The 55478-nt window shown below is 63.6% G+C and carries 58 protein-coding genes (1 of these 58 running past the window's edge); 38 read left to right on the forward strand and 20 right to left on the reverse strand.

The genetic code is table 11. From position 1 onward, the window contains the following. Nucleotides 1–19 precede the first annotated feature (19 nt). Nucleotides 20–526, reverse strand: coding sequence for a universal stress protein (locus IEY62_RS14025; protein WP_189018838.1), 507 nt, complete (start codon nt 524–526; stop codon nt 20–22). 106 nt (nt 527–632) lie between these two features. Between IEY62_RS14025 and IEY62_RS14030 the strand changes: the two genes are divergently transcribed. Beyond that, nucleotides 633–833, forward strand: a complete 201-nt coding sequence (locus IEY62_RS14030; protein WP_018779368.1) for a hypothetical protein — start codon at nt 633–635, stop codon at nt 831–833. A 2-nt stretch (nt 834–835) separates the two neighbouring features. On the opposite strand, the gene IEY62_RS14035 is transcribed toward IEY62_RS14030, so the two are convergent. Continuing rightward, the gene (locus IEY62_RS14035; protein ID WP_189018840.1) at nt 836–1870 is read right to left on the reverse strand and encodes an LLM class flavin-dependent oxidoreductase; all 1035 of its coding nucleotides are present in this window, start codon (nt 1868–1870) and stop codon (nt 836–838) included. A 132-nt stretch (nt 1871–2002) separates the two neighbouring features. Then, nucleotides 2003–2440 (reverse strand): CBU_0592 family membrane protein, encoded by a 438-nt coding sequence (locus IEY62_RS21725; protein ID WP_229785322.1) that lies wholly within the window; start codon nt 2438–2440, stop codon nt 2003–2005. A 182-nt stretch (nt 2441–2622) separates the two neighbouring features. Between IEY62_RS21725 and IEY62_RS14045 the strand changes: the two genes are divergently transcribed. After that, nucleotides 2623–3546, forward strand: coding sequence for a LysR family transcriptional regulator (locus IEY62_RS14045; protein ID WP_189018842.1), 924 nt, complete (start codon nt 2623–2625; stop codon nt 3544–3546). 43 nt (nt 3547–3589) lie between these two features. Here IEY62_RS14045 and IEY62_RS14050 read toward each other — a convergent pair whose 3' ends face one another. The 3 genes from IEY62_RS14050 to IEY62_RS14060 all read right to left on the reverse strand — a co-directional run bounded on the left by IEY62_RS14050 (nt 3590) and on the right by IEY62_RS14060 (nt 8313). After that, complete coding sequence (locus tag IEY62_RS14050; RefSeq protein WP_189018843.1) at nt 3590–4369, reverse strand: isocitrate lyase/PEP mutase family protein; 780 nt, start codon at nt 4367–4369, stop codon at nt 3590–3592. Between the two features lie 40 nt (nt 4370–4409). After that, nucleotides 4410–6911 (reverse strand): glycoside hydrolase family 3 C-terminal domain-containing protein, encoded by a 2502-nt coding sequence (locus IEY62_RS14055; RefSeq protein ID WP_189018845.1) that lies wholly within the window; start codon nt 6909–6911, stop codon nt 4410–4412. A gap of 184 nt (nt 6912–7095) precedes the next feature. Beyond that, nucleotides 7096–8313 carry an MFS transporter gene (locus IEY62_RS14060; RefSeq protein WP_189018846.1) on the reverse strand — a complete coding sequence of 406 codons (1218 nt, stop codon included), beginning with the start codon at nt 8311–8313 and terminating at the stop codon, nt 7096–7098. 128 nt (nt 8314–8441) lie between these two features. Between IEY62_RS14060 and IEY62_RS14065 the strand changes: the two genes are divergently transcribed. The 3 genes from IEY62_RS14065 to IEY62_RS14075 all read left to right on the forward strand — a co-directional run bounded on the left by IEY62_RS14065 (nt 8442) and on the right by IEY62_RS14075 (nt 10978). Beyond that, nucleotides 8442–9320 (forward strand): helix-turn-helix transcriptional regulator, encoded by an 879-nt coding sequence (locus IEY62_RS14065; RefSeq protein WP_189018847.1) that lies wholly within the window; start codon nt 8442–8444, stop codon nt 9318–9320. A gap of 18 nt (nt 9321–9338) precedes the next feature. Further along, the gene (locus tag IEY62_RS14070) at nt 9339–9734 is read left to right on the forward strand and encodes a (R)-mandelonitrile lyase (RefSeq protein ID WP_189018848.1); all 396 of its coding nucleotides are present in this window, start codon (nt 9339–9341) and stop codon (nt 9732–9734) included. A 125-nt stretch (nt 9735–9859) separates the two neighbouring features. Next, a complete protein-coding gene (locus tag IEY62_RS14075) occupies nt 9860–10978 on the forward strand; it encodes a GGDEF domain-containing protein (RefSeq protein ID WP_229785304.1) in 1119 nt (372 codons plus the stop codon). A 52-nt stretch (nt 10979–11030) separates the two neighbouring features. On the opposite strand, the gene IEY62_RS14080 is transcribed toward IEY62_RS14075, so the two are convergent. Beyond that, nucleotides 11031–12029 carry an Lrp/AsnC family transcriptional regulator gene (locus IEY62_RS14080; RefSeq protein ID WP_229785306.1) on the reverse strand — a complete coding sequence of 333 codons (999 nt, stop codon included), beginning with the start codon at nt 12027–12029 and terminating at the stop codon, nt 11031–11033. A 102-nt stretch (nt 12030–12131) separates the two neighbouring features. Between IEY62_RS14080 and IEY62_RS14085 the strand changes: the two genes are divergently transcribed. From IEY62_RS14085 to IEY62_RS14100, 4 genes are all read left to right on the forward strand, one after another. Further along, nucleotides 12132–13589: an MFS transporter gene (locus tag IEY62_RS14085; RefSeq protein ID WP_189018851.1), complete on the forward strand. Its 1458-nt coding sequence runs from the start codon at nt 12132–12134 to the stop codon at nt 13587–13589. A gap of 48 nt (nt 13590–13637) precedes the next feature. Further along, a complete protein-coding gene (locus tag IEY62_RS14090; RefSeq protein ID WP_189018852.1) occupies nt 13638–14867 on the forward strand; it encodes an amidohydrolase in 1230 nt (409 codons plus the stop codon). A 153-nt stretch (nt 14868–15020) separates the two neighbouring features. Continuing rightward, complete coding sequence (locus IEY62_RS14095; RefSeq protein WP_189018853.1) at nt 15021–16184, forward strand: WD40/YVTN/BNR-like repeat-containing protein; 1164 nt, start codon at nt 15021–15023, stop codon at nt 16182–16184. Nucleotides 16185–16191: 7 nt separating this feature from the next. Next, nucleotides 16192–16479, forward strand: a complete 288-nt coding sequence (locus IEY62_RS14100) for a MoaD/ThiS family protein (protein ID WP_189018854.1) — start codon at nt 16192–16194, stop codon at nt 16477–16479. Between the two features lie 40 nt (nt 16480–16519). On the opposite strand, the gene IEY62_RS14105 is transcribed toward IEY62_RS14100, so the two are convergent. Then, nucleotides 16520–16756, reverse strand: coding sequence for a hypothetical protein (locus tag IEY62_RS14105; RefSeq protein WP_024818712.1), 237 nt, complete (start codon nt 16754–16756; stop codon nt 16520–16522). Between the two features lie 274 nt (nt 16757–17030). On the opposite strand from IEY62_RS14105, the gene IEY62_RS14110 reads away from it, so the two are divergent. After that, a complete protein-coding gene (locus IEY62_RS14110) occupies nt 17031–19769 on the forward strand; it encodes an FG-GAP-like repeat-containing protein (RefSeq protein ID WP_189018855.1) in 2739 nt (912 codons plus the stop codon). A gap of 52 nt (nt 19770–19821) precedes the next feature. Here the strand turns inward: IEY62_RS14110 and IEY62_RS14115 are convergent, their stop codons facing one another. After that, nucleotides 19822–21141 carry an MFS transporter gene (locus tag IEY62_RS14115; RefSeq protein WP_189018856.1) on the reverse strand — a complete coding sequence of 440 codons (1320 nt, stop codon included), beginning with the start codon at nt 21139–21141 and terminating at the stop codon, nt 19822–19824. A 204-nt stretch (nt 21142–21345) separates the two neighbouring features. Between IEY62_RS14115 and IEY62_RS14120 the strand changes: the two genes are divergently transcribed. From IEY62_RS14120 to IEY62_RS14175, 12 genes are all read left to right on the forward strand, one after another. Next, nucleotides 21346–22116 (forward strand): IclR family transcriptional regulator, encoded by a 771-nt coding sequence (locus IEY62_RS14120; protein ID WP_189018857.1) that lies wholly within the window; start codon nt 21346–21348, stop codon nt 22114–22116. 289 nt (nt 22117–22405) lie between these two features. Continuing rightward, complete coding sequence (locus IEY62_RS14125) at nt 22406–23323, forward strand: shikimate dehydrogenase (RefSeq protein ID WP_189018858.1); 918 nt, start codon at nt 22406–22408, stop codon at nt 23321–23323. After that, the gene (locus IEY62_RS14130; RefSeq protein WP_189018859.1) at nt 23323–25197 is read left to right on the forward strand and encodes a bifunctional sugar phosphate isomerase/epimerase/4-hydroxyphenylpyruvate dioxygenase family protein; all 1875 of its coding nucleotides are present in this window, start codon (nt 23323–23325) and stop codon (nt 25195–25197) included. The genes IEY62_RS14125 and IEY62_RS14130 overlap by 1 nt, the downstream gene beginning before the upstream one ends. 41 nt (nt 25198–25238) lie before the next feature. Continuing rightward, nucleotides 25239–26108: a protocatechuate 3,4-dioxygenase subunit beta gene (pcaH, locus tag IEY62_RS14135; protein ID WP_189018860.1), complete on the forward strand. Its 870-nt coding sequence runs from the start codon at nt 25239–25241 to the stop codon at nt 26106–26108. A gap of 4 nt (nt 26109–26112) precedes the next feature. Then, entirely contained in the window at nt 26113–26706 is a 594-nt protein-coding gene (gene pcaG, locus IEY62_RS14140) for a protocatechuate 3,4-dioxygenase subunit alpha (RefSeq protein ID WP_189018862.1), read from the forward strand. Then, complete coding sequence (locus IEY62_RS14145) at nt 26703–28124, forward strand: class-II fumarase/aspartase family protein (protein WP_189018865.1); 1422 nt, start codon at nt 26703–26705, stop codon at nt 28122–28124. The genes pcaG and IEY62_RS14145 overlap by 4 nt, the downstream gene beginning before the upstream one ends. Then, on the forward strand, nt 28117–28920 hold the full coding sequence (locus tag IEY62_RS14150) for an alpha/beta fold hydrolase (protein ID WP_189018867.1): 804 nt from the start codon (nt 28117–28119) through the stop codon (nt 28918–28920). The genes IEY62_RS14145 and IEY62_RS14150 overlap by 8 nt, the downstream gene beginning before the upstream one ends. Then, entirely contained in the window at nt 28917–29363 is a 447-nt protein-coding gene (gene pcaC, locus IEY62_RS14155; RefSeq protein WP_189018869.1) for a 4-carboxymuconolactone decarboxylase, read from the forward strand. Before IEY62_RS14150 ends, pcaC begins: the two co-directional genes overlap by 4 nt. Before the next feature lie 75 nt (nt 29364–29438). After that, nucleotides 29439–30659 (forward strand): thiolase family protein, encoded by a 1221-nt coding sequence (locus IEY62_RS14160; protein ID WP_189018871.1) that lies wholly within the window; start codon nt 29439–29441, stop codon nt 30657–30659. Between the two features lie 5 nt (nt 30660–30664). Further along, nucleotides 30665–31351: a 3-oxoacid CoA-transferase subunit A gene (locus IEY62_RS14165; protein WP_189018873.1), complete on the forward strand. Its 687-nt coding sequence runs from the start codon at nt 30665–30667 to the stop codon at nt 31349–31351. A 2-nt stretch (nt 31352–31353) separates the two neighbouring features. Then, nucleotides 31354–32022, forward strand: a complete 669-nt coding sequence (locus IEY62_RS14170; RefSeq protein ID WP_189018875.1) for a 3-oxoacid CoA-transferase subunit B — start codon at nt 31354–31356, stop codon at nt 32020–32022. A gap of 178 nt (nt 32023–32200) precedes the next feature. After that, nucleotides 32201–33004 carry an IclR family transcriptional regulator domain-containing protein gene (locus IEY62_RS14175; RefSeq protein WP_189018877.1) on the forward strand — a complete coding sequence of 268 codons (804 nt, stop codon included), beginning with the start codon at nt 32201–32203 and terminating at the stop codon, nt 33002–33004. A gap of 75 nt (nt 33005–33079) precedes the next feature. On the opposite strand, the gene IEY62_RS14180 is transcribed toward IEY62_RS14175, so the two are convergent. Then, on the reverse strand, nt 33080–33424 hold the full coding sequence (locus IEY62_RS14180) for an iron chaperone (protein ID WP_189018879.1): 345 nt from the start codon (nt 33422–33424) through the stop codon (nt 33080–33082). A gap of 41 nt (nt 33425–33465) precedes the next feature. Continuing rightward, the gene (locus IEY62_RS14185; RefSeq protein ID WP_189018882.1) at nt 33466–33864 is read right to left on the reverse strand and encodes a RidA family protein; all 399 of its coding nucleotides are present in this window, start codon (nt 33862–33864) and stop codon (nt 33466–33468) included. 135 nt (nt 33865–33999) lie between these two features. On the opposite strand from IEY62_RS14185, the gene IEY62_RS14190 reads away from it, so the two are divergent. From IEY62_RS14190 to IEY62_RS14220, 7 genes are all read left to right on the forward strand, one after another. Further along, on the forward strand, nt 34000–34839 hold the full coding sequence (locus tag IEY62_RS14190) for a fumarylacetoacetate hydrolase family protein (RefSeq protein WP_189018884.1): 840 nt from the start codon (nt 34000–34002) through the stop codon (nt 34837–34839). 35 nt (nt 34840–34874) lie between these two features. Continuing rightward, nucleotides 34875–35357, forward strand: coding sequence for a cupin domain-containing protein (locus IEY62_RS14195; protein ID WP_189018886.1), 483 nt, complete (start codon nt 34875–34877; stop codon nt 35355–35357). Between the two features lie 3 nt (nt 35358–35360). Beyond that, nucleotides 35361–36233 carry an acyl-CoA thioesterase gene (locus IEY62_RS14200; protein WP_189018889.1) on the forward strand — a complete coding sequence of 291 codons (873 nt, stop codon included), beginning with the start codon at nt 35361–35363 and terminating at the stop codon, nt 36231–36233. Between the two features lie 72 nt (nt 36234–36305). Beyond that, nucleotides 36306–38003, forward strand: a complete 1698-nt coding sequence (locus tag IEY62_RS14205) for an AMP-binding protein (protein ID WP_189018891.1) — start codon at nt 36306–36308, stop codon at nt 38001–38003. Between the two features lie 14 nt (nt 38004–38017). Beyond that, nucleotides 38018–40408 (forward strand): bifunctional salicylyl-CoA 5-hydroxylase/oxidoreductase, encoded by a 2391-nt coding sequence (locus IEY62_RS14210; protein WP_189018893.1) that lies wholly within the window; start codon nt 38018–38020, stop codon nt 40406–40408. Nucleotides 40409–40410: 2 nt separating this feature from the next. Next, a complete protein-coding gene (locus IEY62_RS14215) occupies nt 40411–41772 on the forward strand; it encodes an MFS transporter (protein ID WP_189018895.1) in 1362 nt (453 codons plus the stop codon). A gap of 7 nt (nt 41773–41779) precedes the next feature. Beyond that, on the forward strand, nt 41780–42181 hold the full coding sequence (locus tag IEY62_RS14220; RefSeq protein WP_189018897.1) for an acyl-CoA thioesterase: 402 nt from the start codon (nt 41780–41782) through the stop codon (nt 42179–42181). Nucleotides 42182–42262: 81 nt separating this feature from the next. Here the strand turns inward: IEY62_RS14220 and IEY62_RS14225 are convergent, their stop codons facing one another. Then, on the reverse strand, nt 42263–42796 hold the full coding sequence (locus IEY62_RS14225; protein WP_189018899.1) for an ABC transporter permease family protein: 534 nt from the start codon (nt 42794–42796) through the stop codon (nt 42263–42265). 95 nt (nt 42797–42891) lie between these two features. Here IEY62_RS14225 and IEY62_RS14230 point away from each other — a divergent pair, with 95 nt between their 5' ends. After that, on the forward strand, nt 42892–43884 hold the full coding sequence (locus IEY62_RS14230; protein WP_229785308.1) for a PaaX family transcriptional regulator: 993 nt from the start codon (nt 42892–42894) through the stop codon (nt 43882–43884). A gap of 63 nt (nt 43885–43947) precedes the next feature. Here IEY62_RS14230 and IEY62_RS14235 read toward each other — a convergent pair whose 3' ends face one another. From IEY62_RS14235 to IEY62_RS14245, 3 genes are all read right to left on the reverse strand, one after another. Further along, nucleotides 43948–44724: a VOC family protein gene (locus tag IEY62_RS14235; RefSeq protein WP_189018901.1), complete on the reverse strand. Its 777-nt coding sequence runs from the start codon at nt 44722–44724 to the stop codon at nt 43948–43950. A 118-nt stretch (nt 44725–44842) separates the two neighbouring features. Continuing rightward, nucleotides 44843–46417, reverse strand: a complete 1575-nt coding sequence (locus tag IEY62_RS14240; protein WP_189018903.1) for a phytoene desaturase family protein — start codon at nt 46415–46417, stop codon at nt 44843–44845. Nucleotides 46418–46594: 177 nt separating this feature from the next. Continuing rightward, a complete protein-coding gene (locus IEY62_RS14245) occupies nt 46595–47236 on the reverse strand; it encodes an NADPH-dependent F420 reductase (protein WP_189018905.1) in 642 nt (213 codons plus the stop codon). Nucleotides 47237–47350: 114 nt separating this feature from the next. On the opposite strand from IEY62_RS14245, the gene IEY62_RS14250 reads away from it, so the two are divergent. Continuing rightward, nucleotides 47351–47632 (forward strand): hypothetical protein, encoded by a 282-nt coding sequence (locus IEY62_RS14250; protein WP_229785310.1) that lies wholly within the window; start codon nt 47351–47353, stop codon nt 47630–47632. After that, nucleotides 47622–48305 carry an HAD family hydrolase gene (locus IEY62_RS14255; protein ID WP_189018907.1) on the forward strand — a complete coding sequence of 228 codons (684 nt, stop codon included), beginning with the start codon at nt 47622–47624 and terminating at the stop codon, nt 48303–48305. The genes IEY62_RS14250 and IEY62_RS14255 overlap by 11 nt, the downstream gene beginning before the upstream one ends. On the opposite strand, the gene IEY62_RS14260 is transcribed toward IEY62_RS14255, so the two are convergent. Beyond that, a complete protein-coding gene (locus tag IEY62_RS14260) occupies nt 48302–48721 on the reverse strand; it encodes a hypothetical protein (protein WP_189018909.1) in 420 nt (139 codons plus the stop codon). The two genes, IEY62_RS14255 and IEY62_RS14260, sit on opposite strands and share 4 nt — an antisense overlap. A 329-nt stretch (nt 48722–49050) precedes the next feature. Beyond that, nucleotides 49051–49626: a recombinase family protein gene (locus IEY62_RS14265; RefSeq protein ID WP_229785312.1), complete on the reverse strand. Its 576-nt coding sequence runs from the start codon at nt 49624–49626 to the stop codon at nt 49051–49053. Between the two features lie 242 nt (nt 49627–49868). Here IEY62_RS14265 and IEY62_RS14270 point away from each other — a divergent pair, with 242 nt between their 5' ends. Then, the gene (locus tag IEY62_RS14270) at nt 49869–50723 is read left to right on the forward strand and encodes a hypothetical protein (protein WP_189018911.1); all 855 of its coding nucleotides are present in this window, start codon (nt 49869–49871) and stop codon (nt 50721–50723) included. A gap of 77 nt (nt 50724–50800) precedes the next feature. Next, nucleotides 50801–51316 (forward strand): DUF4265 domain-containing protein, encoded by a 516-nt coding sequence (locus tag IEY62_RS14275; protein WP_189018913.1) that lies wholly within the window; start codon nt 50801–50803, stop codon nt 51314–51316. A 594-nt stretch (nt 51317–51910) separates the two neighbouring features. Here IEY62_RS14275 and IEY62_RS14280 read toward each other — a convergent pair. After that, on the reverse strand, nt 51911–52354 hold the full coding sequence (locus IEY62_RS14280) for a hypothetical protein (protein WP_189018915.1): 444 nt from the start codon (nt 52352–52354) through the stop codon (nt 51911–51913). 98 nt (nt 52355–52452) lie between these two features. Continuing rightward, on the reverse strand, nt 52453–52731 hold the full coding sequence (locus IEY62_RS14285; RefSeq protein ID WP_189018916.1) for a hypothetical protein: 279 nt from the start codon (nt 52729–52731) through the stop codon (nt 52453–52455). Between the two features lie 79 nt (nt 52732–52810). Between IEY62_RS14285 and IEY62_RS21815 the strand changes: the two genes are divergently transcribed. Continuing rightward, nucleotides 52811–52945, forward strand: coding sequence for a hypothetical protein (locus IEY62_RS21815; RefSeq protein WP_268241120.1), 135 nt, complete (start codon nt 52811–52813; stop codon nt 52943–52945). A gap of 191 nt (nt 52946–53136) precedes the next feature. Here the strand turns inward: IEY62_RS21815 and IEY62_RS14290 are convergent, their stop codons facing one another. Then, nucleotides 53137–53748, reverse strand: a complete 612-nt coding sequence (locus tag IEY62_RS14290; protein ID WP_018780342.1) for an NADPH-dependent FMN reductase — start codon at nt 53746–53748, stop codon at nt 53137–53139. A 187-nt stretch (nt 53749–53935) separates the two neighbouring features. On the opposite strand from IEY62_RS14290, the gene IEY62_RS14295 reads away from it, so the two are divergent. The 3 genes in view from IEY62_RS14295 to IEY62_RS14305 are tightly spaced (each overlapping or abutting the next) and all read left to right on the forward strand, a layout consistent with a single transcriptional unit that may run on beyond the window. Continuing rightward, the gene (locus IEY62_RS14295) at nt 53936–55132 is read left to right on the forward strand and encodes a Re/Si-specific NAD(P)(+) transhydrogenase subunit alpha (RefSeq protein ID WP_189018918.1); all 1197 of its coding nucleotides are present in this window, start codon (nt 53936–53938) and stop codon (nt 55130–55132) included. Then, entirely contained in the window at nt 55132–55464 is a 333-nt protein-coding gene (locus tag IEY62_RS14300) for an NAD(P) transhydrogenase subunit alpha (RefSeq protein ID WP_189018920.1), read from the forward strand. Before IEY62_RS14295 ends, IEY62_RS14300 begins: the two co-directional genes overlap by 1 nt. Then, nucleotides 55461–55478, forward strand: partial view of an NAD(P)(+) transhydrogenase (Re/Si-specific) subunit beta gene (locus tag IEY62_RS14305; RefSeq protein WP_189018923.1) — the 5' end (the start) only. It continues 1356 nt past the right edge of the window; 18 of the gene's 1374 nt are visible here — the first part of the coding sequence; it begins with the start codon at nt 55461–55463; its stop codon lies off the right edge, out of view. The genes IEY62_RS14300 and IEY62_RS14305 overlap by 4 nt, the downstream gene beginning before the upstream one ends.

Genomic DNA, 55478 nt, shown 5'->3' on the forward strand with positions numbered 1-55478 from the left:
TCGAATAAGTACTTTCGCTTTAGTTTCTCTCAGCCCCGTCGTGACGCTTTCTCTGCGGCACAATCAGCACCGGTCGGCGCTGATGATGGCTGAGCCACGCAGCCACGGAGCCGTTGAGGGCCTCGGAAATGCGGTGCCCCAAACCTGGTTCCGGCGAGCCCACAATAATCATGGAAGCGTTGATATCCGCGGCCAACCTCCCCAGCGCCCGGGCCGGATCACCGGCCAGCAACCGCAAGGTCCAGTCCGCGGAGCCGCCGTCCATGGCCTCGGCTATGACCTTCCCAAGATCTCCCCTGACAGCCTCCACCTCCGCGTCGTCCTTTTCAGGGTGCAACGACATTCTGTGGGCTTCACGGGAAGGGTCCCACTCCACCAGATAGCTGGCCTCGTCGACGTAGGCGCACACCAGCGGCACGCCCAGCTGCTCGGCCAGGCTCCGGGCAGTCTGCAGCACTTCCACGTGCTGGTCGGGAAGGACGCCCACCACAAGGGGGATGGGCCCGCTGAAATTCTCCTCAGCCATACCTTTATTGTTGCGCCGCGCGGTGCCGTTGAACAGGCTGTTTGGGGGACCCTTGAAGACGTCCCCGCCCGGGCCTACGGTTAATCCGACGGAAGGTGGTCCCGCAGTGGAAATTTATATGTGGTGGCTTGATCTGCACATGGACAGCAAGGAATGGCTGCGCGAAAACCTGCGCGTGGAGGAACTCCCCCTGCAGGTCCTGCAACATATCGCCGAGGCGGGCGGTCCCCATCCGGACAAGGTCAGCGGTGTGCTGACCACAGCCGACTGGGACTTCATCGAGACACAGTCCGAGTTCGTGGACTGAACCTATTCCGCGCGCGCCCACCCCAGCGCGGGTCCCAGCGTGCCCGCGATGTCGGTGAGTATCTGCACGTAGTCCTCGTGCTCGAAGCTGAACGGCAACGCGAACGCCACCTCATCCACTTCCTGGAACCCCTGGTGCGCATACAGTTGCTCGGCGATCTCATCGCTGCTGCCGATGAGGTCCCGCGCGAACATCATGCGCTGCGGGCCTTGGGGCGCACTGGTGCGTGGAGTTCGCTCATCGACGTAGCGCTGGTACTTCTCCCGCTGGGCGCTGGAAGCGGAATCAGTAGGGATCACCACCAATCCTTGCGATACGCGGGCAGAGTTGCTGCCACTGGCCGAGGAGGCGTCACGGAACGCCCGGATCTGTCGCTGCTGCACTGCAGCGAAGTCGGGTTCCTCATCCGGGCCGGGGAACACCACGCTGCTGGTGAGCAGCTTGAAGCCGTTCCCGCCGGCCCACGTGGCCGACTTCAGACTCGCTGCTCCATACCAAATCCGTTCCCGCAGTCCTGCGGAGTGCGGTTCCACACGGTTTGAAAACTCTTCCACCACGCCCTGCTTGCCGGAGAACTCCCGCACCTTTTCGCCCGCCACCAGCCGGGCGAACCGATCCACGCGTGCGTAGCTGAAATCTTCGGTGTCTGCGGAATCCGGGTAGAGCTGGTCCTTCACGGTGTCGTAGTGCATCGGTACGCCGACGCTGACTCCGGGATTGATGCGGCCGCCGCTGAGCAGGTCCACTGTGGCCAGGTCCTCAGCCAGACGCAGGGGATTCTCCCAACCCAGCGGGGTCACCGCGGTGCCCAGTTCGATCCTGGAGGTCCGTTGGCTGGCCGCTGCCATCACCGCAACAGGCGACGAAATTCCGTACTGCAGGTGCCGGTGGCGCAACCAGGCACTATCGAAGCCCAGGCGCTCGCCGAGTTCGATGATCTCCAAGGTTGAACGGTGCCCTGCGGCGGGGTCTGCCGGATCAAACAGGCCGATGGTCAGGAATCCAAGCTTGCGCAGCGGGCGGTCTGGGGTGGGCATGGCTTCCTTCTCTGTCGGTGGTCGCTTAGTGCCCACCCTAAGCGCTGCGACTTACGACGACGACGGGAGGTTACCTTGTGTGAGGCGCCGCCTTAAGATGCCGTCCTGTGGCGCAGCCTTGAGATGCTCCGGCTACGCGCAGTTGACGGCCGGGCTGGGCCGCGGGACCACCCTGTGGGTGCCGGTGTCTGTCATGCATGTTTCCCTCACGGCTGTTTCCCTCACGACTGCATCCCTTGCGAATGTGTCGCTGGTGCCGGGGTCGCTGGAGCCGGGGTCCATGGTGACGAGGGCAGGGGCGATGATCGGCTCGGTTTCGACAACCGCTGCCTCCGTCCGGGAGCGCATCCGCAGCAAGGCCACCGCTGAGATGAGGAACCACGCCACGTTGGTTACCACCGAAGGCCAAGCTCCATGGAGAGTGCCGTTGATGATGAAGGCGCAAGAGCCAAACAGGTTCACGGCCTGGAAGGTGCTGCCCGGCTTGATCCACCCCATGGACACCGTCATGTAGGCGCAGAGCATCGCCGCCGCACCGGCCCAACCGGTAATTTCCCACAGCAGTTCCATCGGAGGTCCTCTCATGTCCGGGCAGCCTGAAGTGGCCGGGTGATGAATGATTCAAGGGGTGTTTCTGCCGAATGCAGAGACCGCGCCTTCAGAGCGAAGTGCGGCTATGCACTAAATTCTGGACGATAGGAACCTTTAGTTCAATTGCATTATTCTGAAGCCCGTATTTAGAATCTCTGAACATGGAAATGGACCCTCGCCGCCTGCTCGTGCTCCTCGCCGTCGCCCGTACGGGAGGGGTCCTCGCTGCTGCCGACGAACTGCGGATCACGCCGTCCGCGGTGTCGCAGCAGCTGACGAAATTGGAAAACGAGGCAGGCCAGGCGTTGCTCCTGAGAACCCCCAAGGGTTCGGTGCTGACACCCGCCGGATTGGCCATGGCGGAGGCGGGGGAGGAAATAGAACGTGCGCTGAACGTAGCGCGATCCCGGATGCAGGGACAGGCCGAAGTAGCCGGCGTTGTCCGGGTAGGCGGATTCACCAGCTTCATGCGCACGGTGGTGATCCCGCGTCTTCCGGAATGGCGTGCCCAGTACCCCCAGCTGCAGATCCAGCTGGTTGAGGATGGCTTCCCGGCGCTTATGCGGCTTTTCCGCCAGCGCCAACTGGACGCGGTGGTGGTTGAGCAGGATTCCACCACCTCGGACCAGCGTCCCCTGGCCGCCGGGATGGTGGAAGAACCACTGCTGGATGAGCCGTGGAAGTTGGTAGTGCCGGCGGGGTCCCTGCTCAGCACGGACAACCTCGACCTGAGCCGCCTGCCCCTTCCTTGGCTGGGTGTTGAGCCGTCCGCAGCCAACATCGCCGTGCTCGGTCGCCTGCGCCATTCCACAGGTGCCCACATCGAGACGATTCACCAGTACCAGGACACACTGACTGCCTTGGCGCTGGTTGCTGCCGGGGAAGGTGTTGCGATTGTGCCCACTTTGGCGCTGACGGGCGTGGTCCAGGACCAGGTGGACATCCTGGACGTTCCCGGATTGGGTACACGCCACATTGCTCTGCGGCGCTTTGACCGGCGGAGACCGACCAGCCTTCCTGTTGATACGGTGGCCCGGCTCCTGCGTGAATCGGCGGCAGCGTTCGATACCCGCTCCGGATCCTGACCGGTCCCGCCGCTTCAAGCGGGCGGGACCAGTCAGCTTTCGGCTAGTTCAGGGCGGGGGTATCCGTGGGAATGACGCCGGAGCCGTATAGGTCCGAGGCCAGATCCTGAAGGGCCCGGAGGGCAACCCGCTGGGTGAACGGGCCGTAGGACACCCGGGCTACGCCGAGTTCCTGGAGCTCGGCCGCCGGCAACGCTCCAGGTGCACCGATCACGGAGAGCTTCCCGTGGCCGAGGCCCTCAACGAGTGGCTCGATGACCTCACGATTCAGTGCGCCGGGAACGAAAACCAGCGCAGCGCCGGCGTCGAGGAAGGCGCGGCCCCTGGCGATCGCGTCCTCGATGCTGTCCTTGATGGGACGGTCACCTCCACGGACGATCGCGTCTGTGCGTGCGTTCAGCTGGAACGGAATACCCTCGGCGTTGGCGGCGTCAATGATCGCCTTGACGCGGGCAACCGCTTCGTCGAACGGCCGCAGGCGGTCCTCAACGTTGGCGCCCACCACTCCGATGCCAATCGCCCTCCGGATGGTCTCGGCAGGGTCCTCATATCCGTCGTCGAGGTCTGCAGTGACGGGGACGTCCACAGCCTTGACGATCCTCTCCACACCGCTGAGCGCCACATCCAAAGGCATGGTTCCATCCGCGTATCCAAAAGCCGCGGCGATGGAGTGGCCTGCGGTGGCGATGGCTTTCGTCTGCGGCAGGGCGGCCACCGTAGTGGCACTGACCGCATCCCAAACATTGACGACACTCAGGATTTCCGGCGCTTCATGCAGGGCCTTCAGTTGTTCTGCGCGTGCAGTCGTGGTTGCTTCAGTCATGGTTTTCTCCGTCATCCTCGGTAGGGAGTTGGTGCCAGGTTCAGCCTAAACGCAACGCATCCGCTCCCGGCAAGTCCAGCCGGATGTCCGTCATCAAAGGTAAGTCCGCACTGGACGTCCCCGCATGGACGTGAAAAACCCCGGGCTCAAGGGACCAGGCGCCGGCGGCGGTATCCCAGTGCTCGAACAGACGACGCGGAACCGTCATGGAGACCGTCGTTTCCGCGCCCGCCGGCAGCTCGGACACGGCCGCTCCCGCGAACCACAGGGCCGCCCTTTCCACCTGGCTCTGCCTCCGGGATAGGTAAAGCTGCACCACTTCGCGGGACGCCCGCCCAGAGTGGTTCCTGAGCTGGACGGTCACAGCCACGCCTTCTTCCTGCTCGCGGGCTTCCAGTTCCGACAAGCTCCAGCTTCCGTAGCCCAGGCCGTGCCCGAACGCGTAGGCAGGTGCGGTTTCCGCTGCTGCGCGGTAGCCGATGGCGAGCCCTTCGCGATAAACCACATCGCCATCCTGCGGCTGCGGCGACGGCAGTCCCTCTTCGCTGGACGGGAAGGTGACCGGCAACCTGCCACCGGGCTCCGCGGCACCGGTCAGGACGTCAGCCACAGCCCAGCCCATTTCCTGGCCGCCGAACCAGGTGAGGAGGATGGCATCCACCTGGTCACGCCACGGCAGGAGCACAGGCGCCCCGGAATTGACCACCACGATGGTCCGTGCGTTCACAGCAGCCACCGCTGACACCAGTTCGTCCTGCCGGCCCGGCAAGGAGAGGGTGGTCCGGTCAAAGCCCTCGGCCTCGTCTTCGGAGCCCGTCCCAACAAAGACCACGGCGTAATCCGCGTCCCGGGCAGAGTCCACGGCCTCTGCGATGAGACGGTCGGCGTCGGGTGCTGCTGAATCAAAGCCCAAACGGAGCGAGGCCACAGTCCGCTGCGCGGGCGTGTAGGTGAAGATCACGTCCACCGCCTGGCCCGGTGCCATGGCGAGGTCAATCAGTGCTTGCGGCGGCAGGGACATGCCCACCACGGCATCGGCATTAATAGGGATGAGCTCGCCATCGAACCGGGTCTCCCCATCAACGGTCACGTGCGCGTGGCCCACGCCCGCTGCAGCGAACACGTAATCGCCCGGGGTGCCGGCGGTGAGGCGTGTGGTGGCCCGAATGGCTTTGACTTCGTCCTCCGGAACGCCGTCGGGGTAGCCCATACCGTAGGTAAGAGTGTCGCAGCGGTCGCGTGTTTCGCTGCCCAGCGTGCGGCCTTCCTGGTCCAGGAATTCAATGAGGGCCACGCCGTGGCCTCCCGGCGCGGAGCCGTTCGCAGCGGAAAGGGTCTTCACCAACGTGGTGGGGCGGACGCCTTCGCTGTAATGGAACAGGGTGTCCGGCATGGCCACGCGCAGCGCTTCCAGCGGCGGCACGGTGCGGGGGGCGATGACCGCAGCGCTGCCGCCACCGTTGGTTCTGGGCACCACAGCGGCAGGACCGACGACGGCGATCTTCCGTGCCGTCGTCGTCAACGGTAACGCCTGGTGCTCGTTACGCAGCAACACCATGCCCTTGGCTCCGGTGTCACGCAGCAGACGGCGTATCCCGGGTGATTCCGCCGACGGCGGCGTGGGGAGGGCTTCAAGGTCAACGAGTGGCTCGATGCCATCGAGGGCTCCGAGGCGGGCGGCCAGCCGCAGCAGCCGGAGCACCTTGTTGTCGATGGCCGCCTCCGGGACCCGGCCCTGGCGCACGGCGTCCACGAGGCCTGCGGCCCACACGGTCTTGGGGCCGGGCATCGCAAGGTCGGTACCACCCAGCGCCGTCGACTCCACGGTCCGGATGGCTCCCCAGTCGGAAACCACCAAACCGTCGAATCCCCACTCACGCTCCAAAACCTCCGTCACGAGGTCCGACTCAACGGCCGGTGTGCCGTTCACCCGGTTGTAGGAGGACATGATGCCGAGGCCGCCGGCGTTGACGATCGCTTCGAACGGGGCCAGATATGCCTCCCGCAGTACATGCTCCGGGACCACCGAGTTCGAATTCAGCCTGTCCGTTTCGGCCTCGTTCGCAATGAAATGTTTGGCTGTGGTGGCTGGGCCTTCGGCCTGGATTCCCCGGACCATGGCCGCGCCCATGATGGCCGTGAGGTGCGGGTCCTCGCTGAACGCTTCGAAGTGTCTTCCGCCGTAGGGGGTTCGCTGAAGATTGACCACCGGCCCCAGGACCACGTCCACACCCTTGCGCCGGGCTTCCGCGCCGATCACGCTACCCATGGACAACGCCACGCTGGGGTCGAACGTCGCTGCTATGGCCGTCGCCGAGGGGATGTTGATGGACGTGTCCGTTTCGGTCCACCGCACGCCGCGGATTCCCACGGTTCCGTCGGAGAGAATCAAGGATCGTAGCCCGATCGATTCGTCGGCGTAGGTGCTCCAGTGGTCCTTGCCGGACAAGAGACGCACTTTGGCTTCCAGGTCCAGGCGGGCGAGCCGGGAGGTGAGCTCCTGCTCGAGCAGCTCGGAAGGGGGAACAGGATTTGCACGCATGGACGGCACCTTTCGCAATATGCTGTCGGCCGCTGCACGAGGTTAAACCGGGGTGCGTGGCGGCATCAGGCCCGGTGGGGTTCGCGATGTTTTGACCGCTGCGAGCAGGCCCACCGGATGGATTGCGTCTGCCTACGTTCGCCACAAATTTACAGCATCTGCGGTCCGGGGCGCCAGATCCTGGCTACCCCCTGTGTGACGCCCGCTTCGTTGCCAATGCCAGGAACGCCGCCATCAGGAGGATCGCGGCACTGGCCAGGAAAGTGCTTTCAAAACCAAGCGAATCGAACAGGACCCCGCCAACCGTGGAGCCCAGGGCGATGCAGGTCTGGACGACTGCCACCATGAGCCCACCGCCTTGTTCGGCGTTGTGTGGCATCGCCTGCGCCACCCAGCTCCACCAGCCCACCGGAGCAGACGTTCCCAACAGCCCCCAGAAACCCAACAGGACAACGACGACAGCGAACACGCCACCGAACGGAATCAATGCCACCGCCACCAGGGCCATGATGACGGGGATAACCACGAGTGTCCGGTACAGGCCGGATCCCAGGAACCGGCCGATGAGCATGGTTCCGGCGAACCCGGACACGCCCATCACCAGCAACACCAGGGACACCACCGGACCGTCAATGTGGGTCACAGTTTCCAGGAAAGGCCGTACGTAGGTGAAGAGGATGAACTGGCCCATGAAGAAGCTCCCGCAGGCGGCCATGCCCCATGCGACAGTCCGGTCCTTGAAAGCGGTGAAGATTCGGAGGATGTCACGGGCCTTTGTCCTGCTGACCGGCGCTGCGAGGGACGGCAAGGAAATCCACAGCCACACCACACAAACCGCAGAGACCGGCACCAGGCAAAGAAACGCTCCCCGCCAGCCGATGAACGAGCCCAGATAACTGCCAAGCGGCGCCGCCAGGACGGTGGCCAGTGCGTTGCCGCCGTTGACGATCGCCAGCGCGCGGGGGACCTGCGGCGGGGCGACCAGCCGTATGGCGGTGGCAGCGGACATGGACCAGAAACCGCCGATCACAACACCAATGGATGCCCGGCCCAGCATGAATGGCAGGTACCCCGGGGCCAAGGCGATCAGGGCCCCGGAGGCCCCCATCAGCACGGTCAGCCCGATCAACAGCGTGCGCCGGTCCAGGCGGCCCGCCAGCGTGGAAACCGAAAGGCTGGTGAGGACGGCAAACAATCCGGAGATAGCGATTCCCTGGCCAACCAGTCCCTCGGAAACCTGCAGGTCCGCGGCCATCGGAGTGAGCAGGCTGACAGGCATGAATTCGGATGCCACCACGGCAAACGCTCCAAATGACATGGCGAAGACACCACCCCATCGGCTCACGGGCTGTGGGGTGTCCTTGGGTGCGCCGGGCGCGGCGGTACGCGTATCTGCTGACATGGTTTGGCCTCTCAGATGAACAACTGGATCCATCGGACCATGGTTCGGCGGACAGGTGGGAGGGCCCGTTTATACGGGTTCCAACAGAACCTCTCACCACAAGCAATGGGCGTCGTAACGTGGAGGGCATGGACAATCGGTCGGAGGTGCGGGAGTTCCTGATGTCCCGCCGCGCACGCATTACCCCGGAGCAGGCAGGCATCGAAGCTTTCGGCATCCGACGCCGGGTGACCGGCCTGCGGCGCGATGAAGTAGCGCGGCTTGCGGGCGTCAGTATCGACTACTACATCCGGTTGGAGCGGGGAAACCTCTCCGGCGTATCGGACAGTGTCCTGGACGCTATCGGTGGGGCACTGCAGCTCGACCGAGCGGAGCTCGACCACCTCTACGACCTCGCACGGACAGCCAACCGGGGTGGGCGGACGACCGTGAAGAAGGCAGCCCGCACGATCGATCCCGCCCTGCAGTATTTTCTGGACTCCATCACGGGCGCACCGGCCCTGATCTCCAACAACCGCATGGATGTGGTTGCGGCGAATGCGCTGGGTTACGCCATGTACTTCGACCTCTTCCGGAGCACGGCGGGGCCCGCAAACCATTCCCGGTTCATCTTCCTGGATCCCCGGGGACGGGAGTTCTACCCTGACTGGAACCGTGCCGCGAACACCAACGTGGAAATCCTGCGCCGCCACGCCGGCCGCTTCCCCCATGACAAGGCAATCGCCGAACTCGTGGGTGAGCTCTCCATGCGGAGCGAGGAGTTCCGGACCCTGTGGGCTGCCCATAACGTCCGGCGGCACCGCTCGGGAATGAAAACCTTCCAGCACCCGGTGGTTGGATCGCTCGAACTGACCTACCAGCAGCTCGAACTCGACGAGGATACGGGCCTTCACGTCACCGTCTACCCGGCCGTCCCGGGGAGTGCCAGCGAGGAAGGCTTGAAACTCCTGGCGTCCTGGGCGGCTACCGAAAACGTCGTCGAGAAAGCCACCTCAAACACGCCCTGAGTCACAAAGGAGCAAGACATGAAATATACGAAAAGCGGGAACCAGACAGCAGCCGGTCCCAAGGAATGGTTCACCGGAACTGTCCAGATCGACGGCATCAGGAACCCGGATGAGCAATCAGCCATCGGCTGCGCCCACGTCCGTTTCGCGCCCGGTGCACGGACTGCCTGGCACCACCACCCCAAGGGACAAACCCTGTATGTCACCGACGGAATAGGGCTGGTTGCACGCAGGGGCGGGCACATCCAGGAGATCCGTCCGGGTGACGTCGTTTACATCGAGCCCGGCGAAGAACACTGGCATGGCGCCACTTCGGACCGCTTCATGGCACACATTGCCATGCAGGAAGCGGACCAGGACGGCCAGGTCGTGACCTGGCTGGAACACGTCACGGACCAGGACTACGGCGCCTGACGAGTTCTTTCCTGGCATAACCGCCGCTGCGGCTGCGGTCCTTCGCCGCGTCGTGTCCCGCCGATTCTCCTGCTGGCCCTTAGGCTGGCCGGTGAATGGGGGATTCGATGTTGGATTTGTTGAGCATGAAACTTGCTCTTGCTGTTGTGACGTTGACGCTGTGGGTGCTTTTCCTGGGCTCTTACCGGAGGACCCGCTCGCTCTACAGCGCGTACTGGTGCGCTGCACTGGGCTGCTGGTTGGCGGGGAACGTGGCGTACTGGTTGAAGGAAACCGACTGGGGATGGGCATCCAGCCCCCTGGGCAATGCGCTTTCTGTCGCGGGTGCTTTCGGTGTCTGGGCGGGGTTCCGCTCCTTGCGGAACCTGGGGACGCCGTTGTGGCTGTTGTTTGCCGCTCCGGCGGTTACGGCCTCGGCGACCGTTATTGAAACCGATCCCGACGGCGCGTGGCAGGGCGGGTTGGTGTATTTCGCTTTGATGGCCACCGGAATGGCGCTCGCCGCCCGGGAACTGGCCTTGCTGAAGTCGCGGGCCTCGCAAGCACACAGGCCGCTGCTGGTTGTCGCTGCTGTCCTGGTGGCCTATTTCGGTTGTCGCATTGTGGTCTATGCCGTAGCCGGGCCGGACAGTGGGGTGCTGCATTCCTACTTCAGCCCGGCCGTGACGTGTTTGCTGCTGATCATGTTGCTGGTCCTGGTTTCATTCAGCATGACCGCGCTCAACAACCACCAGCTCATCACGAGGCTCAATGAACGCGCTACGCGTGACGGCTTAACCGGCTTGCTGAATCGCGAGGCATTCATGGAATTGGCTGGGCAGGAGCTCGCTGCCCTGCAAACGGCAGGAAGGTCGGCGGCCGTTGTCCTGGCCGACCTTGATCACTTCAAGTCCGTGAACGATACCCACGGGCACGCTGCGGGGGACGCTGCCATCCGGGCGTTTGCCATCGCCTGCAAGGGATCCTTGCGCCGGACCGACCTGGTGGGCCGATACGGAGGGGAGGAGTTTGTCATCTTCCTCCCGGGCGCCGACGAGGTCGCGGCGGAGGCCATCACTACCGAGATCAGCCGGCGCCTGGCAGCTGCACCGGCACCTGATGGGCTGGAATTTCCCACTGTCAGCTACGGGATTTCTTCTACTCCCATTGCCGGGTCAACGCTGGCGCAATTGATCCACACAGCCGACGGGGCCCTTTACCAAGCCAAAGCAGCCGGAAGGAACCGGGCTTTCACGGCACAATGACGTTGCCCGCCCGGCCACTCCCTCGGCCCGGCTCTGCTGACCGCACAGCCCGCTAAGGGGAGAAGGGGTGTACGAATCCCAAGGTTGCCCGTCCTTCCTCGTCAATGGGGTGGCCCAAGTGCTTGCTCATTCGAAACACGACGCTCCTGTCCACAATCCTGGCGCTCGGAACGGCAGCTTCAAGCGCGGCCTCAAAGCGCATGACGTCGGTCATCTCCCGCAGCCACACGGCAACGACGAGGTTGTATTGACTTGCTACGGCGAGAGCTGTCCGAGCTTCGGGAATCTGGGCCATCAGGCCACGCATTTGCTGAATGTGCTTGGCGGCGGTGCGCACAAAGTACCAGGCGTAGACGGGCCAGCCCGTAACGGTGCGGGCCACGTCCGTTCGTATCCGAAGGCGGCCATCCGACCTCAGCCGGGCCAGTCCGTCAGAAACGCGTTGTTCGCTGAGTCCGTGTTCGGCTGCGATACGGCTTACCGGACGACGCCCATCCTCCATCAGGCAGTGCCGGAGCGCTGCCTCGACGTCGGGGTGCACGGTCCGTGGGGCGCGGGCCCTTGGCGGTTTCGGCTTCCCGACTCTGCTGGCTTCGCCGGGAGTGAGCGCCCGCAACCTCCAATCGGAGGCTTCCATGATCAGTTCGGTCACCAGGTGGGTCTGTGTGTTCCGGACTCCGTCGAGTGCACCGATTTGATTGGTCACCACGTCCCAAATGGCCAGCGGGTTGTCTCCGAGCACTGTGGCCAGCAAGTCCCGGCCACCTGAGGTGTGGTCGAGCGTCATGATGGCCGGAATCCTGGTCAGCTCCCGGGCCACCTGGCCTGTGTGTTGCGGCATGCAGGTGATATCCACCAGGGCAGTGGCACCGCCGGGAAAGATTCCGGTGACCCAGGCGAGTCCCCGTTCACGAAGCTGCTCCCAGCGCCGGGCAAGCGTCACGGCGTCCACGCCAATCACCGGAGCCAGCTCACTCCACGGAGCCCTGCCCTCGATCTGCAAAGCATGGATGATGCGCTCATCAAGAGGGTCCAGCATGTATTCCTGCATGAAGAAAACGATATACAGGGAAAGCTTCAATTTCATCCAATGGAAACACGGCACTTCCATCATGGTGTGATCCCGTTCACTTCTCATCACATCGGAGCGCACATGCGTACAACTGTGCAGAAATCCACAGCTGCCGGAGCCGTTGGCTTCCTGGTTGTCATGGAGCTTGGCAGCGGCATCCTGCAAGGCTGGTTGAGTCCCTTGTTTTCCTCGATTGGCGAACACCACGGCGTCTCGGCAGCCTCGCTCAACTGGATCAGTGCCGCCTACCTGCTGGCGACGGTCCTGGTTGTCCCCCTCCTTTCCAAGCTCGGTGACATCCACGGCCATAAACGCATCCTCATGATCGCCACCGCAATCGTTGCGGCGGCGTCGGTCCTGGTTGCCTTCGCGCCGAACTTCGAACTGTTCCTGCTGGGCCGGGCCATCCAGGCTCCGCTTGCCGTGTTCCTGCCGCTTGAATTCGCCATCGTCCACCAACGCGACTCCGAGCGCTCAGGCCGGAGCATCGGCAGACTCGTCGCGGCGCTTACCCTCGGCGCCACGATCGGCGGTCTCCTGTCCGGTATTGTCCTGGACACCGTTGGCAGCCTCCCCCTGACCTTATTGCTCCCTGCAATCTTCATGGCCTTGTGCATCCCGGGCATCGCCGTCTTCGTCAAGGAATCTCCCATCCGCAGCAAGGGCAAGGTGGACTACCTCGGCGCTGTACTTCTGGGCGGTGGCTTAGTAGCGGTTCTTGGCGGCGCGTCAAACCTCGCCACCTGGCCTCCGCTGGCGGTTGGTGCATCAATGCTGGTGGGCGGTGTCCTGCTTGTGGCTTGGGTAATTTCCGCTCGCCGAGTGGAGCACCCACTGGTGGACCTCAACATGCTGCTTCGAGGAGGCATCGGCCTGCCCATCCTGGTTGCTTTCCTGTTCGGTGCGCAGCTGTTTGGAGCCCAGGCACCCATTTCTGTCTATCTCCGTTCGGATCCTGCGACCCTGGGATTCGGCTTCGGTGCCGCTGCGTCCGCTGCGGGGATCCTGCTTAGCATCATGGCGTTGTCGGCCTTCCTTGGAGCAACCTTCGCGGACCGGGTATCCCGCAGTCTGGGCGGCCCCCGAACGGTCGCCTTCGGCGGCTTCCTGGGAGCCGTGGCCTACGTGCTCATGATCCTGGCGCCCGGCACCTTGGTCACTTTCACGGTGTGGTTGGTAGTGGCCGGCCTTGGCACAGGCGTGGTCAGCGGGACCCTCCCCACGCTGGTGGTGCAGCGTGCGGCTTCCGATTCCGTGGGCATCGCTTCCGGTTTGTACAACACGGCCCGCACCGCGGCAGGTGGAGTGGCCGGTGCACTTTTTGCCCTGTTGATGTCAGCCCTTGCCACCCCTGCAGCATCAGGCACCCGCGTCTCCACGCAAGTGTCCTTCCACGCCGTTTGGTGGATTTGCGCCGGGCTAAGCGTCCTCTTCGCAGTGGCGGTGCTTTTCATCCGGCAGGCAAAAGCGGTGCCCGAAACGCCCACCCAGGACCGCGGGGATCCCGTGGCCACCGCCGAACTCGAACCAGCCCAGTGAGCTCCAGCAGCCGCTGAACCCCACTGACAACCAGAGAAGGAAAAGACCATGACCATATCCATCGACATCACGTCCAAGGAAACCCTGCGTGACGCCGTACGCGAGGCTGCGTCCGCCGTCGTACCTACCGTCCTGGAACTCAGCCACAAAGTGCACGCGCTGGCAGAGATTTCCTGGGAGGAACACGAGTCTGCGGCGGCCGTGGCCGCTGTCCTGCGCGACGGCGGCTTCGATGTCACCGAACGCGCTTACGGAATTCCGACGGCGGTCGAGGCAACGTACGGTGCCGGCGAACTGACTGTGGTGATCTGCGCCGAATACGACGCCCTGCCTGAAGTAGGGCACGCCTGCGGGCACAACATCATCGCGGCGGCCGGCGTCGGTGCGGCCTTGGCGCTCAAGCCCGTGGCCGATGCTGCGGGGTTGCGCATCAAAGTCCTCGGAACTCCCGCCGAAGAGCACGGCGGCGGCAAGGTCTCCCTCCTGCAGGCCGGTGCGTGGGAGGACGCCGCCTTTTCGCTGATGGTGCATGGCATGACCGGGACGGAACGCAGCGCCAAGGCATTCAGCATGGCCGCTGTGGAACGGTTCGAAGTGAACTACAAAGGCAGCGAGGCCCACGCTGCTGGAGCCCCGGACAAAGCCATCAACGCCGGTGCCGCTGCAAGCCTGGCGTTGATGAACCTGGCCGTCCTGCGTCAGCACCTTCCCGAAAATGCGAACACAAACGCCTTCATATCCCACGGAGGCGGGGCTACCAACGTCATTGCCGGAGACTCAACGGTCCAGGTGGAAGTGCGCGCAGGGGATGTTGACGTGTGGCGGGATCTCAAACGCCGGGTCCTTGCTTGCTTTGAAGGCGCGGCGATCGCCACGGGATGCACCTGGACCCACCGGCAGACCGAGCATCCCTACGCCCCGATCGACACGCACGGCGGACTGGGTGATCTGTGGGACGCCAACATGGAAGGCATTGGACGACCGGTGGACCACACTCCGGTCTTCGGCGGCGGTTCCTCGGACATGGGCAACGTGTCGCAGGTGCTTCCTTCCGTTCACGGCATGGTGGTGGTCCGCAACAGCACCGCCGTCCCGCACCACCCGGATTTCACAGCCGATGCCATCACCCCTGAAGCCGACGACGCCGTGGTGGATGGCGCCATGGTTATTGCCTTGACGGTGTTGGACGCCGCATTGGATCCGCAGCTCCGCGCTGAATTGCTGGAACTGCAGGCCGCACGCGAGCCGGGGGCCACGACCGTAACTTTGCAGGCATAAGAGTCTGTAGCGCCCGCGGCACCGTACGGCGGTGCCGCGGGCGCGCTTCTCAGCAGTTCTGAGCGCCCTTCAGCGCAGATAACCAATACTGTGCCCCGCGATTGTCCACATAGCTCCAAAAAGCCATTGCCCTGCCCACCCCGCGATGGTTCGATGGGACTCATGGCTACCGCAGAAAGTTATGTCCTGGCGATCGGGACCAAGAAAGGCCTGTGGCTGGCGACCAGCCCGGACCGAAAAGAATGGTCCCTCTCCGGTCCGCACTTCCTGATGAGCGAGATACCCAGCATCGGGATAGACACGCGGGACGGCAAAACACGGATCATGGTGGGTGTCCGGTCAGAGCACTGGGGTCCCACCGTGGCACATTCAGACGACCTCGGCGCCACCTGGACCGAGCCCGAGCAAGGCGCCATCAAATTCCCGGACGGCACTGACGCCGCTTTGGAACGGGTCTGGCAGATCTACCCCGACGCCGACTCCCGACCGGGCGTGGTGTGGGCCGGTTGCGAGCCAATTTCCGTGTGGAAATCCACCGACGGCGGCGAGCACTTCGAGCTGAACCGCGGACTATGGGACCACCCCCACCGCAGCGAATGGGGTGCGGGCTACGGCGGCGCGGCGGCACACTCGATCGTGGTGGATCCATCCGGCGAGAAGGTCCACATCGCCATGAGTACGGGCGGCGTCTACAGGTCCCTCGACGGCGGAGCCTCCTGGGAGCCCCGGAACAAGGGCATTTCGGCGTACTTCATGCCCGACCCCAATCCCGAGTTCGGCCAGTGCGTCCACAAGATCGCGGCCGATGCTGCCGTCGAAGGCCGGCTGTACGCGCAGAATCATCACGGCGTGTACCGGACGGACGACAACGGCGAGAACTGGGACTCCATCGCAGAAGGGCTGCCCGCCGACTTCGGCTTTGTCATGCTCACACATCCGCGCCGGGAAGGCACGGCCTGGGTCATTCCGTTGAAGGCAGACGGCGAACGTATTCCACCAGGCAGCAAACTCAGCGTCCACCGCACAAGTGACGCGGGCAAAACGTGGAAAGAACTCCACACAGGCCTGCCGGATCACGAATACAACGCGGTGCTCCGCGATGCGGCCTCCGTCGATACCGCCGAGCCCGTTGGCGTGTACTTCGGAACCCGCGGTGGTTCCGTCTATGCCAGCGCCGACGAGGGCGAGACCTTCAACGAAGTGGTCTCGCACCTGCCGGACGTGCTCTGCGTTCGTGCGGCGGTCGTTGTTGGAAGCGACGCCGGAGCAGCGGCCGCCGTCGAACAATCGGCAGTCAGCGCTCCGGTACCTGGTTAGGTCCGTTGTGGCTGACTTTACGGTCCTGTTGCCTGGTGTCCTGCAGCCGCTCGTCGGCGGACAGTCCTATCTGACTGCGTCCGCCGACGGTGCTGTGACCGTTAGACAGTTGTTGGACTCGGTGACCGGAGATTATCCGGTCCTGGCCAGGCGTTTGCGTGATGAAACCGGGGCGCTGCGCCGTTTCGTGAATATTTACGTTAACGGTGACGAGGTCCGGCGTTTGAATGGTCTTGATACGGAAGTTGCGGCGGGCCAGGAGGTCTTGATTGTCCAGTCCGTGGCCGGCGGTTGAGGGGCGATGGGAGTCCAGCCTGGTCTCCAGGAGAGACGGTTCAGGCGACGCGCCAAACACTGCATTCGTCGGTATTGATGGCTTTCCTCATCCCGGAGGCGTGATCCATGATCCAGACGACGCCGATTCCCGGGGCCGTTTCCTGGACGCGTCCACGACGTATGACCACGTCGTCGTAAGCGGGCCCAACCGACAGGCGGGCCTCGATCTCGTCTCCGCGGTGGAGCTGGCTGATCGCGCGTATACGTGTTGTGTGAGTGGTTACTTCCTTCAGCATGGTGTCCTCCTGGCTGGAGCTGGTGCCTGCACTTGCCGGCTATTCCAGTGTGGCGGGGCAATGTTGCCACGGTATTTCGGCGTGGTTAGGGCCCGGTAAGCATTCCGGGATGGTTGCGTTTCCGTGGATGGGCGCGGGCCGCCGCGACGGGTGGCGACAAGACGCGCCCGCCTGAAGTCCGGCGCCTCCGCTGGCCAGTGCCGACGCGGTTGTAGCCTGATCTCGGTTACTGAGATGTACAGCGACCACAGGCTCCGTCCTCCCGGGAGAACCAATGGGTGTTTTACGGCGATCGCTCGCGCTGTCCACAGGCTTGGTGGTATTTACCGCCGGCCTGTTTTTTGTCCAGGCCCCTGCCACGGCAGTACCTCTTCCCGGGCCTGATAATCCGAACGTCCAATTCGTTGAGGGCACGCCGCACTCGGAGCATGTTTTCGAGGCGCCGCTCCCGGAAACCACCCAACCCACCAAGGGCAAGGCCGACGTCGAGTCCCTGCTCCGTGACGGGGCTGCCGCAGCCGGCCCGGGCGGCACCATCAACGTCCGGCTGGTCACTGCGAAACTGGCGGACAACACCAACCCGGTTTCCATGACGGACGCTGAAAAAGCGGTGGTGTCCACCAGCAACTACTGGAAAGCCATGACGGCCGACAAGCTGTCCATGACGGTGGCCAGCAAAGTTGCCGGGCATCAGTCCAAAGCCCGTTCCACGGACAGTTACAGCACCATCATCTCCACCATCACCGGCGAGCTGAACTGGACAGCGAGCCCGTACACGGCATTGGTCATCTTCATTCCCACGTCCACGTTGTCCGGCAACGCCCTGGGCGCCGGGTACAGCAGCGGCAGCTACAGCGGTCGCGTGCTCCTGCCGCAGATCAGCAGCTTCACCAACAACGTGATGAGCCACGAGTTCGGGCACGTCATTGGCCTGATGCACGCAGACGCGCTGCAGTGCGGCAGCGGAGTGTCCGACGTTGGGGTCAACAGCAACGGCCAGTTCACCGATCCGTCCTGCTACATCCGCGAGTACGGCGACACCACCGACATCATGGGTGCTGCCCAGTACGCATTGCCGGTTGTCAGTTCCACGTTCTGGGACTACGCGGGTCTTGGCCGCGGGGATGAGATCCGGGACGTGGGCATCGCAACGGGTTCCAAGAGCTACACACTCAAGCCGTGGGGCGGCACCGAAGCCCAGCGTGCCATCAAATTTACCGATCCCGTCAGCAAAGAGGTCTATTACGTGGAGCTGCGGGAACCTGCCGGCTATGACAATTACCTGGGAACAGCCGGTAAACCCGGAAACATGGGCGTAAAGGTCGTCCAGCGCGGTGGGGCCACCATCGCTTCTTCGCTGATCCTGATGCCCTCCACCAAGCCCTTCTCCGACCCTTGGTACGCCAGCAACCACGCCTGGCAGGCCGGCAGCACGTTCACCACGTACACCGGTACGCAGGTGACCATGAATTCGGTATCTTCGACGTCGGCCACCATCACCATCACGGCTGACCCGCGGCTCACCGCCAAGATCCGCTTCTCGACGGGCGATTTCGACGGCGACGGTCTGGCCGATGTCTTCTCCCGCGAGCCCGACGGCTCCTTGATGCTGTACTCCGGGTTGCCGGGCAACAGGCTCGACAATCCGCGCCAGGTGGGCTCCGGATGGAACATTTTCGATGCCATGACCGGCCTGGCGGATTTCGACGGAGACGGTCGAAGTGACATCCTGACCCGCACCAGCGACGGTGTCCTCTGGCTGTACCCGGGCGACGGAAACGGCGGTTTCCTCGCCAAACGGCAGATCGGTTCCGGTTGGCAGGGCTTCACGAACCTCATTGGTGTGGGCGATTTCGACGGCGACGCCCGCCTCGACGTCATGGCGACCAAGCCGGACGGCAGCCTGTGGCTTTACCCAAGCGATGGCCAGGGTGGTTTCCGTACGTGGTCGCAGATTGGCTCGGGCTGGAACGGTTTCACCAGCATCACATCTGATGGCTCCTTTGGTGGCGCCGGGGCCGGGCTGCTGGCGCGGACAAGCGACGGCACCCTCTATCTTTATCCCGGCAACGGCTGGGGTGGCTTCGTGCCGCGCGTTGCTATCGGCAGCGGTTGGAACGCCCTGGGCGACATCGTGAGCGGTCAGGACTTCACGGGTGACAAGAAATCGGACGTCCTGACGGTGACGTCCGCGGGATCCATGCGCCTCTACCCGGGCAGCGGCTCCGGTTTTGCCGAACGCTTGGTCATTGGCGCCGGTTGGAACCAGTTCAGCCAGGTCTGGGAGGCAGGAGATTTCGACGGCGATGCTGTCGCGGACATCCTGGCGCGCGGTACTGACGGCGCGTTGTGGCTTTATCCGGGGAACGGTTCGGGCGGCTTCCTGCCCCGCGTTCAGGTGGGGTCGGGGTGGAATGCCTTCAACACTGTTGTGAGCGCCGGAGATTTCGACGGCGATGGCCACCCGGACTTGGTGGCACGGACAGCTGACGGCGTGCTCTGGTTGTATCCAACAGATGGCCGGGGCCAGTTCCTGCCCCGCAAGCAGATCGGCGTGGGCTGGCAGGGTTTCACTGAGCTGCTGGCTCCAGGCGATTTTTCGGGTGACGGCAAAGCGGATCTTGTGGCACGGGCCGCCAACGGCAGTTTGTGGCTCTACCCAGGCAATGGCGTGGGCGGTTTTCTTCCGTGGAAGCAGATCGGCACGGGGTGGGACATTTTTGATTCAGTAGTGCAGGGCGGGGACTTCAATGGCGATGGCCGGGAGGACATCATGGCCCGGGGAACTGACGGGGCCCTCTGGCTTTACCCCGGCAATGGCAGTGGCGGATTCCTGGCGCGGGTCGCCCTGGGCGCCGGCTGGAACACCTTCAGCTCGTTCGCTGCGCTCGGGACGGGATTCACTGGAACGGGCAACCCGTCCGTGGTGGGGGTTGCCGGAAACGGCGCGCTCTTCCTGTACACCGGAACCGGTCAGGGGAGTTTCCAGTCTGTGGTGCTGGATCCCCGGTAGGTTAAAAAGTGACGCTCCAGCCCTCAGGCTGGAGCGTCACGAAGGCGACGTGCTAGCGCAGGCCGAGTTCCGCCGTCGGGACCTTTGCTGATTCACGGGCCGTGGAGGCCGAGATGATGGCGATGAGGCAGACGATGGCCGTGAAGATGGACACCGGGACCCATCCACCGGGCTTGGTTCCGCCGATTGCGGTCACGATGGTCGGGGCGAAACCTGCTGCGAGGAAGCCGAGCTGAGTACCGATGGCCAGGCCCGAGAAGCGGACCTTGGTGCTGAACATTTCACCGTAGAACGACGGCCAGACGGCGTTTGCGGCGGCGTAACCGAGGGAGAAGTACACGACGGCGGCGAGGAACATCAGCGGGGTGGAGCCGGATTCGAAGCTCAGGAAGAAGAACGGTGTCATGATGGCGCTGGCCACGGCTCCGTAGATGAAGACGGGCTTCCGGCCGATCTTGTCGGCCAGTGTGCCGAAGAGCGGCTGGGTTCCCAAAGCCACAAGGTTTGCCACAACCACCAACCACAGCGTGATGGTGCTGTTCACGTGGGCAACGTCCTGGGCGTACTTGATGGCCAAGGTGCCGAAAACGGTGCTGACTGCGGCGATGAACGCGCAGCAGATCACGCGGAGGACGTCCTGCCAGTGGTGCTTGAGGAGGTCGGCGATGGGGAGCTTGGCAATCTGGTTGTTCTTCTGTGCCTCAGCGAATGCGGGAGGCTCGTGCAGGGTGCGGCGGATGAAGAAGGCAACCAGTACCACAACTGCGCTGAGCCAGAACGGAATACGCCAGCCGATGCCGTACTTGATGTCGTCCGGCAAAGCCACCACAGGAATGAAGACGAGTGCTGCCAAGATCTGGCCGCCCTGTGTTCCGGTGAGGGTCCACGAGGTGAAGAAGGAGCGGCGGTTGTCCGGAGCGTGCTCCAGGGTCATGGACGAGGCGCCGGCCTGCTCACCTGCAGCGGACAATCCCTGGCACAGGCGGGCAAGAACCAGCAGGATCGGTGCGCCCCAGCCGATGGTCTTGAAGTCCGGGAGGCAGCCGATCACAAAGGTTGATGCGCCCATGAGCACCAGGGTGAACATGAGGACCTTTTGCCGGCCGATCCGGTCACCGAAGTGGCCCAGGAATGCCGCCCCGATGGGCCGGGCAAGGTACGCAAAGCCGAACGTGGCAAAGGACATCACGGCCGCGTTGGTGTCTGCATCCGGGAAGAAGACGTGGGGGAAGATCAGGGCCGCGGCGGAGCCGAAGATGAAGAAGTCGTAGTACTCGACGGCGCTGCCCAGGAAGCTGGCGAGGGCTGCTTTCTTGGGTGTCCCTTTGGTTTCGGTGATGCCTGGCGTCGCTGACGGCATTGTTTGGCTCATTGGGTGTTCCTTCTGTGACGACGATGTCGCGGATAGAGCTTGGCGGGAGACCCAAGCGAGGTGCGGCTGGTCAATCCCTGAGTAAGTAACCACATGGTGAGAGCTACTTGCGTAATACAGCAATGATGACTGTGAGTGCGGTCACTTGTCAAGAGGTGTCACCACCATCTAGAAATAGCTCTCACTATGTGAGAGCATCGAGCTATGAGTGTGAAAGAGGACACAAAGACCGACATGGTCGGCAAGGCCCTGGGCCTGTTGGTATTGCTGGGAAACGAGCCCAAGGGTGCGAGTGCGGCGGATCTGGCCAGGAGTGCGGGGCTGCCGTTTAGCACCACGTACCGCCTGCTGGGCTCATTGACCCGCGACGGATTCGTTGACTACGAGCCGGACGGGCGGCGCTACCACTTGGGCTTGCGCGTTTTCCAACTTGGCCAGCGGGTGTCCAACCACCACGGCTTTGCAGCCACCGCATTGCCCGTCCTGCAACGGGTTACTGACATTACGCATGAAGCCACCATCCTGTCGGTGCGCGACGGCGACCATCACCTCACGGTCAACAAGGTGGATGGGCCCAAGACGTTCCGCGTCACCAGCGACCCCGGTCACCTGGGTGCGTTGCACACGACGTCGGTGGGCAAGGCTCTTGTTGCGTTCGAGGACGAGCCTGAGCGGAAGCGTCTCGTGGAAGATCTGCCGTTGGACCCGCTCACCGAGCACTCCATTACTGATCGGGACGTCTTCCGGGCGGAAATTGAGCAGGTCCGGCGTCAGGGCTACGCCGTGATGGACGAGGAAAACGAGATCGGCATGCGCGCCGTCGCCGTCCCGGTCCTGAATTCGCAGGGCCACGCCTTCGCCTCTCTGGCCACGGCTGTGCCGGTCTTCCGGCTCAGCATGGAGGAACTCATCGCCCATGTACCCACCTTGCAGGAGGCTGCGGCTGAACTCGCAGCCCGCCTGCCGCAGCGCTGACACCCATTGGGAGGCCCGGTTTGCGCCCCAAATCCCCGGAACGCCGCGCAGAGTGGGCCCCACAACGCACCCCCGCCCGTTGGGAGGCCCGGTTTGCGCCCCAAATCCCCGGAATGCCGCGCAGAGTGGGCCCCACAACGCACGTCGAAACACCCGGATGCTACTGAAATGTTCGCGATAAGAACAAGCGTGCGGAATATGAACACTTGTAGTAATCTAAATAACACCCGGCCATCGACGCCCCAGAAAACGTCAATGGCCGCGGTGCTGAAGTCAAAGGAGCTTTAGGATGAGCAACCGAGCCGAGTCCGTTCTGGTGGGCCTCGTTGGCGAAGGGGTCATGCCCTCGCTCACGCCGCCCATGCACGAACGCGAAGCCGATGTGCAGGGCCTTCGCTTGCTGTACCGCCCCATCGACCTGCTGGAACTCAAGTTGCCGGCCACCGCCGTCGGGGACCTCCTCACCGCAGCCGCCCGCACGGGCTTCAACGGCCTCAACATCACGCACCCGTGCAAGCAGCTGGTGCTGGGGCACTTGGATGAAATTTCCGACGACGCCGCTCGCCTGGGTGCCGTGAATACCGTCCTGATCCAGGACGGACGGTTCATCGGACACAACACAGACTTCTCCGGTTTCGCTTCGGCCTTGAGGGACGGACTTCCGAACGCGAAGCTTGACCGCGTCGTCCAGCTTGGCGCCGGAGGTGCAGGTTCCGCCGTCGCCTATGCCCTCCTCAAAGCCGGCGTCAGCACGCTGGACCTGGTGGACATGGACCCCGCCCGGGCTGCGGAACGTGCCGCTGAACTCAGCGGCCTCTTCCCCGCGGCCACCGTCACTCCGCGCAGCACGGACGAACTCCCGCAGCTCATGCCCCTCGCCGACGGCCTGGTGCACTGCACTCCGATCGGCATGGCCGCACACCCCGGACTTCCATTGGACGTGGAACTCGTGGAATCGCGGCACTGGGTGGCGGACATCGTCTACCGCCCTATCGAAACGCAACTGGTCCGCGAAGCCCGTGCCAAGGGCTGCGACGTCCTCGACGGCGGTCGCATGGCAGTGGGCCAGGCGGCCGACGCTTTCCAGCTCTTCACCGGAAAAGAAGCCGACAGGGACCGCATGCGGGCACACTTCCTGGAGCTGATCGCGGTTGAAGATGCGGCAACCGTGCTCTCGGCCGGCACCCTCGCAAAGGCGGCCCACTGATGCGCACCGGAATCGCCACTGTCTGCCTGTCGGGGACCCTGAAGGAAAAGATGCAGGCCTGCGCCATCGCGGGCTTCGATGGCATCGAGATCTTTGAGCAGGACCTCGTGACCTCCCCGCTGAGCCCCGAGGACATCCGGAAAATGGCTGCCGATCTCGGCTTGGGCCTCGATCTCTACCAGCCGTTCCGGGATTTCGACGGCGTCACTCCCGAGCTGCTGAAGGCCAACCTCAAGCGGGCCGAGGCAAAGTTCAAGCTGATGTCCCGCTTGGGAATGGACACCATCCTGGTCTGCTCCAACGTGGCCACGGCAACCATCGATGATGACCAGCTGCGTGCAGAACAGCTGGCAGCGCTTGCCGGGCTGGCAGGGGACCACGGCGTCAAGGTTGCCTACGAGGCGTTGGCCTGGGGCAAGTACGTCAACGACTACGAGCACGCCTACCGCTTGGTGGACATGGTGGACCACCCCAACCTTGGCACCTGCCTGGACTCCTTCCACATCCTTTCCCGCGACTGGGACACCGCGCCGATCGAGCAGCTCAACGCGGAGAAAATCTTCTTCGTCCAGGTTGCCGATGCTCCCAAGCTCTCCATGGACGTGCTCTCCTGGAGCCGCCACTACCGGGTTTTCCCCGGGGAGGGGCAGTTCGAGCTCGCCAAGTTCATGGGCCACGTGGTCCGCGCGGGCTACACCGGTCCGGTCTCGCTCGAAGTGTTCAACGATGTCTTCCGCCAGTCGGACGTTGAGCGGACGGCCGTGGATGCCATGCGCTCCCTGATCTGGCTGGAAGAACAGAGCGCCAACTGGCTCGCAAGCACCCCCGCGGAAACCGCGGCCGGCAACGGCGGTGCGTCCCGCCGTCGTTATCCCATGGAACTGGCCACGCTGCCCAAGGTGAACGAGCCCGCCGGCTTCAACTTCGCCGAGGTCAAGGCCGACGACACCGCGCAGCTTGAGAAGCTCCTGGGCCAGCTCGGCTTCGGATTCGAGGGCCGCCACCGCACCAAGGACGTCCAGCTCTGGACCATGGGCCAGGCCCGCGTGATCATCAACGAACAAGCGGCCTCGCATACAGAACCGGCTATCGCCGCTTTGGGGTTCGACGTCGATTCACCAGTGATTGCCTCCGCTCGCGCCCAGCAACTCAAGGCACCTGTGGTCGCCCGGAAGGTCCAGGCGGACGAAGAAGTGTTCCAGGGCATTTCCGCTCCGGATTCCACCGAAATCTTCCTGTGCCAAGGCAGCCCGGACGGAACCGCCGCGTGGACCCACGAGTTCGGGGAAGGCCTGGAGCACTCCGCAGCACCGCAGAACGCCGTGATTGACCACGTGAACCTCGCCCAGCCGTGGCAGCACTTTGACGAAGCCGTCCTCTTCTACACCAGCGCTTTGGCACTGGAACCGCTGCCGTTCGCGGAGGTGCCGAGCCCAAGCGGCCTGGTGCGCTCGCAGGTCATGGAAACCAGCCACGGCGCTGTGCGGCTCGTGCTGAATCTGGCGCCCGCCCAGCAAGCCCAGGAAACAGCCCGCAAAACGTACCAGGAACACATCGCCTTCGCCGTGGACGACCTCGTGGCCACGGCTCGGTCCGCCCGCGACCGCGGCCTTGAATTCCTGCAGATTCCGGCCAACTACTACGAGGACCTGGAAGCACGGTTCGATCTTGAACCGGGTTTCCTGGCCACCCTCCAGGAGCTCAACCTGCTGTATGACCGGGACGCCAACGGCGAATTCCTCCATTTCTACACCGCCACAGTCGGCAGCGTGTTCTTCGAAATGGTGGAACGCCGTGGCAGCTACAACGGCTACGGAGCCCCGAATGCCCCTGTCCGTCACGCCGTGCAATACGACTCACTTCACCGGGCATAGCTGCCCGAACCTCACAAAGAATCCATAGAAAGGAGCCGGTTGTGCCGCAAGACAACACTGCACAAGCTCTAGAATCCGAGGAACTCGTGCCGCCAGCAGAGCCGCATGCCGCGCACGATGGCAAGAAGGTTGAGACGCAGGCGGACCTCAGCGCAGAGATCAGCGCAATCGGGGACCGTTATGCCCAGGCGCTGAAGAACGGCAAAGGACCCGAAACCATGCCGCGGCTGGACTACGCGCCGTACCGCAGCAGCATCCTGCGCCACCCCACCAAGAGCCTGCACCACGCGGACCCGGAAACCATCGAGCTCTACTCGCCGGCCTTCGGACACCAGGACGTGCACGCACTGGAATCGGACCTGACCATCCAGCACAATGGTGAACCGCAGGGTGAGCGCATCATCGTGGCCGGACGCGTGCTGGACGGCGACGGCCGCCCGGTTGCCGGCCAGCTCGTGGAGATCTGGCAGGCCAATGCCTCCGGCCGCTACGTCCACAAACGTGACCAGCACCCCGCGCCGCTCGACCCGAACTTCACGGGCGTCGGCCGTTGCATCACCGGCGCAGACGGCTCGTATTCCTTCACCACCATCAAGCCCGGCGCCTACCCGTGGAAGAACCACCTGAACGCCTGGCGTCCGGCCCATATCCACTTCTCCATGTTCGGTTCGGAGTTCACGCAGCGCATCGTCACCCAAATGTACTTCCCGGGCGACCAGCTCTTCCCGCTGGACCCCATTTATCAGTCGATCGTGGACCAGGACGCCCGCGACCGCCTGGTGGCCCAGTACGATCACGAACTGACCAGCCCGGAGTGGGCCCTCGGCTACAAGTGGGACATCATCCTGACCGGTTCCAAGCGGACCTGGACGGAAAACGAAGCATACGGCGACGCCGGGGACGAGGAGTAAGCACATGAGCAAGCTGACACCCACACCGGGCCAGACCGTGGGCCCCTTCTACGGCTACGCCCTTCCCTTCAACAAGGACAACGAACTCCTGGCACCGGGCAGCCCCGGCAGCATCCGCCTCCAAGGGACGGTGTACGACGGAGCGGGCAACACCATCCCGGACGCCATCCTTGAGATCTGGCAGCCGGACTCGGAAGGCAACGTCGTCCAGCGGACCGGCTCACTGGTCCGTGACGGTTACACGTTCACCGGCTGGGGCCGCGGCTCCGTGGGCAACTCCGGCGTCTACACCTTCACCACTGTCAACCCCGGACCCACGGCGCCGGGAGCGGCACCATTCATCTCGGTGGCGGTCTTCGCCCGTGGCCTCATGAACCGCCTCTTCACCCGCGTGTACCTGCCGGAAAACGAGGAAGCGCTGGCCAACGATCCCTTGCTGAGCTCCCTTGATCCCGAACGCCGCAAGACGCTGATCGCGCGCCGCGACCCCGACGGTGGACTTACCTGGGACATCCGGCTGCAGGGCGGCGACGAGACCGTGTTCCTGGATTTCCAGCAGGACGGCTCGCTCGATCCGGTGACGGAAAACCCGGCATGATCGACGGCGACTTCGGCCTCCTCAGCCCTGTCTCGGCGTCGTCCTCCGTGGCCTCGCTGACGGGCGACCGTGCCGTGATCGCGGCAATCCTCGACGTCGAAGCTGCCTGGGCGGCCGTGCTCGAGGAAGCCGGGCTTGTCCCTGTCGGGTCCGCCGCTGTGGTGGCCGAAGCCGCCGACCCCTCTTTCTACGACGTTCTTTCGGTGGCGGAACGTGCCCAAGGCGGCGGCAATCCGGTCATCCCGCTGCTCGGCGACCTCCGTGCCCGCGTCAGGGAGCTGGACACCTCGGGGCTTGGTGCCGGCAAGGCCGTCCACGCCTCCCTGACCAGCCAGGACGTCCTCGACTCCGCCCTGATGCTGCTCGCCAGCCGCACCGTTTCGGCACTGCTGGCTGAGGTCAAAGGCACGACGACGGCGCTCGCCAGCTTGGCGGAACAGCATGCCGACACGCTGTGCGTGGGCAGGAGCCTGACGCAGCATGCACTTCCGTACACATTCGGGCTCAAGGCTGCGCAGTGGTTCCAAGGCGTCGCCGCTGCGGCTTCACGTTTGGCATCGCTTGAGTTGCCGGTCCAGTTCGGCGGGGCCGGCGGGACGTTGGCCTCCGGGACCAAGCTGGCTGCGGGCTCAGGCTCAACGCCGTTCACGCTGGCCGATTCCCTGGCCTCGCACCTCGGCCTGGCGCCCGCTCCCGCTCCGTGGCACACCAACCGCCTCGCCATCACGGCCCTCGGCGATTCCCTTGCCGCGCTGACCGACTCCTTTGGCAAGATCGCCGCAGACCTTCTCTTCCTGAGCCGTCCCGAAGTTGCCGAACTGGGCGAACCACTCGCTGCGGGACGCGGTGTCTCCTCCGCCATGCCGCAGAAGCAGAATCCGGTGCTTTCCGTGCTGATCCGCAGCGCAGCGTTGCAGGCTCCCGGCCTCGCATCGCAACTGCACCTCGCGGCCGCCACCTTCAATGACGAACGACCCGACGGAGCATGGCACAGCGAATGGCCGGCCTTGCGTCGCCTGTTGAGCCTGGCGTTGGGCGCTGCTTCCCACCTCCGCGAACTCACCGACGGGCTCCGCGTCTTCCCGGAAGCGATGCGCAGGAACCTCGGGATCTCGGGTCCGCTGCTCCTCAGCGAAGGCGTGTCGGCCGCCGTCGCCCCTCTGCTTGGCGAGGACGGGAAGCAAAAGCTGCAGGCCGTCGTCGACCGAACCCTCGCGGCGCCGGCAACCGAACAGGCGGACACGTACCGCAAGCTCCTCCGTGAAAGCGTTCCTTCCGCCGAGCTCTCCGATGCTGAACTTGAGGCACTGCTGGACCCGGCGAGCTACCTGGGTGAGGCAGAGGAGATCAGCCGCCGGATCCTCGCCGCCTACCCCGATTTCACCGGATCTTCTGTGAAAGGAGCCCATCGTGGCTAAACCAACCATCAAGGCAGTGTTGCTTTCCCCGAAACGTGAACTGGGAGCCAAGCCGCTCCTGGTGGTCGGGCCGTCGCTGGGCACTTCCACCGTGCTGTGGTCCGAAACGGCCGCGCTCCTGGGCGACGACTACGACGTCATCGGCTGGGACCTGCCCGGCCACGGCATCTCGCCGGCCGCCGCCGAAGGTTTCGACGTCGCGGACCTGGCTGACGCCGTCATCGATCTTGTCGACTCTGTTTCGCCGGGCGGAATGTTCCACTACGCGGGCGTCTCCCTGGGCGGTGCCACCGGCCTGCAGCTCGGCCTCAAGCACGCCGACCGCCTCCTCAGCTTGTCCGTCCAGTGCTCCGGGCCGAAGCTCGGCACGCCCGAGGGCTGGCTGGAACGGGCGGAAACCGTCCGGACCTTGGGAACTCCGGTGATGATCCAGGGTTCGGCTGAACGTTGGTTCGGCCATGGATTCATGGACCGCCAGCCGGAAATCAGCAGCCGCCTTCTGCACGCTCTCCGTGACGCCGACCGCTTCAGCTACTCGTTCTGCTGCGAAGCCCTGGCCCGCTTGGACGTCCGCGACCAGCTCGGCAGCATCACCGTCCCCACGCAGCTGATTGCCGGTGAAGAGGATTCCGTAGCACCGCCGTCGCTCGCTGAAGAGACTGCCGCTGCCATCCGGGCGGGCGGTTCTTTCGCCGAGGCTGTGGCGCTCGACGGCGTCGGCCACCTTGCGCCTGCAGAGGCACCGGCCGCTGTGGCCGGGCTGATGCGCACCTTCATGAAGGAGAACGGACTGTGACTACTTTGTCCCCTGATAATTCCGAGCGGAACGGCGCTGTCCAGCCCGACGCAACAGCCCAGGATATTTACGACGCCGGCATGGTGGTTCGCCGCGAAGTGCTGGGCGATGCGCACGTGGACCGGGCGAATGCCGGCAAGGATTCCTTTACCGAGGACTACCAGGACATGATCACCAGGATCGCCTGGGGTGGCATCTGGACGCGGCCCGGCCTGAGCCGGCAGATGCGCTCCGCCGTCACCCTCACGGCGCTGGTGGCGCACGGTCACTGGGAGGAGCTCGCCATGCACGTCAGGGCGGCCCTCAACAACGGCCTGAGCAGGGACGAAATCAAGGAAATCCTGCTGCAGACCGCCATCTATTGCAGTGTGCCGTCGGCCAATTCGGCCTTCAAGACGGCCCAGAAAGTATTCGCCGAAATCGACGCCACCGAACCCAACTGAGTCGCACTTCAGGTCGTTTTCAGCGTTCACAACGGCCTGATCTGCTACCTAGTTGGGCAAGAGAAAGAGAAACCCATGAACCAGGCATTTGTGTACGACGCCGTGCGCACGCCCTTTGGCAAGTTCGGCTCCGGTCTTGCCGCTGTCCGTCCCGATGACCTTGCCGCGCACGTGGTCCGCGAGTCTGTTCGCAGGGCTCCCGGTCTTGATGTTGAGCGGATCGACGAGGTGGTGTTCGGCAACGCCAACGGTGCCGGCGAGGAAAACCGCAACGTTGCCCGCATGGCCACCCTGTTGGCCGGCCTGCCCGTGTCCATTCCAGGCACCACGGTCAACCGGTTGTGTGGCTCGTCCCTGGACGCAGCGATCATCGCTTCGCGGCAGATCAATGCGGGCGACGCCGACCTCATGCTGGTGGGCGGCGCCGAGTCCATGAGCCGTGCGCCCTGGGTGCTGCCCAAGACCTCCAAGCCGTACCCGGCCGGTGACATGACGCTGGCATCCACCACGCTTGGTTGGCGTCTGGTGAACCCGGCCATGAACAAGGATTGGACCATTTCCCTGGGCGAGGCCACCGAAAGGCTGCGCGAGAAGTACGGGATCACCCGTGAGCGGCAGGATGCTTTTGCGGCGGATTCGCACAACCTGGCTGATGCTGCGTGGAACGAGGGTTTCTATGATTCTCTGGTTACAGCGGTTCCCGGCACGGACCTGGTCCGTGATGAAGGAATCCGTGCCGGTTCTTCGGCTGAGAAGCTTGCCGGTTTGAAGACCGTGTTCCGGCCTGAGTCTGACGGGCCCGACGGCGGTACGGTCACCGCCGGGAATGCCTCGCCTCTGTCCGATGGTGCTTCTGCGGCGTGGATCGGTTCTGAAGCTGCTTCGTCCATCCTCGGTCTGGAGCCGCTGGCACGCATCGCGGGCCGTGGTGCGCACGGTAACGATCCACAGTTCTTCGGGTTCGCCCCGGTGGAGGCCGCCAACAAGGCCCTCGCAAAGGCGGGCATCGGCTGGGACCAGGTGGGCGCCGTCGAACTTAATGAAGCGTTCGCCGCGCAATCGCTGGCGTGTGTTGACGCGTGGGGGATCGACCCCGCAATCGTGAACCGCCATGGCGGTGCGATCGCCATGGGGCACCCGCTGGGTGCTTCCGGTACGCGCATCCTGGGCACGCTCGCCCGTTCCCTGCAGGCTTCGGGCCAGCGCTGGGGTGTCGCGGCGATCTGCATCGGTGTTGGGCAGGGCCTGGCTGTGGTGCTGGAGAACGTTTCTGCCGGAGTTTCGGAAGGAGTCTAGGGATCATGCTGAATTTCATTGACACTGTTGGCGAGGCTGTGGCCGGTATCCAGGACGGTTCCACTGTGATGATCGGCGGCTTCGGCAATGCCGGGCAGCCGTTTGAGCTCATTGATGCCCTGATGGATTGCGGAGCGAAGGACCTGACCGTAGTCAACAACAACGCCGGCCAGGGTGATCAGGGCCTGGCGTTGCTGATCAAGGAAGGCCGTGTCCGCAAGATGATCTGCTCCTTCCCGCGGCAGTCCGATTCCTGGCACTTCGACGCCAAGTTCCACGCCGGTGAGATCGAGCTGGAGCTGGTTCCGCAGGGCAACCTGGCCGAGCGGATCCGTGCCGCCGGCGCAGGTATCGGTGGCTTCTTCACGCCCACCGGCTACGGCACCACCTTGGCCGAGGGCAAGGAAACCCGGTTCCTGGATGGGAAGTGGCAGGTGTTCGAAACGCCCATCCACGCCGACGTCGCCCTGATCAAGGCACTCAAAGCCGACGGCAAGGGCAACCTCGTCTACCGCAAGACAGCCCGGAACTTCGGGCCGATCATGGCCGCCGCTGCCAAGCACACCATCGTGCAGGTCTCTGAGATCGTGCCCACTGGTTCCTTGGATCCCGAGAACGTGGTGACCCCCGGTATTTACGTCAACAGCGTGGTCCGCGTCGATTCTGCCGGAGCAAAAGAGAAGGTGGCCTGATCATGAGCACCCAGACAAGCATCCAAACATCTGAGAAACCGCTGGGACGCGACGAGCTCGCGCAGTTGGTAGCCCGTGACATCGCTCCCGGCTCCTTCGTGAACCTGGGCATTGGCCAGCCGACGCTCGTGTCCAACTACCTCACCGAGGAACAGAACATCACGCTCCACACGGAGAACGGGATGCTTGGCATGGGCCCGGCCGCCGAGGGTGAAGAGATTGACGGCGACCTCATCAACGCCGGCAAAATCCCCGTCACCGAGCTGCCCGGAGCCTCGTACTTCCACCACGCCGACTCGTTCGCGATCATGCGCGGCGGCCACTTGGACATCTGCGTCCTCGGGGCCTTCCAGGTCTCCGCCACCGGCGACCTCGCCAACTGGCACACCGGCGCACCCGACGCGATCCCCGCCGTCGGAGGTGCCATGGACTTGGCCACCGGCGCGAAGGACGTGTTCGTCATGATGACGTTGCTGACCCGTGAGGGGGTGTCCAAGCTGGTGGAGAAGTGCAGCTACCCGCTGACCGGCGTCGGCTGCGTGACCCGCGTGTACACGGACAAGGCGGTGTTCCTCACAGGACCCGACGGCGTCACCGTCCGCGAGACCTTCGGCTGCACCTTCGAGGAAATCCAGGAACTCGTGCCGCTGCCCCTGAAGAAGGCAGAGTAGGCCCCGCAAGTCTGGGCTCTCCCGTTGTGGGGCCCGCTCTGCGTGGTCTTTCGGGAACGAATCGCGCAGAGTAGGCCCCGCAAGTCTGGGCTCTCCCGTTGTGGGGCCCGCTCTGCGTGGTATTTCGGGAACGAATCGCGCAGAGCAGGCCCCACAACGCACCCTAGGATTGGTAACCATGACCGACTCCGCAGTAACCCCGCAGGCCAGCGACCAGTACGTCCAGTCCCTGGCCCGGGGTCTGGCAGTGATCAGGGCGTTCGACGCGAACAACCCCGTCATGACGCTGAGCGAAGTCGCAGCCCGCACGGACCTGACCCGTGCCACAGCGAGGCGGTTCCTGCACACGTTGGTTGAGCTGGGCTACGTCCGCACCGACGGCAAGACCTTCGCTCTCACCGCAAAGGTGCTGCAGCTCGGGTACTCGTACCTGTCTGCCCTTTCCTTGCCGCAGCTTGCCCAGCCGCACCTGGAGCAGCTCAGCCTGAAACTGGGGGAGTCCACGTCCGCCGCGGTGCTGGACGGGCAGGACATTTTCTACGTGGCGCGGGTCGCCACCAAGCGCATCATGAACGTCGGCATCACGGTGGGCACGCGCTTCCCCGCTTACGCGACGTCCATGGGCCGGGTGCTGCTCGCCGGACTTCCGCAGGCCAAGCTCGAGGCCTACCTTTCGACGGCGGAACTCACGCCGCTTACGCCGCGAACCGTCGCCAGCGTGCCCGACTTGAGGGCCGCCGTCGAGCGTGTCCGCCAGCAAGGCTGGTGCCTGCTGGACCAGGAGCTGGAACTTGGACTGATGTCCATCGCAGCGCCGGTGTGGAACCACAACAACGGGGATAACGTGGCCGCCATTAATGTGTCGCTGCAGGCCCAGGCTGTTGCAGCGCGGCCGGACCCGGAGCAGTACCTCGATGACGTGCGGCAGGAAGTAGTAGCAACCGCCAACGCGATCTCCCAGGACGTCTCCGCCAAGCACTAACCCAAGCAGGTCGCAGATCAGGTCGTTCCCAGCGCTGGGAACGACCTGATCTGCGACTCAGATGGGTAGGGGCGGCTACTTCCGGATCGCCGCCAGCCGGGTCTCCAGGATCCTCCGCACCATGGAGTCGGGCACGGGGTTGTCCGCGGAGAACCTCAATGTTCCCGGCGACCACGAGTACCCGCCAAGCTCTTCCGACATCTCGGGCAGGATCTGTCCGCTGAACGGGTACAGCGCCAGGTGCTTCCTGGTTTCGAGCACGCTCACGAAGCCCTTGCCGTCCACCAGCAACGCGGGCATCCCATAGCTTGTGCCTTCCTCGGCGTCAGGGGCGAGTTCCCGGGCAACCCCTACGATGCGCTCCAGAATCGAGCGGTTGGCTTCGCTGACGTTCTCCAAATATTCGGTGACGGTTCCCATAGGGACATGCTTCACCAACCTGCACCAAGAGGGCCAGAGGCTTAGCGCTCCGGAATGACTGCGATGCCCTGGATTTCGATCAGTGCTTCCTTCTGCCACAGCCGTGTGACGCCGATGCCTGCCATGGCCGGGTACTGCGAGCCCGCCATTTCGCGCCAAATTCGTCCGATTTCGCGGCCGTTGGCCATGTAGTCGTCAACGTCGGTGAGGTAGATGGTCACGTTGACCAGGTCCTCGGGTTCACCGCCGGCCTCGCGCAGGGTGGTGAGCACGTTGGTGAACGCCTGCTTGAATTGCTCCACAATCCCGCCGGGAACGATGTTCATGTTCTTGTCCAAAGCGGTCTGGCCGCCCAGGAAGACCGTGTTGCCGGCCAGGATTCCGTGTGCGTAGCCGGATGGTTTGGCCAGTGACTCCGGGTTGATTGTCGTGTGGCTCATGCTGTTCCTCCTCGGTTGTGGCAACTGCAAAAACTTTTGAAAAGCCTCTGTGCAGATCATTTCCGCCGTGCTACGTTGAGCATATGTGACGATCGTAAAAAAGTCGACACATCCAAAATCTCGAAGGGACAAGCAATGAAACTCGCCACCTTGCGCTCAGCCAACGGGGGTACGACGGCGGCCATCGCCACGGGCGACGACGCCTGGCTCGCGCTTCCGGCCAGTGACGTTGGCGCGCTCCTGGGCCGGCCGGACTGGCGGTCCGTGGTGGAAGAAGCCGACGGGGACTTCATCACCGACCCCGAGTACGCGCCCCTGCTGCCGCGCGCAGGAAAAGTGATCTGCTGCGGCCTGAACTACGGGGACCACATCCAGGAGATGGGCAGGGAGCTCCCCGAATACCCCACCCTGTTCGCCAAGTACGCAGACACTCTGGTTGGCGCCAACGATGCTGTAGAAGTCCACGGCAGCGGCCGGGTCGACTGGGAAGCCGAGCTGGCCGTCGTCGTGGGTTCCGAACTGTACCGCGCGGATGAGGAGCAGGCCCGCGAAGCCATCGCCGGGTACACCGTTGCCAACGACGTCTCCATGCGCGACTGGCAGAACCGGACCCTGCAGTGGTTCCAGGGGAAGGCCTGGGATCGCACCACCCCGGTGGGCCCGGTGATGCTGACCGCGGACGAGGCCGGGGAAAGCTTTGATGTCCGGGGCTACGTCAACGGCGAGCTCGTGCAGCAAGGGAACACCAGCACCTTGGTGTTCGGCCCGGCGCAGCTCCTGTCCTACATCTCCCGGTTCACTGTCCTTCGTCCCGGCGACCTCGTTCTGACGGGAACGCCCGGGGGAGTGGGCATGGGCATGACCCCGCCGCGCTTCCTGAAGGACGGGGATGTCCTCACCACCGAAATCGACGGGATCGGCCGGCTGGAAAACCTGTTCCGGATCCATGCCGACGTAGCAGTCCCCGCTTCCTGACAACGTCTCGACCCCACCCACAAAGGAGAAACCCCATGAGCCAGACAACCACTGAATACGTCCTCGAAGGCGACAACTCCATCTACGCGCAGGCAGACGGCAAGGTTGTCCCCGTTGTCACCCGTGCCGGCGCCGAGGACACCAATACCGCCCAGTCCGGCGATTGCATCCGCGTGTCCGGGGTGAGCATCCAGCACACCCCGGCAACCAAGATCTGGTTCGGTCAGGTGTCCAACACCCCCGGCTACCGCTCACTGCCCCACCACCACGGCGAAGCTGAGACGGGAGGCTATGTGCTCCGTGGCCACGGCCGGATCTACTTCGGGGAGAACTACTCGGAGTTCCTGGACATGAAAGCCGGCGACTGGGTGTTCGTACCCCCGTTCATGCCCCACGTCGAGGCCAACATGTCCGTCACGGAAGACCTCGTGTGGCTGACCGCCCGCACCCCGGAAAACCTCGTGGTCAACCTTGAGGACGTTCCGGACGAGACCCTCGCCGATTACCGCAGGGCGTAGGCCATGATCACTGGAACCCTGACCTCCGAGACCTTCCTCCGCGCCGTCCACCTGACCCCGGCGACGGCTGAGATCTTCGATGAAGCGTATGAAGCAACCACCCAGTACGTGCCGTGGCCAAAAGCCTATGGTGGAGACATGGTGGCCCAAGCCGCTGCAGCCATGATGCGCTCGGTGGACGCTGACAGGACCTTGCACTCGATGCACAGCTACTTCATGCGTCCGGTGGATATAGCTTCCAGTGTTCGCTACGAAGTGGAGCGCCTTCGGGATGGCCGCGGATACTCCACCCGCACGGTCCGCGGCTTCCAGAACGGCAAGCCGGTCTACGCGGCCATGGGTTCCTTCCAGGTTCCCGAAGACGGGCCGGACTTCCAGCCTGAGGCGCCTGCCGCCGTCGAGCCTGAATCGCTGCGGTCAGCGGCGGAAGCGCTGAGCGGAACTGACGGCGCGGCGGCGGAGTACTGGTCTGCGGGCCGCAGCTTCGACATGCGCCATATTCCCGGTCCGGTATATGTCGAGCTGGAGGGCGGCATGGCTCCGCAGCAGGCCATCTGGGTCAAAGCCTTTGATGCCTTGCCGGACGACGCCGACCTCCACCGCACAGCCTTGGCTTACGTCTGCGATTACACCATTTTAGAGCCGCTGCTCCGGGTCAATGGATTGAACTGGTCCAGCCCGGGACTCGCAACCGCCAGCCTGGACCACTCCATGTGGTTCCACCGTGACGGCCGTGCCGATGACTGGATTCTGTATGCCCAGGAAGCCATCTCCGGACAAAGCAACAGGGGCCTCGCCATGGGCCGCTTCTTTGACCGGCACGGCAGGCTCCTGGCAACAGTCGCCCAGGAAGGCATGATCCGCGCCGGCGCCTGATCGCTCCTGCACCCAAACAGCCCCACTCCACCCATCCCCAGCTCCAACGACGCACCACTGAAAGGAACGGCCATGAGCATGCTGCCATCGGCCCACGTGGACACGTTCACCCGCGACCACCTGCCGCCCGCCGATACCTGGCCGGCGCTCGAATTCACCCTCCCCGAACTCCAATACCCGGACCGGCTCAACGCTGCCGCTGTGCTGATCGACGACGCTGTCGCCCAGTACGGTGCCGATCGTCCCGCCCTCCGTACTCCAGACGGCGTTGTCTGGACCTACGGCGAGCTGCAAACCCGTTCCAACCAGGTGGCCCAGGTCCTCACCGAAGACCTCGGCGTTGTTCCCGGCAACCGCGTCCTGCTGCGCGGTCCCAACAACCCGTGGATCGTCGCGGCCTGGCTCGGCGTCCTGAAAGCCGGCGCGGTGGTGGTCACCACCATGCCCATGCTGCGTTCCACAGAGGTCGCCACCCTGATCGGACTCACCAAGCCGGTGGTTGCGATTTCGGACCACCGCTTCGTGGATGAGCTCACGGCCGCGGCGGGGGACGACGTTGCTGTCCTGACGTACGGATCGGCCGCAGGAAACGCTGACGACGACGGCGATCTCATCTCCCGTTGCGGGCGCAAGAGCGGGGAGTTCGCCGCTGTGGATACCTCCGCAGATGACGTTGCCCTGCTGGGTCCGACGTCCGGCACCACCGGTGTGCCCAAGGTGACCATGCATTTCCACCGGGACATCCTGGCCAATGCCGACACCTTTGCCCGCTACATCCTTGAGCCCACTGCCGACGACGTCTTCGCCGGGTCCCCACCCCTGGCCTTCACCTTCGGCCTGGGTGGCCTGGTGGTCTTTCCGCTGAGGTTCGGCGCGTCGTCGCTCCTGACGGAGAAGGCCGGCCCCGTGGAACTGGCCGGGCACGCAGCCGCAGCCGGTGCCACCATCCTCTTCACCGCCCCCACGGCGTACAGGGCCATCCTGAAGGAGAAGCGCGGAGAACTCCTGCGCGGCCTGCGGATTGCCGTCTCTGCCGGAGAACACCTCTCCAAGGAGACCTGGGAAGCTGTCCGCGACGCTACCGGCCTGCGCCTGGTCAATGGAATCGGTGCAACGGAGATGCTGCACGTCTTCATCTCCGCTGCCGGGGACGACATCCGTCCCGGGACCACGGGCCGCGCTGTACCGGGTTTCAGGGCCACCATCCTGGACAACGACGGCAATGAACTCGGCCCGGGCAACATCGGCCGCCTCGCAGTGATCGGGCCTACCGGGTGCCGCTACCTGGATGATCCCCGGCAGGCGAACTACGTGGTGAACGGCTGGAACGTCACCGGCGACACGTTCGCCATGGACGCGGACGGGTATTTCACCTACCAGGCCCGATCGGACAACATGATCGTCTCGTCCGGGTACAACATCGGCGGGCCGGAGGTTGAATCGGCCATCGACCAGCACCCGGATGTCGTGGAAAACGCGGTCATCGGGATCCCGGACGAGGAACGCGGCAGCATCGTCTGCGCTTTCGTTGTCCTGCGCGACGGAGTCATTGGCGACGCCGCCAAGCGCAAGGAAATCCAGGACTTCGTGAAGCAGACCATCGCGCCCTACAAGTACCCCCGGGACGTCCGCTTCGTCACCGGACTTCCGCGCAATCCCAGCGGCAAGCTGCAGCACTTCAAGCTCCGCGAAGGGGTTCTTGCACAGGACACTGCCGGGAGCGCGAGCCAGACCGAACAACTTACCCCTGCCGGCCAGAGCCAGGCCTGAGAAGGAGCATCACCATGAAGATCGCAATCGTTGGAGGCGGCCCGGGCGGCCTGTACTTCGCAGCACTGATGAAGCAGCTGGATCCGTCCCACGACATCACCCTCTGGGAACGCAATGCTGCCAGCGACACCTTTGGATTCGGCGTCGTATTTTCCGATGAGACCCTGGGCGGCATCGGCAACGCCGATCCCGTGGTGGCCGAATACATGAGCCGTCGCTTTGCCCGCTGGTCCGACATCGACATCCACTTCCGCGGCGAGATGAAGACGGTGGGTGGCCAGGGCTTCGCAGCGATGAGCCGCAAGGAACTGCTGGAGTTGCTCCAGCGCCGCTGCATTGAACTCAACGTGGACGTCCGCTTCAGCACCCTGGCTCCGGCCGTCGAGGAACTCGAGGCCAGTTACGATCTGGTGCTCGCTGCCGACGGCGTCAACTCGCAGATCCGCGCCAAGTACGCAGACTCGTTCAAACCGAACCTGGATCCGCGGACCAACAAGTTCATGTGGCTGGGCACCAACCAGGTCTTTGAAGCCTTCAAGTTCTTCGTCAAGGAGACCGAGTGGGGTGTCATGCAGATCCACGGTTACCCCTACTCGGATGAGGGCTCCACGTTCATTGTGGAAATGCATCAGGACGTGTGGCACGCTGCGGGCTTCGACGAGACCGCCAACGAGGTTTTCCCTCCGGGTGTCTCGGACGAGAAAGCCATCGCCAAGATCCGTGAAATCTTCGCCGAGGAGCTGGACGGCTACGAGGTCCTCAGCAACAATTCCAAGTGGATCAACTTCACCACGGTCCGCAACGAGAGCTGGCGCCACAACAACGTGGTGCTGTTGGGCGACGCTGCCCACACGGCCCACTTCTCCATCGGCTCCGGCACCAAGCTGGCCATGGAAGACTCCTTGGCCCTGGCTGCGTGCCTGCACGAACATCCGACGGTCCGGGAAGCGCTGGAAGCCTACGAAGCCGAACGCCGGCCCGTGGTGGCGTCAACGCAGCGTGCAGCCCAGGCATCACTTGAGTGGTTCGAGCGCATCGGCCAGTACAAGGACCAGGACCCTACCCAGTTCGCGTTCAACCTGCTCACCCGCAGCCGCCGTATCACCCAGGAAAACCTGCGCCTACGCGATCCCGAATTCGCCGATGCCGTGGACCGCAACTTTGCCGAATCCCAGGGCCTCAGCGAGGTTGCCCCAGCCATGTTCCAGCCCTTCCGCATCGGCGGGCTGGAGCTCAAGAACCGCATCATCGTCTCCCCGATGGACATGTACTCAGCTGTTGACGGCGTCCCGGGCGACTTCCACAAGGTCCACCTGGGTTCCAAGGCCTTGGGCGGTGCCGGCCTGGTCATGACAGAAATGGTCTGCGTTTCCGAAACGGGCCGCATTACCCCAGGCTGCACCGGTCTCTACACCGATGGGCAGCGCGACAGCTGGAAGGAGATCGTGGACTTCGTTCACAGCCGCTCCACCGCCAGGATCGGAGCCCAACTGGGCCACTCCGGCCGCAAGGGCTCCACCAAGCTCATGTGGGAAGGCATCGACCAGCCACTCGAGTCCGGCAACTGGACCGCCGTCGGGCCTTCCGCCTTGCCGTACAGCGCCGAAAACCAGACACCGGTGGAATTGGACCGTGCCGGCATGGGCGCCATCAAGGCGGAGTTTGTTGCCTCGACCCTCCGCGCGGAGGAGGCTGGTTTCGACCTCCTGGAGCTCCACGCTGCCCACGGCTACCTGCTCTCCTCCTTCCTTTCGCCGGTCTCCAACCAGCGGACCGACGAGTACGGCGGCAGCCTGGAGAACCGGCTGCGGTTCCCGTTGGAAGTGTTCGACGCCGTTCGCGCGGCTTGGCCTGCCGGCAAGCCTCTGACGGTGCGCATCTCCGCGACCGACTGGATCGAGGGCGGCAACACCTCCGACGATTCGGTGGCGATCGCGAAGGCATTCGTGGAGCACGGCGCTGCCGGCTTGGACGTTTCCACGGGGCAGGTGGCCAAGGAAGAGAAGCCCGCGTTCGGCCGGAGCTACCAGACCCCGTTCGCTGACCGTATCCGTCAGGAAGTTGCCGCCCCGGCAGGTGCGGCAGTGATCGCCGTCGGCGCCATTTCCAGCTACGACGACGTGAACTCGATCCTTCTTGCGGGCCGTGCCGACCTGATCGCTCTGGGCCGTACGCACCTCTACGATCCGCAGTGGACCCTGCATGCCGCAGCAGAGCAGGAATACCAGGGCCCGGGTGCCCAGTGGGTTCCGCAGTTCCGGGCAGGCCGTCGCAAGCCGCCGAGTTCGCGCACGGATGCGGTCCGGCCGCGGTTGTCGCTGCTCAAGGAAGCGGACATCGAAGAGACCACCAACCACCTGCGCTGGACTCCCGAGTCCGCCGCTGCATCGGTTTTGGTGAAGTAGCCATGGCCACCGCACCGGTCAATGACTGGAACGTGCCCAAGAAGACCACCGGCCTGGTGTTGTTCTGCTGCTGGCTCGCGATCCTTGCCGAAGGTTACGACGTCGGTGTCCTCGGCGCTGTCCTGCCCGCCCTTGCCGAGTACAAGGAATGGAACCTGTCCCCGCTTGCCTTGGGCGGCTTGGGGTCATATGCCCTGATCGGCATGCTTATTGGAGCTCTCTTTATAGGCACGCTCAGCGACCTCGTGGGCCGCAAGAGGATGCTCCTGGCTTCCATGGTGATCTTCACGATCACACAGGCAGGCGCAGCATGGGCTCCCACGCCGGAGCTGTTCGGTATCTTCAGGCTGATCGGCGGCTTGGGCATGGGCGGGGTGATCCCCGTGGCAGCGGCCCTGACCATCGAGTACTCCGCCCCGAACAAGCGGTCCTACAACTACGGCCTCATGTACTCCGGCTATTCCCTGGGCATTGTTGCCGCGGCGCTGGCAGCATTGTTCGTCCTGCCCCTTGGTGGCTGGCGAGCGGTCATCGCCATTGGTGCCGCCCCGGTGGTCCTCCTGCCCATTATCTGGAAGTTCCTGCCGGAATCGCTGGAGTACCTGGAGTCCAAGGGCCGGAAGTCCGAAGCCAAGGCATTGGCCGCGTCGCTGCGGATCGCGAACTACCGGCCCGTGGTTCCGGCAGCTCCCGTTGCGCAAGGTGGTCCTGCGGATCCCTGGTGGAAGACCATCACCACTATGTTCTCCAGGAAGTACCTGCGCTCCACCGTGTTCTTCTGGATCTCGCTGTTCTGCGGGCTGGTGCTGGTTTACGGTCTGAACACCTGGTTGCCGAGCATCATGAAAAAGGCAGGCTACGACCTCGGTTCGTCCCTGACCTTCCTCCTGGTCTTCAGCCTTGCCTCAGCCATCGGTGGCCTGCTCCTCGGCCGCGCGGCGGACAAGTACGGCAAGAAGCTCATCCTGGTGGTGTTCTACATCCTGGGCGGCCTGGGCATCATGCTGCTGGTCTTCCCGAACACCATGGTGGTCAACCTGCTGTTCGTGGCCTTCGCGGGTGTCGGTTCCATCTCCACTTCGCTGGTTCTCACGGGGTACATCGCCGACTACTACCCGGCCAAGGTCCGCGGTACGGCAACCGGTTGGGCGCTCAGTTTCGCCCGGCTCGGTGCGATCTCGGGGCCTTTGATCGGCGGCTGGATTGCTGGTTCCAAGTTGCCGTTTGAAGCCAACTTCGCGATCTTCGCCGGCATCGCGGTACTTGCGGCAGGCGCTGTGGCACTGATTCCCAAGCCGCAGCCTGAGGTGCCGGTGACCGCCGTCGAGGTGGATCCGGACGACGCCGCCGTCAGCACGCGCTAGGAGAGCCATGTTTCCGGAGGCGTGCGTGGAGCGAACCGTCGAATGGGTGGACACGGACGCCTCCGGGCACCAGCACAACTCGGCCATCATGCGATGGGTTGAGGCGGCCGAAGCGGAACTTTTCCGGTCGTTGGAGTTGCCGGACTACTTTCCCAGCGCCCCGCGGGTGCAGCAAGTGGTCAATTACAAGGCCAAGCTGTGGTTCGGCCAGCGCATCACCGCCACGGTGAAGATCCAGGCGCTTGGCCGGACCTCGCTGACCATGGCTTTTGAAGTGAAGTCCGACGACGGCGGCGTCGCCGCCTACGGGACGCTCACCACTGTCCACGTCCCCAACGGAACCACCACGGCGCAGCCCTGGCCGGAGCATGTGGTCCGTGCGATCCAGGGTGTGCGGGCCCGCGAATAGCCCGAACGAGGTGGCAGTTAATGACAATGGAGAACTCCTGGATTGTCATCTACTGCCACCCCGGAGGGGAGATTCAGGTGGTTAGCGCAGGCCCTTCAGGATGTTCTTGGGGCGCTGCATCTCTCCGTGCTTGGCACCGAGAATGATGACCCAGGCGGCGAAGGCGGGAATGGCCCACTGAAGTGCCTTCAGCTGGGTCTGTGCGGACTTCAGCTCATCGGAGGCGCCCGCACGCGGTTCCGTGGCTCCTTCGGCGCCCTCTCCGGCGAGTTCGTCAACCTTCTTGCCCACAATGCCTGCGTACAGGGTGACCGCTGCTCCTGCCAGGGTCACCACAGTCTTGTAGACGGTGTTGGCGGCCACGTTGTCCTGCTTGGCGATGCGCCCCTTGTTCTCCCAGGCGATGGCGAGGTCGGAGGCGAGGTGACCCACAAAGGCCGCTGTCTGGATCGGAGCCCATTTGCCCCAGCCCTTGCTGGACAAGCGGGTGCGCTCGGTGGGGTCCTTTGCTTCTGCGGCTGCTCCGTTGAGCCCGATGGCTCCCATCAATGAGCCGCCGAACCATGCCGCAGCGGTGAGGTCGTGGATGGAACGGGCTACAAGATTTCCTGCCATGATGTGCTTCCTATCGTTGATGCGGAAAGTACCTGATGTGGCTGCTTGGTCCTGTTGCGGAGTTCAAGTGTCCCCCTATAGTAAGCATCCTTATTATGACCTTGCCAGTTCGCTGCCTTTCGCTGGGCGGGCGGAACAGCTCCCACACCTATGATGAAGTGGACTGGCGCCTGAACAGTGGCGCGGAAATGAGGATGTTTTCGATGTTTGCCGTCCCGGCACCCCCGGTGCGCCACCAGCAACTCCTCGTCACGATCTTTGGCCTCTACGGCCGGAACGCGGGCGACGCTTTGCCGGTCTCAGCACTGATTTCCATGCTGGGTTCCCTGGGGTACGACGCTCCAGGCGTGCGCTCGTCAGTCTCCAGGCTCAAGGCCAAGGGCGTGCTCAAGAGCGTGCGTGAAGGTGGAATCGCCAAGTACAAGATCTCCGAGTCCGTCAGCGACGTGTTCCGGGAAGGTGACCGGCGGATCTTCGCCCCTGAGCAGGCTGCCCCCGTAGACGAATGGGTACTGGCCGTGTTTTCCGTGCCGGAGTCCATGCGCAACCGCCGACACCAACTGCGTTCGGCGCTGCTGGGGCTCGGCTTTGGATCTGTGGCGAACGGCGTGTGGATCGCTCCGGCGAACAAGCTGGAGCAGGCCAGGGAGCGGCTCACCAGCAGCGGCCTGATCGAATTCGTGGACCTTTTCCGCAGCGACTACGTGTTTGACGGCCCCATGCGTCCGAAGATCGCCGAATGGTGGGATCTGAACGAACTGGACCAGCAATTCACGGAGTTCCTGGAACTGTATGCGGGGGCCGAGGAACAGTGGACGCAGCGGGTTGGACACGATCCTGAGGCCGCACTGGCTGGCTCCACCCAGGAGCTGCGGCGCGAAGCCTTCCGTTACTACATTCCCATGCTCACCTTGTGGCGCAAGTTCCCCTACAAGGACCCGAACCTGCCCGCAGATTACCTGCCGCCGGAGTGGCACGGGCCCGCAGTCCGCAGGACCTTCCAAGCGGTCCACCGCCTGGCGGCGCCGCTTGCCGCAGCGCACGCGCACGAGGTGATCTCGGAGGCATTGGATCCCGCTGTCGCGTGAGCCTGCAGCCGGACCGCATAGTTGCTTGAGCCTGCAGCCGGACCACATAGTTGCTGGTTCTGGTTAGTCGCTGGTTCTGGGTGCGTCGATGATGCCGAAGGTCTCACCTTGCGGGGCCCGCACGATGGCGGTGCGGCCCAAGGGGCTGTCCGCGGCCGGTCGGATGAGCGTGGCGCCGAGTTCCACCGCCCGCAGCGCAGTGCCATGGACATGGTCGCTGGCGAACCACGTCATCCAATGATCAGGCAAAGAGGCCTCGGCATCGTTGAAAACTCCGCCGACTTCCCTGCCGTCCAGGGGCCTGCGGATGGTGGAGTACTCGTGGCCGTCGTCGTGGATTTCCTGGAAACTGACGTCGAAGACGTCCGTGTAGAAGGACCGCGCAGCCTCTTGATCGCGGGTATGGAGTTCATTCCAGCACAGTGCACCGTGTTCATTGACGCGTTCAGCCCCGATGTGGTTTCCGGCCTGCCAGATCCCAAAGACGGAGCCGAGACTGTCTGATGCCAAAGCCATCCGGCCGGAGTCCATCACATCGAACGGCGGCGCGATCAGTTGGCCGCCGCCGTTCAGGATTTTGCCGGCAGTTTCGTCCACATCATCCGACGCCAGGTAGGTAGTCCACGAGGCCGGCGCCTCCGGAGCCTGTTTGGGTCCGATTCCCGCCACCGCGTGTCCGCGAAGTACCGCGAGGAGGTAACCTCCGGACTCCGGGCCACCGGGGGTGAACGTCCAGTCGAACAGCTCGGCATAGAAGGCCTTGGCCGCGTCCACGTCATCCACTCCCAGATCCACCCACATGGGTGTTGCGGCGGGCCAGGCGGAGATTTTGGTGGACATGGGGCTCCTTGGGGTAGGGCTGCAGATGGGCAGTTGCCTCCCCGAAGGCCCTATGCGCCAGACGTCCGAAGAGGCAACCACCCTTAAAGTGCAGTCAAGGCGCCGTTCGTGACACGGTTTAGTCCTGCAAATCCTCCAGGACGGCCATGGCGGCGTTGTGGCCGCCCAGTCCACTGACTCCGCCCCCGCGCCGGGCACCTGCACCGCACAGGAAGATGTTCGGGTAGCCCGTTGCGACGCCCCACCGTTCAGCAGGGGAGGCCCGCGGCTCGTCATCCTCCAGGAAGGGCCACTGCAGCTTGCCGTGGAAGATATTGCCCCCGGACATGTTCAGGGCGTGCTCAAGGTCAAGGGTGGTCTTGGCTTCGATGCAAGGGTTTCCGTCGGCGCCTGTGAGCAGAAGGTCCTCGATGGGTTCGGCCAGGACCGAGTTCAGCGATTCGAGGACGGCGGCCTGGAGCTTGGCGCGCATCCCGTGGTTGTTTTCTTCCGTCACCAGCCGGTCCGGGGTGTGCAACCCGAACACCGTCAATGTGTGCGTTCCGGCGGCCGCGAGCTCCCCGGAAAGGATGCTGGGATCAGTCAATGAGTGGCAGTAGATCTCGCAGGGGAGTGGGCTGGGTATCTGCCCGTCGGTGGCCGCACGGTGCGCGTCGGCAAGCTGCTGGTACGTCTCGTTGATGTGGAAGGTCCCGCCGAAGGCGGCCTCGGGAGTGACCGTGGCATCCCGAAGCTTTGGAAGGCGCTTCAGGAGCAGGTTCACCTTGATCTGCGCCCCTTCGGGCCGGCTGATTTCCTGCGGTGACGGCACTCCCACAAGGTCCTGCAGCACCCACGGCGAAACGTTGGCGAGGATACGCCGGCCTTGGAAAATGTGTTCGCTGCCGTCGCGCCGGAACCGGACCCCGCCGTCGTCGGAAATGGCTGTTACCTCCGCCGACGGCAGCAGCACCGCCCCGGCATCCCGGGCCGCCCGCTCGAGTTCGCGGGAAACAGACCCCATGCCGCCCAAGGGTATGTCCCACAGCCCGGTTCCGTTGCCGATCACGTGGTAGAGGAAGCAGCGGTTGGCGTCGAGCGATGGGTCATCCAGGGATGTGAAGGTGCCGATCAGGGCGTCGGTGGAAACCATGCCCCGGACCAGATCGTGGGTGAGGCGCTCTGTGATGACCTGATCCAGCGGATTCTCGATGAAGGCGTTCCAGAGGTTGTCGTCGGCCACCAGGGCCCGGGCTTCCGAGCGGCTGGGCAGTGGTTCGCAAACGGTGGGAAACAAGGCCTGGGCGAGCTTGCCGGTGTCGGTGTAGAAGCCTTCCAGCGCGGCAAAGTCAGCTCCCGCACCTACGTTTTCGAAGGATTCCCGGCTGGCTTGGGAGTCTCCGCCGTCGATCAGGAGACCCGTTTCGGGATTTTCGGGGTCCGGCGTGTAGGAGGAGTATCTGCGGCGGGCCAGCGCTATGTTCAGGCCGAGCTCCTGGATAATCCGTTGGGGAAGCAGGCTGACCAGGTATGAGTAGCGTGAGAGGCGGGCATCGACGCCCTTGAAGGCGGCCGCTGAAACGGCAGCCCCGCCAAAGTGGTCGTCCCGCTCCAGGACGGCTACGCTCTTGCCCGCCCGCGCCAAGTAGGCGGCCGCTGTAAGTCCGTTGTGGCCGCCGCCAACAATGACTGCGTCGTAAAGGGTCTTTTCCATAGGGCGAGACTAGACCGGCCGGAGTTCCCGCTTACGGATACTGGTTCGAATGGTAAGGGAAGCTTGGGCTTATCTCCAATGACGTTGTGATGAGCGCCACTTCGGCGCGTTGTGGGACTGTTTCACGACGTGCGGCGGCGGGCAAGCGCGAGCCGCTTGCCCGCCGTCGTGCCTGCCCTAGACGGTACGGTCCGCCTTGGCGAGGTTCTCTTCAAGCTCGGCGGCGTTCTGCCGGATGACGTAAGCCGGGCGGTCGCGCTCCACCCGCCAGCTGTCCGCAAGGGGTCCAATGTTGACGGTGTCGAAACCGAATTCGTCGTAAAGCCTGGTGACGAGCTCCGCTGCTTCCGGGAAGTCACTGGCGGTTGCCAGGGCGCGACGGTTCGGCGTCCCCGCGGGAGTGCCGTCCGTAGTGATGTCCTTGGCGAAGATGTGGTTGAAGCCCTTTGCCACCTTCGAGGTGGGGAGGTGCTTCTGGAGCAGGCCGGACGTGGTTGCTTCACCGTTGTCCAGCTCGGGAATGCGTCCGTCGCGCTCCCAGTAGTAGTTGTTCGTGTCGATAACCACCTTGCCTTCGAGTGGCTGGGCGGGAACGTCCCGGTAGTTCTTCAGAGGGACGGTCACGACGGCGAAATCGCCCGCCGCTGCCGCTTCGGCCGCCGTCGCGGCCCGGGCGCGCGGCCCCAGTTCCGCGACGAGGTCACCGAGGGTTTCGGGTCCGCGTGAGTTGCTGATCACGACGTCGTAGCCGAGTTCCACCGCCTTGCGTGCAACCTGGCTGCCAATGTGTCCTGCACCGATAATTCCGATTGTTGTCATATCCACGCCAACAAGAACTTGCAGGCGCCTATTTCCCGCGTTACGGATTATTTCCAAAGGCCTATACTAAGTAGTCTTACTAAGCTGTTTTTCATCGAAAACGAGGAGGTAGCGATGGCCGGCCGTTTGGAACTGGTGGAAACGCCCGATGGGGGATATCGGATTTTGATGGTGGATGGCGGGGATTGCCTGATGGGTTTGTCCAAGCGGTTCTCCACGGTGGATGACGCCGTGGAGGGGGTGGCCGCCATCCGGGAAGTGGCGGGTACGGGCCTGCTGCAAACCGGCTCCGCGGAGCGGTACGCCGTGCTGATGCTGGAAGAGCCGGTGATTGATTCCGCGCTCGCCGCCCAAGGGGTGCGGGCACAACCGAAGGTGGCCAACTGTGGCAACTGATGCGACGTCTAAGAAGCGCGGTGTCCTGTTCGATGTGGACGGCACCCTGATCGATTCGAGTTACTTCCATGCCATGGCGTGGTGGCAGGCCTTCCGGCGGGAGGGGTTGGACGTCGAAATGTCGGCCATCCACCGCCGCGTGGGCATGGGCGGCGACCGGCTCATCCAGAGCCTCGTCGAGGAGTCCTCCGAGGATTTACTGGAAGACCTGAAGTCCTCGCACAGTGCGGTTTTCTCGACTTTCTGGCCTTCCCTGCGCACCTTCGAATCCGCCCGGGATCTCCTGGCGGCATGCTCGGAGGCCGGGCTGGCTGTTGGCTTGGCGTCCTCGGCGCAGGACCGCGACCTTGAGGTCAGCCGCAGGCTCCTCGACGCCGGATCCTCCATTGACGCGTGGACGAGCTCCAACGATGCCAAAGAGAGCAAGCCCGCGCCCGACATCCTGGAAGCGTGCCTGGAGAAGCTGAACCTGAGCCCGGAGGATGTTGTCTTCGTGGGCGACGCGGTGTGGGACGTAAAGGCCGGCTCGGCCATCGGCGTTCCGGTGATCGCCCTGACCTGCGGCGGAATCAGCGAGGCCGAACTGCGCGACGCCGGCGCCGCGGAAGTCTATGACAATCCGCGGCACCTGCTCGAAAACCTTGAGAACAGCCTCATTGGCAAGCTGATTTAGCGTTCCCCGCTGATTCCCTTGTCCCGTCCGCGCCGGTTCCGCAGGGTCCACACAATCAGCGCAATGATGATCAGTGCCGCAACGCCCGCCAATACCCACGGCACGGCACTGGTGCGGGTCTGCTCCTGGGGATCGGATTCTCCGGTTCCCGGGTTGGCGGGTCCGCTGCCCGCGGGGTTGGGCGTGCTCGGCTGTCCCGACGACGGCCCGGGGTTGGTGGGGGTCTGCGTTGACGGGCCCGATGGGTTGCTTGCATCCGGTGAGGGCGTTGCCGTGGTGGCGGCTACGCTGCCCTGCGCGTGGACGGTGGTTGTGGCTGCCGCCGGGGCTGCGGCGTTTGCTGCGGCGGTGGTGGATGCCATCGACCCGGCAAAAAGGGCCAAGGCGGCTGACGTCATGGCTAATTTACGAAGCATCGGTATCTCCTGAGTAGGGGGCGTGTCCGCGAATCCTCATACTCGTAAGCATACTGACTAAATCGTCGCCGGTGGATGGTCCCTTTGGGTGCCGCTTCAGGACTTCGCCCGCGAGATCCTCGACGTCGATAGCTTTGTCGATCTTGGGAACAGTTTTTAGGAAACCTGTAGTGATTGCGTCCGACCAAGCACTCAGAACCCCCAGGCGGCAGCGCTTTGATCACGCTGAATACGCTGGGCGAACTGTTTTCCTGTGACTTTCGGCGCTAAATGGCGGTCTTTTTGCGGCACTATTTGGCGCGTTCCCGGCAGGAGGCGCCGCATCGGTCTCAGATGGTGCGCCTTTGGAGCTCGCGGTACACCGTGGTCCGTGACACCCGGAACAGCTCGGCCAGTTCGGCCTGCGTATGCTCGCCGGCGTCATGCAGTGTCAGAAGGTGCTTCCGCTGTGTCTTGGACAACTTTGGTTGCTTGCCTTTTAGCCGCCCCTTGGCTTTTGCTACCGCCATGCCCTCGCGGGTGCGCATCCGGATCAGATCCGCCTCAAACTCGGCCACCATTCCCAGGACGTTGAACAGCAGACGGCCTACCGGGTCAGTTGGGTCGTGGGTGCTTCCACCGAGACTAAGCACAACCCCCTTAGCTGTTAGCTCATCGGCAATGTCCCTGGCATCAGATAGAGAGCGCGCCAGCCGGTCGAGCTTGGTCACCACGAGCGTATCGCCGGCCCGGCAGGCCGCCATTGCTTGACGGAGACCTGGGCGCACTCGATTCGCTCCCGTGAGTCCGTGATCGACGAAGATCTGGGTCTCTTCCACACCCAAAGCAACGAGGGCATTGCGTTGGGCAGTGAGGTCCTGGTCGTTCGTCGAGACCCGTGCATAACCGATCTTCATTCCAGTCATAAGGAACATGGTTGCAGTAATCCCCCCCCGTCACCGTGCATTTCATCGTGCGGGTCTTACGTACATGGCCCATGCCAGCAATGGCGCAGAGCGTTGCGACAGGCTTTGGCAGCACGGTGATCGACCGGCTTACGGGCACGTCCTCAGAGGAACATTTCACGCACGATGCCGCGTTGCCTGCGTTGTTGGTAGGTTTACGATCAGATGCTGGAGGGTCCTAAGACGAAAGATGGTGCTCACGCATGGAACCAGGTCCCCAGAACCTGTTGGAGCTGAGACAGGCGGGGGACGCGAAGCCCTTTGGGTTCCTTGACCTCGTCGCCCCGCAAGTCGGTGGCGGGAAACTTAGTCCAGAAGATCTCTCACAAATCGAGGCACATCCTGATGCAACCACCCTTCGTATCAGTGGGCTGAGCCAAGCCGCATTTGAGCGCTTGGTCTCCAACTACGGGAACCAGTTCACAGCAATTGAATTCTGGAAGTGCCCCAGGATTAATGACCTCACCCCGATCGAGGATTTGTCAGAGCTCCGAATGGTCTCGTTCTACTGGAACCAGCGGTGCACTCGCCTATGGGACCTTTCGCGCACGCCGCTTCTGACTGCGCTACGTGTTGAAGATTTCAACCGGCTCCATCGGCTGGACGACCTCGTGGCAGGGCATGAACTGAAGGAACTCATTCTCGGCGACGCAGTGTGGGACAAAACCACTTTTGAGACGCTAGAGCCCTTAGCAGAGTTGACTGGATTACGGAGTCTAAGCCTGCTTCCGAAACGCATCGACAACGGACGGATCCAGCCGCTTGGGAAGCTTACCAACCTTGAAAATCTGCGGATCCCCTTCAACATGTTCACGACAGAACAGATTGCGTGGCTCCGAGCCCGCCTTCCAGAAACGACGAAATCAGAAGCACTGAATGCCCTCCTCCCTTTAGAAAAGCCCTTTGACGTCGACGGCAAGTCCCTTGATGTTCTTCTGATCGGGAAACGTATGCCATGGCTGAACTCCGAACAGAACGCGGCAAGAATAGCCAAGCACGAGTCCAGGTTTCAGGAAATGGTAGCCAATTTTCGAAGCGACCCAACTCTTGAGCCGTAAGCGATCCCTCGTCGGACACAGGAATGCATGCCCGCTGGAGCGCTCTCATGGATGCGTTCGTTGGGTAGTCTCAGCTGGTGACTGACTACCGGCAACATCCCAGCGTCGTGGCACACTGGCGCGATGGTTCACTCCAGCCCCTTCCAGAAGCTCAGGAAGCGCAAGAGACCATATGGTTCGCGGTGCCCCCTGAACCTGACACGGAGCAGATGTGGGAGGGTCTTCGCGGTCGCTTGGAAGAGGACGGCACAGCGACTGTCTTGGCAGTCCCCGCTTATCTCTATGACGTCAACTTTGGCGACGGCGTGAATGTGATGCGATCGGCGGAGAATGCCCTTGTTGTCACCGGAGTGGAGCGCGACGCTCGCAACTTCGCATTCAGAGTGCTGCTGAAATCGGATGACCCCAACGCGTGGCAGCCCCTGGCCTCTGAAGTTGCCGAGCAAGGTTGCCTCCTCGATTTCATCTCTCCGCGGTTCTTCGCCATATCTTGCGGCGAGCCCCAGGCGCAGGAAGTCGCCGACAGATTGTTCGCACTGGAACGCGATGGCGTCCTTCATTATGAGACCGGCCGAACACAACAGGTGAAGTAGGCAGCCGACGGAACTGGTGTCCGTTGAAGGATCCTTTAGCGGGCGCTGATTGGGTAGTCGAAAATGTTTGCCGAGGTCCGTTCCTGCTGCGCTGTGGAATGCGGAATCATGCTCCACCGGGCTGGCTCATTGAAAATGGAAGAATGTGGCCATGATTAGTACCTGCCGTGGGCTGATGGTAGCGGCTCTCGTTTCTTATGGAGAGGAGAAAGCAGCCGGATGGGCGCGCAAAGCATCTGTCGAGGAACTGCAAAGAACTCTCACGGTCGCCGAGTGGATTCTGCACTTTGGCCCCCACCCGAAAAGTGGGGCAAGCATGCTCATAGACAACGCAGTCGCCCTAGCGGGAGTGTATGTTCACGAAGGCTCTCCGCGTGATCTCAGCCGGAAGCGACGAGACCTCAGAGCCTGGAAACAGGCGAGAGACGACGACAGCGGAGTCATGGGCCAAGCGGTGAAGGGAGCGGATAACTACGATGCGGTGGGTTCAGACGCTCGGAGCTTTTGGTCACGGGAATAAGTGTGCGGTGAGGGATCCTTTAACGGGAGGGCTGGCTCTGCAAGGGACGGGGCTTTGACGGTGTCCTTTTGTATCTAGCTTATTGTGAACAGGTCTGCTGAAGTGGCGTAGCGAATGACTGGGGCGCCTGTTGACCCCTCGTCTCTGAGCACGACGTCTCGACGAAGAGTCGCTCCGAGCTTGCGCATCAAGTTGGCAAGCCCGTCCATTGCGGCCTGGTTGATGAGTTCCCGAAGGTCGACGTCAAAATATACGCCGTCGGGCCCTGGGAAGAAGTTGACACGCACTCCGTCAATCGGCCAGACGGCAATGATCTCAAACTCGGCAAGACCATGCCTATTGGGTGGAAGCGGTGAATGGCCATCGCTGGTCGTCACTTTCCAATCGCTGTCGTGCAGCATCGCAAACAGCACATCCCAGTCCTGTTCCGCACTCCCGACCACTTCTCCATCAGGGAGTACGCCGGGATCATCCCCGAAAGCTCTATGGACGCGCGCCCAATCAAGTTCAGATCTCATGAGAACCATGATGGCGCACATTAGGAGGCTGTCAGTCTTTTCCTACGCGCCCCCTAATATGTCCGCATAGCCATCCGTTAGCGGACACACGCAGTGAACTAGGGCAGGTCGTGCCACGCCTGTCCGAACTCTGCCTCGGTAACAGCCCATAGCTGCCACTCATCTAGCGGAGCCAGCGGCTCCTGCGCCAGAAGACCAAATTCGTCCTCTACATGTCCAGGGTCATAACGAAGAGTCGGGCCAGAATCGTAAACCTCGATCTGGCGACTCGGCCGGCCGTCGTCCCCGACTTCGAAGTAATAAGTGGCGGGACCCCACGAGGAATACTGGTCGCCTCGGGACTCGTTCCACGGCCTCCGGTAGTAGTGAGTTGCCATGAGAGCAGTGTGCCCTATTTCCTGTACCCCAAGGGATGGCTCACCACGTAACGAGTACCCAGTCTCCAGGGAGATCTCCATGGCTGAGAGCGTCCAGTGCAAAGCTACGGGCTTCTTCCGTGTCGGACCCTGTGTAGGACCACCAGGGCACCTCGAGGAGCATGCCGTCACTTTGGTAGTCCCTGAGATCCAGTCCGAGAACCAGGCGACCTGAGTCGGCAAGTGCTTCGATGGCGGCTGAAGCCTAGGATATCGGCCAACTCACTTCACCGTTCGGGTCGCGCAGTGCTCCACGTTGAAAGCCTTCAGTAACGAACGAGAGGTCCTGGAAAGTCATATCGATGTTTCCTCCCGGTCCCGGGGGTGCCGCACGCCTGAAGGGCGGCACCCCGCGGCCGAGTGCATCTAGCGCGTGAGCTTGGCCGAATCCGGCTCCGGGTCGCCGATGTGACCCGGCGCGTTGGCTGCCAGGACACGTTGGACGAACGCGCTGTACTCCTCCATATAGTGGCGCAACAGCGCGGCGGTCCCTTCGTCCTTAACGGAACCGTCGTCGTCGTACGCGTCTGCCACGAAGCGGATGTACGCCTCAGGCGCGTTCAGCTGCGGCGCGTCCAGGAAGCTCAGAACGCTGCGCATGGAGGACTGCATCACTGCGGTGCCGATGCCACCGGGCGAAGCGCCGATGATTCCGGTGGGTTTCCGTGCGAACGAGTTGGTGCCCCAGGGACGCGAGCCCCAGTCGATGGCGTTCTTCAGGGCGCCAGGGATGGAACGGTTGTATTCGGGGGAGATGAACAGGATCCCGTCCGATGCCGCGATGGCGTCCTTCAACTCCCGGCCCGCGGGCGGAAAGTCGGCGTCGTAGTCGGAGCTGTAGAGGGGAAGATCCTTGATGGCGATCTCATGGAACTCAAGTTCAGGGGGCGCGACGCTGATCAGCGCTTTGGAGAGGACCCGGTTGATGGAATTGCTGGCCAGGCTTCCCACGAAATAGCCGATTTTGAAAGTGTCCATGGCGGCGTTCCTTTCCGACGGCACGGCCGGAACCGGCTCGTCGACGGTGTGGTGGCGGGTTGACCCGCTTCAACCGACCCTAGTGGACTTGTTCACATAGCGCAGCCCCCCCTACTCCCGCCCGGACCCTTGCGGTCATAGACTCATGCCAACTGGGTTCTGGAGCGTTCCGGAAGAGGGGTGGCGGGTGAAGGCAGGCATAGCACGCGAGGCACTCGACGGCGAGCGGCGGGTGGCCGCCACGCCGGAAACAGTCAAGCAATTGGTGGGCCTCGGCCTGGCGGTGGAGGTTGAATCCGGTGCCGGGCTCGCCTCCGGTCACAGCGACGACGACTACCGCAGCGCAGGAGCGTCCGTGGTGGGGTCCCTGGACCTCGGATCGTTGGACGTCTACTGCCACGTGCGTCCCATGGACCCGACGACGGCGGGAGCCCTCCGCCGGGGCGCCGTCACCGTGGGATTGGGGTCGCCGTCGTCGGAGTTGCCTACCGTGCGGGCGCTCGCCGTCGGCGGGATCACTTCTTTTGCCCTTGAACTGGTTCCCCGCATTTCGCGCGCCCAATCCATGGATGCGCTGACTTCACAGGCGCTGGTGGCGGGGTACCGGTGTGTTTTGGAAGCCGCCATGCGGTTGCCGCGGTTCTTCCCGCTGTACATGACGGCGGCAGGAACCATTCCACCTGCCCGCGTCCTGGTGCTGGGCGCCGGTGTGGCTGGCCTCCAGGCCATCGGCACTGCCAAGAGGCTTGGCGCGCGGGTTTCAGCCAACGATATCCGCCCGGCGTCGGCGGACGAGGTTGCCTCCATGGGTGGCACGTTCATCAAGTTGGACCTGGAGACAGCGGAGGCCTCCGGAGGGTACGCGCGGGAGCTGAGCGCGGACAGGGGAGCACTGCAACGGGCGCTTCTGACACCGCACGTGGCGCAGGCTGATGTGCTGATCACCACTGCCGCGGTTCCGGGCAGGCGGGCACCCCTGCTGGTGAGCCGCGAGATGGTCCAGGGCATGAAGCCCGGGGCCGTGGTGGTGGACCTCGCCGCCGAATCGGGCGGCAACGTGGAGGGAAGCATTCCTGGGCAGGACATTTCCATCCCCACGGGAGACGACCAAGGCACAGTGACGCTGGTGGGGATGAAGGATGTCGCCTCGGCCATGCCCGCTGATGCCTCCCGCCTCTATGCCAAGAACGTGGCCAACCTGCTGGCACTGATGACCCGGGACGGCGTGGTTTCGCCCGACTTTGAGGACGATGTGGTGGCCGGGACCTGCCTGACCCACGAAGGCGCAGTCCGGCACGCCCCCACGGCGGAAGCACTCGCCGCCCTCGCCGGTGAGACCGCACCCTTTGGAAGTATCCAGCCCGGAACGGAAGGAGTCCGCTGATGGACGGTATGAGTCTGCTGACGATCACTGTCTTGGCCGTGTTCGTGGGCTTTGAAGTTGTTTCCAAGGTCTCCAGCACTCTGCACACACCCTTGATGTCCGGGGCCAACGCGATTCACGGCATCATCCTGGTGGGGGCCATCATCGTGGCGGGCCAGGCAACGGACCTGTGGGTGTTGGTGGTTGCCCTGCTGGCGGTCGTCCTGGCCACGGCCAACCTCGTGGGGGGATTCGTGGTGACTGACCGCATGCTGGAGATGTTCCGGGGAAGGCAGCGGCCGCCGTCGAAAACTGAAGCCGCGGCAGGGGCAGTTGAGGAGCGCCGCCCGTGACGCTGTTGAATCCC

It is taken from the genome of Paenarthrobacter histidinolovorans (genome assembly GCF_014647595.1).
Classification (GTDB): Bacteria; Actinomycetota; Actinomycetes; order Actinomycetales; family Micrococcaceae; genus Arthrobacter; species Arthrobacter histidinolovorans.

Bases quoted from the DNA above. Each gene is read 5' to 3' on its own strand.
- IEY62_RS14195 (WP_189018886.1), top strand. From the start codon at position 34,875: ATGAGCCAGACAACCACTGAATACGTCCTCGAAGGCGACAACTCCATC.
- IEY62_RS14115 (WP_189018856.1), bottom strand. From the start codon at position 21,141: ATGAGCCAAACAATGCCGTCAGCGACGCCAGGCATCACCGAAACCAAA.
- IEY62_RS14240 (WP_189018903.1), bottom strand. From the start codon at position 46,417: ATGGAAAAGACCCTTTACGACGCAGTCATTGTTGGCGGCGGCCACAAC.
- IEY62_RS14250 (WP_229785310.1), top strand. From the start codon at position 47,351: ATGGCCGGCCGTTTGGAACTGGTGGAAACGCCCGATGGGGGATATCGG.
- IEY62_RS14215 (WP_189018895.1), top strand. From the start codon at position 40,411: ATGGCCACCGCACCGGTCAATGACTGGAACGTGCCCAAGAAGACCACC.
- IEY62_RS14130 (WP_189018859.1), top strand. From the start codon at position 23,323: ATGCGCACCGGAATCGCCACTGTCTGCCTGTCGGGGACCCTGAAGGAA.
- IEY62_RS14065 (WP_189018847.1), top strand. From the start codon at position 8,442: ATGGACAATCGGTCGGAGGTGCGGGAGTTCCTGATGTCCCGCCGCGCA.
- IEY62_RS14230 (WP_229785308.1), top strand. From the start codon at position 42,892: ATGACCTTGCCAGTTCGCTGCCTTTCGCTGGGCGGGCGGAACAGCTCC.
- IEY62_RS14270 (WP_189018911.1), top strand. From the start codon at position 49,869: ATGGAACCAGGTCCCCAGAACCTGTTGGAGCTGAGACAGGCGGGGGAC.
- IEY62_RS14075 (WP_229785304.1), top strand. From the start codon at position 9,860: ATGAAACTTGCTCTTGCTGTTGTGACGTTGACGCTGTGGGTGCTTTTC.
- IEY62_RS14225 (WP_189018899.1), bottom strand. From the start codon at position 42,796: ATGGCAGGAAATCTTGTAGCCCGTTCCATCCACGACCTCACCGCTGCG.
- IEY62_RS14070 (WP_189018848.1), top strand. From the start codon at position 9,339: ATGAAATATACGAAAAGCGGGAACCAGACAGCAGCCGGTCCCAAGGAA.
- IEY62_RS14180 (WP_189018879.1), bottom strand. From the start codon at position 33,424: ATGGGAACCGTCACCGAATATTTGGAGAACGTCAGCGAAGCCAACCGC.
- IEY62_RS14165 (WP_189018873.1), top strand. From the start codon at position 30,665: ATGCTGAATTTCATTGACACTGTTGGCGAGGCTGTGGCCGGTATCCAG.
- IEY62_RS14120 (WP_189018857.1), top strand. From the start codon at position 21,346: ATGAGTGTGAAAGAGGACACAAAGACCGACATGGTCGGCAAGGCCCTG.
- IEY62_RS14285 (WP_189018916.1), bottom strand. From the start codon at position 52,731: ATGGCAACTCACTACTACCGGAGGCCGTGGAACGAGTCCCGAGGCGAC.
- IEY62_RS14235 (WP_189018901.1), bottom strand. From the start codon at position 44,724: ATGTCCACCAAAATCTCCGCCTGGCCCGCCGCAACACCCATGTGGGTG.
- pcaG (WP_189018862.1), top strand. From the start codon at position 26,113: ATGAGCAAGCTGACACCCACACCGGGCCAGACCGTGGGCCCCTTCTAC.
- IEY62_RS14290 (WP_018780342.1), bottom strand. From the start codon at position 53,748: ATGGACACTTTCAAAATCGGCTATTTCGTGGGAAGCCTGGCCAGCAAT.
- IEY62_RS14060 (WP_189018846.1), bottom strand. From the start codon at position 8,313: ATGTCAGCAGATACGCGTACCGCCGCGCCCGGCGCACCCAAGGACACC.
- IEY62_RS14185 (WP_189018882.1), bottom strand. From the start codon at position 33,864: ATGAGCCACACGACAATCAACCCGGAGTCACTGGCCAAACCATCCGGC.
- IEY62_RS14175 (WP_189018877.1), top strand. From the start codon at position 32,201: ATGACCGACTCCGCAGTAACCCCGCAGGCCAGCGACCAGTACGTCCAG.
- IEY62_RS14095 (WP_189018853.1), top strand. From the start codon at position 15,021: ATGGGACTCATGGCTACCGCAGAAAGTTATGTCCTGGCGATCGGGACC.
- IEY62_RS14265 (WP_229785312.1), bottom strand. From the start codon at position 49,626: ATGACTGGAATGAAGATCGGTTATGCACGGGTCTCGACGAACGACCAG.
- IEY62_RS14025 (WP_189018838.1), bottom strand. From the start codon at position 526: ATGGCTGAGGAGAATTTCAGCGGGCCCATCCCCCTTGTGGTGGGCGTC.
- IEY62_RS14160 (WP_189018871.1), top strand. From the start codon at position 29,439: ATGAACCAGGCATTTGTGTACGACGCCGTGCGCACGCCCTTTGGCAAG.
- IEY62_RS14050 (WP_189018843.1), bottom strand. From the start codon at position 4,369: ATGACTGAAGCAACCACGACTGCACGCGCAGAACAACTGAAGGCCCTG.
- IEY62_RS14110 (WP_189018855.1), top strand. From the start codon at position 17,031: ATGGGTGTTTTACGGCGATCGCTCGCGCTGTCCACAGGCTTGGTGGTA.
- IEY62_RS14220 (WP_189018897.1), top strand. From the start codon at position 41,780: ATGTTTCCGGAGGCGTGCGTGGAGCGAACCGTCGAATGGGTGGACACG.
- IEY62_RS14055 (WP_189018845.1), bottom strand. From the start codon at position 6,911: ATGCGTGCAAATCCTGTTCCCCCTTCCGAGCTGCTCGAGCAGGAGCTC.
- IEY62_RS14080 (WP_229785306.1), bottom strand. From the start codon at position 12,029: ATGCAGGAATACATGCTGGACCCTCTTGATGAGCGCATCATCCATGCT.
- IEY62_RS14085 (WP_189018851.1), top strand. From the start codon at position 12,132: ATGCGTACAACTGTGCAGAAATCCACAGCTGCCGGAGCCGTTGGCTTC.
- IEY62_RS21815 (WP_268241120.1), top strand. From the start codon at position 52,811: ATGGCTGAGAGCGTCCAGTGCAAAGCTACGGGCTTCTTCCGTGTCGGA.
- IEY62_RS14300 (WP_189018920.1), top strand. From the start codon at position 55,132: ATGGACGGTATGAGTCTGCTGACGATCACTGTCTTGGCCGTGTTCGTG.
- IEY62_RS14200 (WP_189018889.1), top strand. From the start codon at position 35,361: ATGATCACTGGAACCCTGACCTCCGAGACCTTCCTCCGCGCCGTCCAC.
- IEY62_RS14090 (WP_189018852.1), top strand. From the start codon at position 13,638: ATGACCATATCCATCGACATCACGTCCAAGGAAACCCTGCGTGACGCC.
- IEY62_RS14045 (WP_189018842.1), top strand. From the start codon at position 2,623: ATGGAAATGGACCCTCGCCGCCTGCTCGTGCTCCTCGCCGTCGCCCGT.
- IEY62_RS14105 (WP_024818712.1), bottom strand. From the start codon at position 16,756: ATGCTGAAGGAAGTAACCACTCACACAACACGTATACGCGCGATCAGC.
- IEY62_RS14125 (WP_189018858.1), top strand. From the start codon at position 22,406: ATGAGCAACCGAGCCGAGTCCGTTCTGGTGGGCCTCGTTGGCGAAGGG.
- IEY62_RS14210 (WP_189018893.1), top strand. From the start codon at position 38,018: ATGAAGATCGCAATCGTTGGAGGCGGCCCGGGCGGCCTGTACTTCGCA.
- IEY62_RS14145 (WP_189018865.1), top strand. From the start codon at position 26,703: ATGATCGACGGCGACTTCGGCCTCCTCAGCCCTGTCTCGGCGTCGTCC.
- IEY62_RS14260 (WP_189018909.1), bottom strand. From the start codon at position 48,721: ATGCTTCGTAAATTAGCCATGACGTCAGCCGCCTTGGCCCTTTTTGCC.
- IEY62_RS14280 (WP_189018915.1), bottom strand. From the start codon at position 52,354: ATGAGATCTGAACTTGATTGGGCGCGCGTCCATAGAGCTTTCGGGGAT.
- IEY62_RS21725 (WP_229785322.1), bottom strand. From the start codon at position 2,440: ATGGAACTGCTGTGGGAAATTACCGGTTGGGCCGGTGCGGCGGCGATG.
- IEY62_RS14205 (WP_189018891.1), top strand. From the start codon at position 36,306: ATGAGCATGCTGCCATCGGCCCACGTGGACACGTTCACCCGCGACCAC.
- IEY62_RS14245 (WP_189018905.1), bottom strand. From the start codon at position 47,236: ATGACAACAATCGGAATTATCGGTGCAGGACACATTGGCAGCCAGGTT.
- IEY62_RS14035 (WP_189018840.1), bottom strand. From the start codon at position 1,870: ATGCCCACCCCAGACCGCCCGCTGCGCAAGCTTGGATTCCTGACCATC.
- IEY62_RS14170 (WP_189018875.1), top strand. From the start codon at position 31,354: ATGAGCACCCAGACAAGCATCCAAACATCTGAGAAACCGCTGGGACGC.
- IEY62_RS14190 (WP_189018884.1), top strand. From the start codon at position 34,000: ATGAAACTCGCCACCTTGCGCTCAGCCAACGGGGGTACGACGGCGGCC.